The sequence below is a fragment of the Chitinophagales bacterium genome (assembly GCA_020636535.1).
GTDB lineage: Bacteria > Bacteroidota > Bacteroidia > Chitinophagales > JADIYW01 > JADJSS01.
Genome location: JACJXT010000011.1, coordinates 230686 through 288356 on the forward strand (window position 1 = coordinate 230686; position 57671 = coordinate 288356).

Genomic DNA, 57671 nt, shown 5'->3' on the forward strand with positions numbered 1-57671 from the left:
AAAAACTTCGGCGACAAATTAGTTGAAGACCAAAAAATTAGAAAATACCTAGACAAAAGAATTCAAAAAGGTGGCGTTTCTAAAGTAATTATAGAAAGAACTCTAAACCGTATTACTATTACAATCCATACTTCAAGACCAGGTATTATCATTGGTAAAAATGGTAGCGAAGTAGACAGCATCAAAGAAGAAATCAAAAGATTTACTAAAAAAGATGTACAAATCAATATCGTTGAAGTAAGAAGACCAGAAATCGATGCAGCAATTGTAGGCGAAACAATTTGCAAACAATTAGAAGCGCGTGTTAACTTCCGTAGAGCAGTTAAAATGGCTATCGCTTCTGCAATGAGATTAGGTGTAGAAGGTATTAAAGTTAAATGTTCAGGTCGTTTAGGCGGTGCAGAGATGGCTCGTTCTGAAGAATATAAAGAAGGTAGAACACCATTACATACTTTTAGAGCAGATATAGACTATGCTATAAAAGAAGCCAACACTATCTACGGTAAAATAGGCGTTAAAGTGTGGATTTGTAAAGGAGAAGTACTAACAAAAAGAGATTTATCTCCAAATGTAGGAGTAGAAGAAAATAGCAAAAAAGCTCCTAGAAGAGGAAATAATAGAGGCGGAGGAAGAAGAAAATAATTGTAAACTAGAAAACAGTAGTTGTCATGTTACAACCTAAGAAAGTAAAATTTAGAAAAGTACAAAAAGGAAGAAATAAAGGCATCGCTCATAGAGGTCATGAGCTAGCATTTGGTTCTTTCGGGTTAAAATCTCTTGATGAAGGTAGAATTACCAGCAGACAAATAGAAGCTGCTCGTATTGCACTTACCAGACACATGAAAAGAGAAGGTAGAGTGTGGATTAAAATCTTCCCAGATAAACCAATGACTAAAAAACCAGCAGAGGTGCGTATGGGTAAAGGAAAAGGTGCTTTAGACCATTGGGTGGCTTTAGTACAACCAGGTAGAATAATGTTTGAGATTGAAGGTGTACCAATGAAAACAGCTCAAGAAGCTTTAAATCTTGCAGCTCAAAAACTACCAGTAAAAGTAAAATTTGTAGTGCGTAGAGATTACGACGGAAATTAAAAATTGATAAAGATGCCAAGTAAAAAGTATCAAGAATTTGTAGAAATGTCAGTAGAAGATTTAAGCAACGAATTAGCTGCTAACAAATTAAAATTGACAAAAATGAGATTTAATCATGCAGTTAGTCCACTTGAAAATACTAATGTACTTAAAGAAACAAGACAAACAATTGCAAGAATTAAAACAGAACTTAAAAAAAGAGAATTAAATAACTAATAAGCTAAATTGCAAAAGCTATGAGCGAAGCAAATACAATAGAAAACAATATAGTTAGAAAGGAAAGAAAATCCAGAATAGGAATCGTTTCTTCTAACAAAATGGATAAAACTATCACAGTTACTGTAGAAAGAAAGCTACAACATCCTATGTATGGTAAGTTTATGAAAAAAACTAAAAAATTCCATGCACACGATGAAAAAAACGAATGCAATATCGGTGATACAGTTAGAATAATGGAAACAAGACCATTGTCTAAATCCAAAAGATGGAGATTAGTTGAAATAATTGAAAGAGCAAAATAGTCATGATACAAACAGAGTCTAGATTAAGAGTTGCAGATAATAGCGGTGCCAAAGAAGTACTTTGCATCAGAGTACTTAAAGGTACCAAAGCTAGATATGCTACTATTGGAGACAAAATAGTAGTTTCTGTAAAAGAAGCAGTGCCTGGAGGTAATGTTAAGAAAAAACAAGTTTCTAAAGCAGTTATCGTCCGCACAAAAAAAGAAATTAAAAGAAAAGACGGTACCTATATTCGTTTCGATGACAATGCCGTTGTACTTTTAAACAATAACGACGAGCCAAGAGGTACGCGTATCTTCGGTCCTGTTGCTCGTGAGTTAAGAGATAGAGATTATATGAAAATTGTTTCATTAGCACCAGAAGTACTATAACATGAAAAAGACATCAAATAATAAAAGGTTTACACCAAAATCAAAAATAAAAAAAGGCGATACTGTTGTAGTTATCTCAGGAAGCTATAAAGGTAAAGAAGCCAAAGTATTAGAGGTGTATCCAAAAACAAATAAAGCATTGGTAGAAGGTATAAATATTGTAAAAAAACACACTAAACCAAATGCACAAAATCAACAAGGCGGAATCGTAGAAGCAGAAGCACCAATCAATATCTCTAACCTAATGGTAGTAGTAGGTGGTCAAGCTACAAGAATAGGACGCCAAGTAGACGAGAATGGAAAAATTGTAAGAATTGCTAAAAAAACTGGGGAGGTAGTTAAATAATGAGTTACACACCAAGACTAAAGCAAAAGTATAACGAAGAAGTAGTTAAAGCACTTCAAGAAAAGTACAACTACAAATCAGTTATGCAAGTACCTAAGTTAACAAAAATAGTAGTTAACCAAGGCGTAGGTATTGCTGTAGGCGACAAAAAAATTATTGACACACAAGTTGATGAAATATCAAGAATAACAGGTCAAAAAGCAGTTGCCACTAAATCTAAAAAAGCAATATCAAACTTTAAACTAAGAGAAGATATGCCAATCGGTGTTAAAGTTACACTTAGAGGCAATAGAATGTATGAGTTCTTAGACCGATTAATCGCTGTGGCTTTACCTCAAGTAAGAGACTTTAAAGGCGTTAACGAAAAAGCTTTCGACGGAAGAGGAAACTATACCTTAGGAATTAAAGAACATATCATTTTCCCAGAAATAGACATTGATAAAATCAATAGAATTAGTGGAATGGATATTACTATGGTTACAACAGCTCAAACAGATGACGAAGCTTTCGCCTTATTATCTGCATTGGGATTACCTTTTAAGAAAAAATAAAAAATAAAATAGATGGCAAAAGAATCAATGAAAGCGCGTGATGCAAAAAGAGCAAAAATGATTGCTAAATATAAAGCTAAACGCGAGCAATTGAAAAAAGAAGGAAACTGGGAAGCATTAGATAAATTACCTAAAAATGCTTGTCCAGTAAGATATAGAAACAGATGTAAATTAACTGGAAGACCAAGAGGATACATGCGTTTCTTTGGCATCTCTAGAATTCAATTCAGAGACCTAGCAAGAAACGGTCAAATTCCAGGAATTTCAAAAGCAAGTTGGTAAAAATTATTATTAAAAATTAAAATTTCAAGGAGATGGTTACAGATCCTATATCAGATTATCTTACAAGAATTAGAAATGCACAAATGGCAGGTCACAGAATCGTAGACATTCCAGCATCTAACTTAAAGAAAAAAATTACCGAAATCCTTTTCGAAAACGGATATATTTTACAATATAAATTCGAAGAAGAAGGACCTCAAGGAATCATCAAAATTGCATTAAAATACAATGCAAGAACACATGAACCTGCAATCAGAGAACTAATTAGAATCTCTAAACCAGGTTTAAGAAGATATACACATGTAGATGGTATTCCTAGAGTAAAAAACGGATTAGGTATCGCTATTATGTCAACTTCTAAAGGAGTAATGACAGATAAACAAGCTAAACAACAAAATGTTGGTGGCGAAATATTATGTTTAATATCATAAATAATTAGAAATGTCAAGAGTAGGAAAAGCACCCATAAGTATTCCAGACAAAACAGAAATTTCAGTCTCTGATAAAAATGTCATTACAGTTAAAGGACCAAAAGGAACATTAACACAACCAGTAGACAGAGATATTACAGTTAAAGTTGAAGATGGACAAATTGCTGTAGAAAGACCAACAGACCAAAAAAGACACAAAGCACTACATGGTTTATATAGAGCTTTAATCAACAACATGGTAATTGGTGTTTCCGAAGGATATAAAAAAGAACTAGAAATTGTAGGTGTTGGTTTTAGAGCTACCAATCAAGGTCAACTACTTGAACTAGCTGTAGGTTACTCACATCCAGTATATGTATTAATGCCAGATGAAATCAAATTATCTACAGAAACAGTTAAAGGTCAACCACCAAGAGTTATCTTAGAAAGTATTGACAAACAATTAGTAGGTCAAGTAGCAGCTAAGTTAAGATCAATCAGAAAAATCGAGCCATACAAAGGAAAAGGTATCCGTTTTGTAGGCGAACAAATTAGAAGAAAAGCAGGTAAATCTGCCGCTAAAAAATAAAATGTTTAAGCAATGATAAGTAAAAATAAAATAACTCGTAGAGTTAAATTAAAATACAGAATCAGAAAAAAAGTAAGTGGTACAGCAGAAATGCCAAGACTATGTGTATTCAGAAGCAACACACATATCTACGCTAGCTTAATTGATGATGTTGCAGGAAAAACACTCTCAACAGTTTCTACAGCGAAAGTGGAGCAAAAAGGCAAAACAAAAACAGAACAAGCTAAAGAAGTAGGTACTGCAATTGCCGAAAAAGCTAAAGCACTAAACATTAACGCTGTAAAATTTGATAGAAATGGGTTTTTGTATCACGGTAGAGTTAAGGCATTAGCCGATGCTGCTAGAGAAGCTGGTTTATCATTCTAAATTAAGATTTATAAGTTATGCAAAATAAAGTAAAAGAAAATAAAGTAAGAGCTGCAGAACTAGAGTTGAAAGACAAAGTGGTGAGCATTCAAAGAGTTACCAAAGTAACAAAAGGTGGTAGAACTTTTAGCTTTTCAGCACTAGTAGTTGTTGGCGATGAAAATGGAACAGTAGGGTTTGGTTTGGGTAAAGCAAGAGAGGTACAAGGTGCTATCGCTAAAGGTATAGACGATGCTAAGAAAAACCTATTCAAAGTTCCTATTCTTAAAGGTACAATTCCTCACGAACAATTAGCTTTGTTCGATGGTGCTAAAGTATTAATTAAACCAGCTTCAGATGGTACAGGAGTTATCGCAGGAGGTTCTATGCGTGCCGTTTTAGAAAGTGCTGGCGTACACAATGTATTAGCAAAATCTCAAGGATCATCAAATCCACACAATGTGGTTAAAGCTACTATTAAAGCTTTAACAATGTTGAGAGATCCATACACAGTAGCTAAAGACAGAGGTATTAAATTAAGTAAAGTTTTTAACGGATAATTATGGCTAAGGTTAAATTAACTCAAGTAAGAAGTGTAATTGGTCAAACTAAAAGACAAAAAGATACTGTAAAAGCGCTTGGTCTTAGAAAAATCAATCACTCAATAGAAAAAGAACTATCACCACAAGTTAGTGGAATGATAGAGAAAGTAAAACATTTATTAATTGTAGAAAATATTTAATAATGAGCATCTCATTAAATAACTTAAAACCAGCTAAAGGAGCAGTTAAAAAAAGAAAGAGAATAGCCAGAGGTCAAGGTTCTGGTAAAGGTGGTACAGCTGGAAAAGGACATAAAGGAGCACAATCTCGTTCTGGTTATAAATCTAAAAGAGGTTTTGAAGGTGGTCAAACACCTTTACAAAGAAGACTACCTAAAGGTGGCTTCAAAAATCCAACCAGAGTAGAGTTCGAAGTAATTAACTTAGCTAACTTACAAGCACTAGCAGATAAGTTTGGCGTAACAGACTTTACTTACGAAAAGCTTAGAGAAATGAAAATTATTCAAAAGTCGCATAAACTAAAAGTATTAGCAAATGGCGACTTAACAACTAAAATTAATATTCATGCTCATGCTTTTAGTGCTAAAGCTAAAGAATCAATTGAAAAACTTGGTGGCGTAGCTACTATTATATAATTGTATTATGAACAGATTTTTTGAATCGATAAGAAATATATTTACTATTAAGGAGCTAAGAAATCGAATCTTACTTACGCTAGCACTATTATTTATTTATCGTTTCGGATGTTATGTAGTTTTACCAGGAATAGATCCTGCCGCATTAAACAACTTACAAAGTCAAAGTGGCAAAGGTATTATGGGCATGTTCGATTTATTTGCAGGTGGTGCTTTCTCTAGAGCAGCCATTTTTGCATTAGGTATCATGCCATATATTTCTACTTCAATTGTAATGCAGTTACTTACACTAGCAGTTCCGTATTTCCAAAAATTACAAAAAGAAGGAGAAAGCGGAAGAAAGAAAATTACAAATTATACAAGAATTGGTACCGTATTCGTAACCATGTTCCAAGCATCAGCATATGTAAAATTCCTAACAGGCACAGTGCCAATGAGCCAAGATTTAAATATGTTTACTTTTTGGTTAACAACAGTAGCATGTTTAACAGGTGGTACCGTATTCGTAATGTGGTTAGGAGAGCAAATTCAAGAAAGAGGAATTGGTAATGGTACATCAATCATTATCATGGCAAACATTATTGCAAAATTACCAGGTTCATTTATTGCAGAAGTACAAGCAAGATTTGCAGCAGGTGGTAGTGGTATTTTAATGTTAATGATAGAATTAGCACTATTAACAGCAGTAGTAGTAGCAACAGTAATGTTAATTAAAGCTATTAGAAAAGTGCCTTTAAGTTATGCAAAACAAATGCAAGGCAATGCAGCATATAACAGTAGTAGAGGTTTCTTACCATTAAGAGTAAATGTAGCAGGTGTAATGCCAATTATCTTTGCACAAGCATTCTTATTTATTCCAGCTACAGTAGCACAATTATTTCCAGATAGCTCTGCTAGCGGTCTTTTACACAAAATGACAGATTTTACTTCTGTACCATATAATATTATTATGTTTTTAATGGTAGTGTTGTTTACTTATTTCTATACAGCACTTATCATGAATCCAACACAAATGGCAGACGAATTAAAAAGAAGCAATGGCTACATTCCTGGTGTAAAACCTGGAGCTAGCACTGCCGAATATATAGATACTATTTTATCAAGAATAACTTTACCTGGTTCTATCTTCTTAGGTTTAATTGCTATCATGCCAGCATTTGCCAAAATGTTAGGCGTAAATAGTCAATTTGCTTATTTCTTTGGTGGAACTTCATTATTAATACTTGTAGCAGTAGTGTTAGATACAATGACACAAATTGAAACTTATCTACTCAATCGTCATTATGATGGATTAACCCAAACTGGTTCAAGATTAAAAGGTAGAATATATAGCGATTCAGGTTTCTAATTGTCGGATATGATTACGATCAAAAGTCCAGCAGAAATTGAATTAATAAAAGAGAGTTCTTTACTTGTTAGCAAAACTTTGGCATCACTGGTAGAATTTATTCAACCTGGTGTCCAAACAAAAAAATTAGATCAAATTGCAGAAGATTTTATAAAATCCAATCAAGCAACACCATCTTTTAAAGGATACAATGGCTTTCCTGCTAGCTTGTGCATTTCTGTAAATGAGCAAGTAGTACACGGTTTTCCAAGCGATTATATCATACAAGAAGGAGATGTATTGTCTATAGATTGTGGCGTTTATAAAAATGGATATCATGGCGATTCAGCTTTTACTTTTCCAGTAGGAAAAATTAGCGAATCAACCAAGGCACTGCTACAATCTACTTACAATGCTTTGTTTTTAGGCATCGACCAAGCTGTTGCTGGCAATAGAGTTGGCGATATTGGTTTTGCTATTCAAAACTATGCAGAAAAGCAAAAAGGATACGGCGTTGTTAGAGATTTAGTAGGTCATGGTATTGGTAGAAATCTGCACGAAGCACCTAATATTCCAAATTATGGCAAAAGAGGCAAAGGTACACAACTTAAAGAAGGAATGACAATTGCCATCGAACCTATGATTAATTTAGGCACTTGGAATGTTAAACAGCTTAGCGATAACTGGACAATAGTTACTGCCGATGGGAAACCAGCAGCACATTACGAACATACTGTTGCAGTTATGAAAAGCAAAGCAGAAGTGTTAAGTGATCATAATTTAATATTAAAAGAAATAAAAAAGTCGCAATATATTGAAGATTTTCTTTAATTATTACGATATTTGCAGTCCGAAATTCGGAAGGATATAAAATATGGCGAAACAAGACTTAATAAAATTAGACGGAGTGATAACAGAAGCATTATCAAATGCAATGTTTAGAGTGAAGTTAGAAAATGACCACGAAATATTGGCAACCATTTCAGGAAAAATGAGAATGAATTACATTAGAATTTTACCTGGAGACAAAGTAGCGGTTGAAATTTCTCCGTATGATTTAGATAGAGGTAGAATAACTTTTAGATATAAATAAAATATAAGATGAAAGTAAGAGCATCAGTAAAAAAGAGAAGTGAAGACTGCGTTATTGTACGCAGAAAAGGAAAAATTTATGTGATTAATAAAAAAAATCCACGATTTAAACAAAGACAAGGTTAATTATGGCTAGAATTTCAGGAATAGACTTACCAAAAAATAAAAGAGGTTGCATTGGCTTAACCTATATTTATGGTATTGGACCAGTTAGAGCAAAATATATCTTAAACAAAGCTGGTATAGACGAAAATAAAAAAGTAAACGATTGGAACGATGATGAGCAAACTGCTATCAGAAACATCATCAACGAAGAGTTTAAAGTAGAAGGTGCTTTGCGTTCAGAAGTTCAATTAAACATCAAACGATTAATGGACATCGGTTCGTACAGAGGTATCAGACACAGAAAAGGATTACCAGTTAGAGGTCAAAACACCAAAAGAAACGCTAGAACTAGAAAAGGTAAGAAGAAAACTGTTGCTGGAAAGAAAAAAGCTACTAAATAATAGATAAATTTTAATAGAATGGCACAAGCTAAAAAAACAACCAAAAAAAGAGTAGTTAAAGTAGAAGCCGAAGGATATGTTTATATCAAATCTACTTTTAACAACATCATTATATCTTTTACCAACAAAGCAGGTCAAGTAATCTCTTGGAGTAGTGCAGGAAAAAATGGTTTCCGTGGCTCTAAGAAAAGTACACCTTATGCTGCTCAAATCGCTGCTCAAGACGCAGGTCAAGTAGCTTACGATGCTGGTTTGAGAAAAGTAGAAGTTTTTGTAAAAGGACCAGGTAGTGGTAGAGAGTCAGCTATTAGAACGGTTGCTGCTATAGGTATTGATGTTACTATTATTAGAGATGTAACACCACTTCCTCACAACGGATGTCGTCCTCCAAAAAGAAGAAGAGTATAATTTAAAAAAGAAAAACAATGGCAAGATATACAGGACCAACTACCAAAAAAGCAAGATCATTCGGTGATCCTATTTATGGTTACGATAAATCATACGAAAAAAGAAAGTATCCTCCAGGTCAACACGGCCCTTCTAAAAGAAGAGGTACTAAATCAGAATATGCTATTCAACTTAAAGAAAAGCAAAAAGCAAAATATACTTACGGTTTACTAGAAAGACAATTCTTAAACATCTTTAAAGAAGCATCTCGTAAACACGGTGTAACTGGTGAAAACTTATTAAAATTATTAGAATTAAGATTAGACAACACCGTATTTAGATTAGGTTTAGCACCAACTCGTAATGCTGCTCGTCAATTAGTTGCTCACAGACACATTACAGTAAACGGTCAAATCGTAAACATTCCATCTTACACTTTAAAAATTGGAGATGTTGTTGGCGTAAGAGTAAAATCTAAAAACTTAGAATTAATTACAGAAACAGTAAGTACTGGAAGAGTTAAAAAATATCCTTGGTTAGAATTTAACGATGAAAAACTAGAAGGAAAATATGTAGAAATTCCAGAAAGAGATCAAATTCCAGAAAATATTAAAGAACAATTAATCGTAGAGTTGTACTCTAAATAATAGTTCAGTTTAATATATTATTTTAAAAATAAGAATTTATAAATATGGCAATATTATCATTTCAAAAACCAGATAAAATTTTACTACAAAAAGCTACAGATTTTGAAGGAACATTTGAGTTTGCTCCATTAGAACCTGGCTTTGGTAATACTATTGGTAATGCACTAAGAAGAATTTTATTATCTTCTCTAGAAGGTTATGCCATTACTTCTGTTAAAATAGCAGGCGTTCAACACGAATTCTCTACTATTAAAGGTGTAATAGAAGATGTAACAGAAATTATCTTAAACCTTAAACAAGTTAGATTAAAAAGAGTACTACAAGATGTAGATGCTGGTTTCGAAAAAATTTATCTTTCATTAAAAGGTCAAGAGCAATTTACAGCAGCAGACATAGAAGCACATACTAATGTATTTCAAGTTACAAATCCAGAGTTGGTAATTTGTAATATGGACAAAGGTATAAACATAGAAATGGAAATTTCTGTTGGTAGAGGTAGAGGTTATGTTCCTGCAGAAGATCACTACTTAGATGGTGCAGCAGTAAACACTATAGCAGTAGATTCAATTTATACACCAATCAAAAATGTAAAGTACAGAATTGAAAATACGCGTGTAGAGCAAAGAACAGATTTTGAAAAACTAATCATCGACATTAAAACAGATGGTACTATTCATCCAGAAGATGCCATTAAAGAAGCTGCAAAAATTATGATTCAGCATTTAATGTTAATCTCTGATGAAAATATTACTTTCGATACAGAAGATAAAGCTAAAGAAGAAGTAGTAGACGAGCATATCTTACATATGAGAAAAATGCTTAAAACACCACTTGAAGATTTAGAATTATCAGTTCGTGCATTCAACTGTTTGAAAGCTGCAAAAATTAATTCATTAGCAGAATTAGTTCAGTACGATACGAATGAACTATTGAAATTTAGAAACTTTGGTAGAAAATCTTTAGTAGAAATCGAAGAATTAATTATAGAAAAAGGACTTCACTTTGGTATGGACTTATCTAAATTTAAAATCGAAGATTAATCATATTAGCATAGCTAATTAAATTTTAGAAAATGAGACACGGAAATAAAATTAATCACTTAGGAAGAAAGTACGGACATAGAAGTGCTTTACTCAAAAATTTATCGTCTGCTTTAATAGTACATAAAAGAATTGAAACTACTTTGGCAAAAGCGAAAGAGTTGAGAAAATATGTAGAACCAATTATTACTAAAGCTAAAGAAAATACTACACACAATCGTCGTTTAGCATTTAGTGGTTTGCAAAACAAAGAAGCAGCTAAAGAATTATTTGATGTGGTTGCACCAAAAGTAGGAGATAGACCAGGTGGATATACAAGAATCATTCGTCTTGGTGCTAGACTAGGTGATAATGCAGAAATGGCAATTATTGAATTAGTAGACTTCAATGAAACTTATAACTCATCTGCAGATGTAGAACAAAAGAAAACTAGAAGAAGCAGAAGAGGTGGTAAAACAGCAACGAAAAAAGAAGAACCAAAAGTTGAGGAAAAAGTAGAAGAGGTTGAGGTAGTTGAAGAACCAACTCAAGAAGAAAATAATGACAATCCACAAGCTTAAAATTAAATTTGGATAAATTGTAAAAGGATAGCTTTTTATATGGCTATCCTTTTTTTATTTTTGGAAAACGCTAAAACATGAATAAAGCAGTACTACTACTAGAAGACGGAACAAAATTGTATGGAACAAGTTGTGGAAAAATAGGCAAAGCCATTGGCGAAATCTGTTTTAATACTTCAATGACAGGTTACCAAGAGTTATTTACAGATCCATCGTACTTTGGTCAGTTACTCATTAGCACTAATGTGCATGTAGGTAATTATGGAACCATCGACACAGAAAACGAATCGAACAATATACAAATAGCAGGTTTAATTTGTAGAGAGTTTGCACATAACTATTCTAGAAGTCAAGCCAACGAAGACTTACAAGCTTACTTTGAAAAAAACAATTTGGTAGGCATTGCAGACATCGACACTAGAAAACTAGTCAAACACATTCGTAGCAAAGGAGCAATGAATGGTATTATTTGTTCTGACGGAACAGACGAAGCAACACTACAACAATTGTTGCAAGAAGCACCATCTATGGAAGGATTAGAATTATCATCAAAAGTAACTACCAATACTACTTATACATTGGGCAACGAACAAGCCAACTACAAAGTTGCTGTGCTTGATTTAGGTGTAAAGAAAAGTATCTTACAAAACTTCATCAATAGAGATTGTTTCGTAAAAGTCTTTCCTGCAAAAACATCATTTAATGAAATATTACAATTTCAACCCAACGGTTTTTTTATTTCTAATGGACCAGGCGATCCAGCAGTAATGGATTATGCAGTAGAAACAGTTCAGCAAGCATTAGAAAAAGAATTGCCAATTTTCGGAATTTGTTTAGGCAATCAAATTTTAGCAAGAGCAATGGGTTTGCCAACCTATAAAATGCATCACGGACACAGAGGAGGCAACCATCCAGTAATCAACCTTCAAACAGGAAAAGGTGAAATTACAACACAAAACCATGGCTTTGCAGTAGATATGGAAGCAGTAAAAAAAGCCAATACTGTAGAATTGACACATACCAATTTAAATGATGACACCGTAGAAGGATTAGCAGTAAAAAATAAAAAAGCATTTTCAGTACAATATCATCCAGAAGCATCACCAGGACCACACGACAGCCGCTATCTCTTCGACAATTTTATCAATATGTTGAAGTAACTTATAGCTAAAACTTCTTTCTGAATTTATTTCAGAATCTTTTTTAATATAGATGTAATGGACAAAAAAAATGATTCCATCTTTTTTGGGACACTACCATTTATCCTCTAAAATTTCTAATGCGTAATTTGGGAAAATTATTTATACCAATATCAATCAAAAACACTTTCGTTGATATTGGTAGTTAGTTCTACTTCACTTTTTAGTCGAATTAATAATGCTTCTGTTTTAGGAAATTCATATTCAAAGAAATAGGTAGCACTTGCTAGTAAATTTTGCCAGTTTTCTAAATTCTTTTTGTTTGATACATTGAGTAATTTCAACCATTGCCATGCAATTACAACAAAACTAAACAACTCTAAATATAGCGTAGCATCTGATAGAAAAACTTCAGCACCTTTTTTTTGTGCTTTTGTAACTAAAATCATAGTTAACTCTTGTAGTTGTTGTAATTTTTTCTCTAATAAAATAGCATAGTTAGCAATTGCCTCATTTGTCTTAGCAACTGCAATTTCTTTAAACGCTTCTTGCATTAACAACATGGTTGCTTTGCCATTTTGCATCATAATTTTTCTGCCTAATAAATCCATGCCATGCATAGCAGTTGTGCCTTCATGTATTGGATGAATTCTTGCTTCTCTGTAATATTGTTCAGCTGGAAAATCTTTAGTATAGCCATAGCCACCAAAACATTGTATGGCTAAGCTTGTGCTAATACAAGCAGTTTCTGCTGGATATGATTTGGCAATTGGTGTTAACAATTCTAGCAATAAATGGTATTTTTCTTTTTCTTCACCTTCGGAAATGGTTTTCATATCTTCATAAAAACAACATTGCATTTCTAATGCTAAAGCAATTTCTACAAACGATTTTTGAAACAACAATATTCTTTTAACATCGGCATGTTGAATAATTGGTATTTGTTCTGCTTCTGGATTTTTAGAAGAAATAGGTCGGCCTTGCTTTCTTTCTTTTGTATATTGTAGTGCATTGTAATAAGCAGCACTTGCAATAGAAGTAGCATGTAATCCTACAGAAATTCTAGCTTCATTCATCATCTGAAACATATACGACAATCCTTTGTTTTCTTCGCCAACCAAAAAACCAATGCAGTTGTCATTTTCGCCAACCATTAAGTGAGCAATTGGAGCACCTTTGTAACCCATTTTATGATAAACACCAGCTGTTGTTACATCATTGCTAGCAAGCTTGCCATTTTCATCTTCAATAAATTTAGGTACTACAAACAGAGATATTCCTTTAGTACCTTTTGGAGCACCTTTAATTCTTGCCAACATTAAATGAATCACATTGTCAACTGCATCGCTATCACCACAAGAAATAAATATTTTTTGTCCTTTGATTTTGTATGTACCATCATTCATTTTTTCTGCACTAGTAACCAGATCGCTTAAAGAGCTTCCTGCATTTGGTTCAGTAAGAGCCATAGTGCCTTGCCAATTGCCACTAAACATTTTAGAAAGGTATTTTTCTTGAAGCTGTTTACTAGCAAAACTTTCTATTAAATGTGCAGCACCCATTGTTAAATACGGAAATGCTGTAGCAGAATAATTAGCAGCACCTAAGATAAAACTAGCAGCATAACCAACCGTCATTGGCATTTGTAAACCACCTACTTCTTTTTTAGCAAGTGCATTTATCCAGCCACCTTCACCACAAATTTGCATAATGTTTTTAACATTAGGGTGTACTTTTATTGTACCATTTTCTAATACAGGTTGATTCCTATCCATCGCTAACCAAATTGGCAGAAAATGTTCTTTCGCTAGTTGGTCGGTTGCGTCTAAATACAATTGAATAGCATCTTGGTCGTAACCTTCGTAGTGATTGTGTGTGCCTAGGTTTTGAATTCCTAAAACATCAAAAAGAATAAAGTTAAGGTGTGCTTTGTTATAAAACTGCTCTGCTTGGAAAATGCTATTGATTTTGCTCATGAATCAAAAGTAAAAAAATAAGTAGAGATTTATTGTTTCCACTACAAAATTATTCCACTGTAACGCTTTTGGCTAAGTTTCTTGGTTGGTCAACATCACAGCCACGCATTACTGCTATATAATATGCTAATAATTGTAATGGAATAACTGATAAAATTGGACTCAACGGTTCTAAGGTTTCTGGTATTCTTATAATATGTTCTGAAAGTTTATCCATTTCGGTATCATTTTCAGAAACAATAGCAATAATTCTACCTTTTCTTGTTTTTACTTCTTCTATGTTAGACAATACCTTTTCGTAGTGTTGCGAACTTGGTGCAATTACTACTACAGGCATATTCTCGTCTATTAAAGCAATTGGGCCATGTTTCATTTCTGCTGCTGGATAACCTTCTGCATGTATATATGAGATTTCTTTTAGTTTTAAAGCTCCTTCTAGTGCTACAGGAAAATTATATCCTCTTCCTAAATACAAGAAATTGCCAACATCTTGATATTCTGCCGCAATGCTTTGAATTAGTTTATCTGCTTTAAGTGTTTCGTTGATTTTTTTAGGCAACACTTCTAACTCATTAATAAATTCGTGGAACTTAGTTTGTGTAATTGTTCCTTTTAAATAAGCAATTTGTAAAGCAATAAGTGTTAGTATACTAATTTGAGTGGTAAATGCTTTTGTAGACGCTACACCAATTTCTGGTCCTGCATGCGTATATGAACCAGCATCTGTCATTCGAGAAATATTAGAACCAACTACATTACAAATACCATAAGTTAATGCTCCTTTAGATTTTGCCAACTCTATCGCTGCTTTGGTATCGGCAGTTTCTCCTGATTGAGAAATAGCAATTACTATATCATTTTCATTAATTACTGGATTTCTATACCTAAACTCACTTGCATATTCTACTTCTACATTTACTCGTGCTAAGTCTTCTATAAGATATTCTCCAATTAAAGCACTATGCCATGAAGTACCACAAGCTACAATAATTATTCTATCTGCATTTTTAAAAGCATTTTCATGTTCTATAATTCCACCAAGATTTACCCAAAACTTATTATTATCTACTCTACCTCTAATGCTATTGTATACCGCTTCTGCTTGCTCGTTTATCTCTTTTAACATGAAATGCTCATAGCCACCTTTTTCAATAGCTTCTAGTTGCATTTCTAATTCATCAATATAAGGACTGTGTTGTTTATTGTCTTTTATTGTTTTAAATTCTTGATCTCCATTAAGATGCAATACTGCCATTTGTCCATCTTCTAAATAAGTAACCTTATTGGTATGTTCTACAAGTGGTGAACCATCAGATGCAATATAAAATTCATCGGTACCAAAACCAATTACCATTGGGCTACTTAGTTTGGCTGCTACGATTTTATCTGGTTCTTCAGAAGAAATAACTAAAATGGCATATGCACCAACTACTTCATTTAATGCTAGTCGAACGGCTTCTGCTAAATCTACTTTTGTGTTTTTTTGAATTTCATCAATAAGATGAGCCAAAACTTCAGTATCTGTTTCTGAACGAAATTCATATCCTCTATTGATTAACTCTTTTTTTAGTGACGAATAATTTTCTATGATACCATTGTGAATGATAGCTAAATTGCCATGCATATTTATATGTGGATGTGCATTGATGTCGTTAGCTTGACCATGCGTAGCCCATCTTGTATGTCCAATACCAATTTGTCCAGAAATATCTTGATTGGCAATAAAATCTTCTAGCGTTTTTACTTTGCCTTTTTTCTTATATACATTTAACTTATTATTTGGATTAATTAAGGCAATGCCTGCACTGTCATAACCTCTGTATTCTAATCGTTTTAATCCTTTAATAACAATTGGATACGCTTCTTTTTTTCCAATGTAACCAACAATTCCGCACATATGTAAATCCTTTTTTACAAGGTAATAAATATTAATTAATCGGTGTATAAATAATTTTTAACACTGGTTTAAGTGTCAAATTACTCGTAGTGCTTCCTGCTAAGATGACTCTATTTGGAGCATATCCAACATTAGATGCCAAATTGTAGTTTGGATCTGTTCCTGCTAAAAACTTAGTAGAAATATATGCTTTATTTATAGTAGAATTACCTACAGAAACTCTCTGTATTAACGATGTTATATTAAAATTATATTGATATATTTGAGTTCCATTTATAGTAGTAGAATCTAAAGTGGCACTTGCCAATAAGTTTGCATTGTAAGCATTATTATCATACAAATACAAAAGTGCAGGCAATTTAAAGTTGCCATTGCTATTATCTTGATACTGATTAAATGTAAGCACTGCTTTATTAATAGCTTTAATACCAAAGTTGCTAACTGTAGGAAACTTAACTTCTGTAAGTACACTAGATTCTCCAGAAATATATACTATAGAATCTGATTCGTTACTTGAACTTACTGCATTATTAATCGTACTACTAAGTCCATGATTATATAAATTAATACTATTAGAAAGTGTTGTAACAGAATTACCTACTATATACGCAAATTTTGTAGGAAAAGACAATGCATGTGTAGTATTATTACGATCTTTTACAAAAATTATCATTCTAGAATAACTACTAGACAAATCTACTTTTGCCATAATATTTGCTGAGTTCGCTGCTTCAACCATTAAACCAACAAATCTATCTTGAAAAACACTTAATTTACTTAGTACACTATCTGAGCTTCCTATTTGACTTACAAATTCATTAGCATAACTAGTATATAATGGAATCTTAAGTAAACTACTTACTCCTGCTGTATCATTTAAACCAGAAGATACTGCTTTAGCTGGTTCAAAATAATAATTGCTATTGCTTCCTACTGTTTGAACGCCAACAATACTGCTTTCGTTAGAGTAGTATGGTAAATATTCATTCAGCTTTACATTTAACTTCTTTACCGTAAAGTTTACAGGCGTAGTTGTATCGCCATAAACACTACTATATTTTAAATACAAGAAAACTGAGTCGATGGTAAAAGGACCTAATGAATCGTTTGGAATTCCAGATGGCATATTTATTTGTAGTGCTAATTTAGCATTGCTTGTACCAAAAATAGCATCGTTAATATATCCCAAGAAATTGAAATTCATTTTGTCTGTTCTAAATGGCGTTTCGCTAACTGTTTTTGTAAATAGCGAGAATGTATCTACGCTAACTACATTTAGCAAATCATCTCCAGGTAGTAAGTTGGCTCCAATATCTTCACTTTTTTTGCAACTGAATGCCAATAAACTAATCAACAAAATAGCTATAAGTTGTTTCATTTGTAGGTTAACGATTTAAGATAAAATATTATTATAGAATTCTAGATAATTGCTTTCTAAGTTTAGCTCTTCTTGGTAGTCTAACCAAGGTTTTTTGCTTTTTAGTTTTTTGTATTCTGCCATATTTTCTAGTGTCTCATTTCCCTGTATTATAGCATCAGCATATTTTATGCCAATTTTATTCAAAGCATTATTGTCTAAATCTTCTAGTAAAGCAATGTCTTTGTCTTTAACTTTGTCGCCAATTTTTACTTTCTCTAAAAACTTTTTCTTGAATTTTTTCTTAAAAGAATTTTCATAAACAGAATAAACTACCTTGCTATTTTCTAAGATAGGTTCTTTTGCATATTGTGTTTTTAAGAAAAGCGGAATTAAACTGGTCATCCAACCATGACAGTGAATTACTGTTGGAGCCCAACCAAATTTCTTTACTGTTTCCATTAAACCTTTGGCAAAGAAAAGCATTCTGTCTTCATTGTCATCAAAGAATTTATCGTCTTTATCATTAAATACAAACTTTCTTTTAAAATAATCTTCATTATCTAAAAAGTAAACTTGTATTCTAGAACCAGGAAGCGATGCTACTTTAATAATTAAAGGATGATCATAATCATCTATAATTACATTAATTCCAGATAATCTTACTACTTCGTGTAATCTATTTCTTCTTTCATTAATAACACCAAATCTTGGCATTAATACTCTAACTTCCCAACCATTGTCATTTGCGTATGGAGCCAATTTGCTAACTACGCTAGACATTTCTGTCAACGCCAAATATGGATCCATTTCTTGAGTTACATATAATAATCTTTTATTTTCCATGCTGTCTCCTAATCTTTTATAAGTTTTTTGTTTTGAAATGGCAAAGATACGAATTATATGTGTTAATATTGCTTAATAATTTTCAGCTAGTAAAATTGAAAGTATTTAGTAACATAAAAGATTTACAGCAACATCTGCAAGATTTACAAGTACATTTTATTAAAAAAATAGGATTTGTGCCAACAATGGGTGCTTTGCATGATGGTCATTTGTCATTGATTAGTGCTGCAAAGGAAAAATCGGATATTACTGTTTGTAGCATTTTTGTAAATCCAACACAGTTTAATGACAAACAAGATTTTGAAAAATATCCAATCAACATAGATGCTGATTTAGAAATGCTACTTGATGCAAAATGTGATGTAGTATTTATTCCTACTGTAGAAGAAATTTATCCTAATGGACTAAATGTTTTTCCTGAAGTAGACTTAGGTTTCTTAGCAACTACTTTAGAAGCAGCAAAAAGACCTGGACACTACGAAGGTGTTGTTCAAGTAGTAAAACGACTATTGGAAATTGTTCAACCACAACTTTTGTTTTTAGGTCAGAAAGATTATCAGCAATGTATGGTTATTCAAAAACTAATAGATACTTTTGAAATGCCAATAAGCATTCAGGTTGTAGCAACAGTAAGAGAAGATGATGGTTTGGCTATGAGTTCAAGAAATGTTCGACTAGATGATACAGAACGACAATTGGCAACCAAACTATCTCAAACTATTTTTGACATCAGAGATAATATTACTACGATAGATTTTAAATCGTACCTAAATAATCAAATAGAAGCACTACAACAAAATGAATTGATACAAGTAGACTATTTGATGATAGTGAACGGCAAAACTTTAGAACCAATTTCAACATATCAACCAGATATTCCTATTACTGTACTTATCGCTGCGTTTGTAGGTAAAATAAGACTCATTGATAATGTAATAGTTCAATAACTGTTGTAAAATTATAAGTTCAGAAGATAGGTCTAATTTTATTACAATACTCAACGAATTTCAATAGTTTTATTATCTTTAGTTAATGAAGCGTCTAGTACAATTTGGTTACTTGTTTGTAGTGGTGCTGTTTTTGTCTCAATGTAAAAAAGACGACAGCAATCTTAGAAAAGCCAATTCTTTTATAGAAGACCAAAGTATTATACAAGATCAATACGGAAGACAGCTTATTTTACATGGACTGAATACTTCGAGTTCTGCTAAATCTGACATAGAAAGACAACCTTGGATTATTGAATCTGATGTTGAGCGAGAAGCCAATGAATTTGGTTTTAACTTTGTTCGCTATTTAATTTTTTGGGATGCTATTGAACCACAACAAGATTTTTTTGATGATGCTTATTTAGATAAAGTAGAAGAAAAAGTAAATTGGTACACATCAAGAGGAATGTTCGTAATGCTAGATATGCATCAAGATATTTATTCTATACTATTTGGTGGAGATGGTGCACCAGAATGGGCATTACAAACTAACGGACATCCAATTAATAATAATGGCAGTGGTCCTTGGTGGTTGAAAAATATTGATCCAGCTGTAATTGCAAGTTGGACTAACTTTTGGTCGTATACTAATCATAAATATTTACAAGATCATTATATTATGGCTTGGCAAAAAGTAATGGAACGATTTAAAAACAATCCATTTGTAATTGGCTACGATTTAATGAACGAACCTTGGGGCGGCGATTTAATTAAAATTTTCATTACTGGCGAATTTGAAAAACAGTAACTCACTGCTTTTTATAATAGAATAATTCCTGCATTAAGAACTGTAGAAAATAACAAATATTTTTTCTTTGAACCAACACCAGCACCAGTTACTCTTGGTGCAGCTTCGAATCTTCAAACAATAAATGATGCAAGAGCTGGAAACAAAAAATTGGTATATGCACCACATTGTTATCCTGTGAGTTTGCATGAAGGCAATGACTACAATACTGGTGACCAACAAAATTTAAAAGACTGGAACACGCAAAGGCAAAAAGATGTTCAAACACATGGCAATATTCCTTTATTGTGTGGTGAGTTTGGTGTGTCGCCAAATGCATTAGGTTTTGATGAATATTTAACTGATGTTTTAGCTATGTTTGATAGTCATCAATGGAATTGGGCTTATTGGAGTAATGACAAAGGTGGTTGGAGTCCTTTAGATGAAAATAGAAATGAAACACCAATTGTAGAACATTTAATTAGAGTATATCCAAAAGCTGTAGCAGGAAAAATTGAGTCGTTTAACTACAATCCAACTCAAAAAATATTTACTTTATCGTATACGAATTATACAAATATAAATAAACCTACAGAAATTTTTATACCAAAAAGATTCTTTCCAAATGGATATGACTTAGAAATAGTAAAAGGAAATATTAAAAACACATCGTATAATGAAAGCAATCAAACTTTATTGATTGATGCTGACGAATATGAAACAATTGAATTAATAATAAAATAAATAGTTTAAATGAAAAAATATATTTATTTACTTGGAACTTTACTAGCATTAAATGCCTGTAAAAAAGAGAGCCGACCAGAAAATGAAGGTGAGTTTACTATACTAACTTACAATATTGCTGGTTTGCCTCAAGGATTTAATGATGACCAATTTCCAGTGAAACATACACCATTAATTAGTCCGTTAATTAACGATTATGATATTGTACAAGTACAAGAAGATTTTTGTTATCACGATAAATTACTACAAGGCGACAAGCATCCGTATAGAACTGTAACTTCTGGTTGTGTACCATTTGGTAGTGGTTTAAATACACTGTCTAACTTTCCAATACTAGGAATTAATAGAGCAAGTTGGAGTGCTTGTACTGGTGCTGATTGTTTAACACCAAAAGGTTTTACTTATAGCAAAATAAAATTATCTAATGATGTAGTGATAGACTGCTACAACTTACATGCTAATGCTGGAAAATCTGATGAGTCGTTTGAAGCAAGAAAAGTTGGCTTTGTTCAGCTAATGAATTTCATCAACAATAATTCTACAGGAAATGCCATAATAATTTGTGGTGATTTTAATAGCAGATATACTAGACCACAAGATACTTTGGAAATCTTCCTAAACAATGGTTTTGAAGACACTTGGTTAGAATTGGTAAGAAACGATAGTGTTCCTGCATTTGGTGATGATTTACGAAACTGTGATATTGGTGTAAATAATTTTGATTGTGAGAAGCTAGATAAAATCTTTTATAAAAATAACGACAAAATACAACTAACACCAATTTCTATTTCTTTAGATGATGCTCGATATTACGACAATGAAGGTATGCCATTGTCAGACCACGAACCAGTTGTAGTAAAGTTTAAGTTTAAATTGATAGAGTAGAAATTAAAATATATTGATAATAATAATTTTATAATTATCTACCAACCATTCTTGCTTCGCTGTCTAGTTTTAGACATGTAGCAATCATAAAAGAAAATGAGAGTAAAGATGAACCTCCATAACTTACAAATGGTAATGGAATTCCAATTACAGGCAATAATCCAATCGTCATACCTAAATTAATAGTAACATGTGTAAATATTATAGCTACGACCGAATAAATATAGACTCGCCCATATGGTGTTCGCTGTCGTTCTGCAATTCTAAGCAATTGTAATAACATCGTAACATATAAACCTATAAGTACTATTGAACCAATAAAACCCCATTCTTCGCCAATGGCAGAAAAGATAAAATCGGTGTTGGTTTCTGGTACATAATTGTATCTAGTTTGAGTTCCATTTAAATAACCTTTACCAAAAAATCCACCAGAACCAATTGCTATTTTTGACTGATTGAGATTATAAGCAATGCCTCTCTTTGCTTCTTTAGATAATTCTTGACCTAGTATTACATTTATTCTATCTCTTTGATGTTTTTGTAGTACATTATTAAACATATAATTTACCGAAAAAGAATAGATGATAGAACCAATCATAATTGCAGCAAATAATCTAGAACCAGCTTTATTTTTTCTAAAATAATAAATAAAGAAAGCTCCAAATGCAATGATTAATGACATTAATATAAATTTATTAAGTATTAATGATAATACTGAAACTAAAATCATATATAATCCAAAATAAATAATTCCGTCTGGCAATCCTTCTCTATTTAATACAAAAACAAAGGCAAGAAACACTATAGCAGAACCAGCATCACCTTGTGCTAAAACCATTAGCAAAGGAAAACCAATAATAGCAAAAGGAATGAGTTGCTCTTTTAGCGTTCTGAATTTTATACTTGGGTTATCAAAATATTTTGCTAGTGCCATTGCTGTTGCAAACTTAGCAAACTCAGAAGGTTGTAATTTAAAGAAACCTAAATCTATCCAACTTTGAGCTCCATTTGTAACGCTACCAATTACAAATACTAGCAACAATAAAAACATCATTACACCATAAATTGGATAAGATAAGAATTGTAATAATTTTCTATCTAAACCTAAAACAGTAATAAACATTAAAGCAGAAACACCAGCCCAAAGTACTTGCTTCATATAAGTATGTTTCATACTAAAGAAACTTTCGGTAATGTTGTAGCCAGTATACTCTGTAGCAAATACAGACAAAATTCCTATAATAACAAGAAGTATATAACAAAACAATACTGTCTTATCTATTGGATCATATGGTTTTTTATATTGACTCAATTGTTATTTTTTGAATTATTGATAGAATCTTGAACTTTCTTTTTTTGTAGTAAAATAGAATCTTGAATTCTTTTTTTATTACTGATAGAATCTCTAACTTGTTTTGCTCGCAATGGATCTCCTATAGTATCATAATATACTTTTCTATCAATTAAATCGGCATTAAACATTTTCTTTTCTAGTGGAATTCTTTTCTTAGCAATGGTATCATTTAAATATTTTTCTACCATTAAAGATGCAATTGGAGCAGCATAGGTAGCACCAAATCCTGCATTTTCTACAAAAACAGCAATGGCAATTTTAGGATTATCTTTAGGTGCAAAACCAGCAAAAACAGAGTGATCTTTTCCATGTGGATTTTCGGCAGTACCAGTTTTTCCACAAAAAATAATATCTGGAATTTGAGCTATTCTTGCAGTTCCTTGTTTTACTACTTTTTCTAATCCATCAATAATATATTTGAAATATGCTTTATTAATACCTACGCTTACTTTTTCTTTCTTAGGTTTTACTGCTTTTTTATCTTTCACTAAATACCTTGCAACAGTTGGTGTGTAGTAATATCCTTCATTAGCTATAGTTGCCATAGCATTGGCAATTTGCAAAGGTGTTGCTAAAATTTCTCCTTGACCAATAGCATTTGAAATAATACTAGCAGCTCTCCATTTGCTTTTTCCAAAAATTTTATCGTAGTACTGTACTGTTGGTAAATTACCTGATTTTTCACCATATAAATCAATTCCTAATTTATGACCATAGCCAAACTGGTACATATAATCCCACCATTTTTGATAACCTACTTGTGGTGAAGCATAAATGGAATCCATAATTAAATCGTTGTATACTTTACAAAAGTAAGAATTACAGGAATGTTGAAGTGCTGTTTGTACATCAGGAATTGCGTGAGAGCCATGGCATTTTACCACATGATTTCCTACTCTGTAACCTCCTGGACAAAACCAATTCCAGTCCCAAGGATGTGTACCATCTTGCAACATTACCAATGCTGCTGCTGCCTTAAATGTAGAACCTGGTGGATATTGTGCGTAAATTGGTCGATTGAGTAATGGCTTATACTCATCTCTAAATAATATATTAAAATTATGCTGACGATATCTGCCTGTTAATAAATTTGGATCGAAACCTGGACTACTAATATATGCTAGAATTTCTCCTGTACTAGGTTCTATTGCTACTACAGAACCTACTTTTCCTTCCATTAATTTTTCGCCATAAGCTTGAAGTTCTGCATCAATACCTGTAACTAAATCCCAACCTGCTTCAGCTTTTTTATCATCTTTACCATCTTTGTATTTCCCTTTGTAGCTGTTTTTCACATCAACCATAACAAAGTTAAATCCTTTTTCACCACGCAATCTATCATCATAAAAACTTTCTAGACCAGTTTTTCCTTTATAGTCGCCCATTTCGTAGTAGCCATTAGAGCTTTCAATGTCATTATCATTCACCTCACTTAAATAACCTAGCATTGCTGCACCACCATGATATGGATAAGCACGAACTGTTCTTGTTTGAACAGACAATGAAGGAAACATAAACAAGTACTCTTGGAATTTTGCATATGTTGCTTGGTCTATCAACTTAAATAAAGGTGTAGGTTTATTGGGTGTAGTAACTGAAATTTCTTCTAGTCGTTTTTTAACATAGTCGATATCTGCATTTAGTAATTGGCATAATTTTGCAGTGTCTAAATTTTCAGTAATATTTAGTTGAATTAATATATCATAAACTGCATTATTATATACTAGTACTTTTCCATCTCTATCTAAAATTAAACCTCTTGATGGATGTATTACTATTTTTTTTATAACATTATCTTTAGATTTTAGCTTGTAAATAGGACTTAATACTTGTAGTATAAATAGTTTTATGACCAATATTGCTGCAACAATAATTATTGCTTTTGCTAATAAACCGCTGTCGTTGCCTTGTCTCATTTACTACACCTCGTTTGATTTGAAGAATGAAAGTGTAAGTAGCCACATTAGTATTAATGAACTTGCTAAACTTAATACAAATTTTAGTAATGTGTGTAAGAAATGATGAAAAGAAAAGACTTCTAGAAAGAAGAATGCAAAATGATGTATAAAGAAACAAATTAGTGTATAGTAAAAGAACCAAGCATATCCTTGTTGTTTTACATTAGGTACATCTAGTTTGTCCCAACCTGATTTTGGTTGAAAGTTATCTAAAATAAAACTTCTAGAATAAGCCATGAGTGTTAAACTAGCTGTGTGTAAGCCACTAGTATTACTTAACCAATCTACTATAAAGCCAACAACAAAACCAATTACAACAACTAATGCTTTTGGTGTAGCCATTGGTAGTAATAATATTGCCAATGGATAAATCATGATATAAAATCGGTTGATTGGTAATACATTTAACAAGGTTACTTGTAATAAAACCAAGAACAATACTCTAATTATATTTGTAAATATAAATTTATAATTCATTGTTCTGTATATTGTGTAATTGTTGTAACTCTTCTTTTTGTTTATTAACTACAACATATACATAGCCAATTATGTTTATGGAGTTGGTTAGTTTTACATTACAGATAAAAAAACTTGATGTTGGATCTGGTTCTACTTTTTGAACAATAGCTACTGGAAAATCTGGTGGAAATATAGCTGAATAACCTGTCGTAACTATAGTATCGTTTGGTTTTACTGGAAGTGTTTTACTTAATTCTAGTACTTGTAATTTAAAAGGATCAACACCATTCCAAGTTAAGCTACCTAATGCATTTGATTTTTGATGTTTAATACCAATTGGCGTATTGGTACTAATTACAGAACGCACCAAGGCAAAATTATTAGTAACATTAGTAACAATACCTACTACACCATTAGAGCTCACTACACCTTCTCCTTTTTGAATGCCGTCTTTTTTTCCTTTGTTAATTGTAATATAATTAACTTGTTTATTAATAGAATTATCAATTATTTTAGCAGGAATATAGTCAAACACATATTCTTCTGAAGCCAAAGGCATAGTAGAATCTATAATTGGATATATATTTTGGTGTTTTATTTGTTTCCGAAGTTCAATATTTTCTTGTTGTAATATTTTATTATTTTTTCCTGCGTTTAAAAATTGTACAACAGCATTGTTTAACGAAACAAATTTTGCAGCAACACCATTGGCTGTATTCAACATTTTTACTTCTTGATATTGATTGCTTTTGTATATTAAACTTAAACTAATTATTTCTAGTATAATAAATATTATAAGTGTATGAAATCGGTTTATTAGATAATATATAGTTCGCATTGATTAGCTCATCAAGAAAGTAAATCTGTGTCTGTTTTTTAAAGCAATAGCAGTTCCTCTAGCTACAGCTCTCAACGGATCATCAGCAACTTTAACAGGTAATTTAGTTTTAACAGCAATTCTTTTATCTAAACCTCTAAGTAATGCACCTCCACCAGTTAAATATAGTCCTTTTCTATATATATCTGAAGCTAATTCTGGCGGTGTACTTTCTAGAGCTTTCATAATGGCTTCTTCTAATTTAGAAATAGATTTATCTAAAGCACCAGCAATTTCGCTATAAGAAACCATGATTTGTTTTGGAATACCTGTTAATAAATCTCGACCATGAACTGGAAAGTCTTCTGGTCCACCATCATCTAAATCTTGTAGTGCAGAACCTACATTCATTTTAACTTGCTCTGCTGTTCTTTCACCAATTAATATATTGTGTTGTCTTTTAATGTACTCAATAATATCCATGTTAAAATCATCACCTGCAACTCTAATTGATTGGTCGGTAACAATACCAGACAAAGCAATTACTGCAATATCTGTTGTACCACCACCTATATCAATAATCATGTGTCCTTCTGGAATTTCAACATCTAAGCCAATACCTAAAGCAGCAGCCATTGGTTCGTGAATTAAATATCTTTCTCTTGCGTTAGCATGTTCGGCAGATTCAATTACTGCTCTTTTTTCTACCTCTGTTGTTCCAGATGGAATACAAATTACCATAGTAAGTGAAGGTTTAAACCATCTGCTTCCATCGTTAATCATAGAAATAAAACCACGAATCATAGCTTCGGCAGCTGTAAAGTCGGCAATTACACCATCTCTAAGCGGACGAATGGTAACTATATTGGCATGTGTTTTTTCGTGCATGAGTTGAGCTTTCGTTCCTACCGCAATCACTTCACCAGATTTTTTATCTACCGCAACGATAGATGGCTCATCAACAACAACTTGATCATTATGTAAAATTACTGTGTTGGCAGTACCTAAGTCTATTGCTATTTCTTTGTTTAAAAAACTAAATAATCCCATTATTTTTCTTTATAAATTTTGCTATTAAAATTAATCTTTATTCTTCAATTGGTGAAAATAATTTGAAAAATTAATATTCTTTATTATTTCTATTTTTATATATTGTTTAATGTTTAAAATGTCTTATTCCTGTAAGCACCATTGCCATTTGATGTTGATTACAAAAATCGATAGAATCTTGGTCTTTAATACTTCCGCCTGGATGCAATACTGCTTTAATTCCTGCATTGTAAGCAATTTCTACGCAATCTGGAAATGGGAAAAATGCATCAGAAGCCATTACAGCACCATTTAAATCGAAATTAAATTGTTTTGCTTTTGCAATTGCTTGCTGCAAAGCATCAACACGAGAAGTTTGTCCGCAACCCATTGCCAGCAACTGATTATTTTTTGCTAATACAATGGTATTGGATTTTAGATGTTTTACAATCTTAGCAGCAAATAGTAAATCGTTGATTTGTTTTGTTGTAGGTTGCTCGTTGCTTACTACTTTTAAATTTTGTTCTGTGTCTGTAAAATCATCATAATTTTGAATAATAAATCCATTTAATATAGATTTTATTTGTAATTTATTTTGTAGTAGATTTTTTTGTTTTAAGATTCTTCTGTTTTTCTTTTTCGTTAGAATATCTAATGCTTCTGAAGTAAAATCTTTAGCAATTAACACTTCAAAAAACAAACCGTTCATTGCATTAGCAATAGCAACATCTACTGTACCATTACAAGCTAAAATTCCACCAAAGGCAGAAACTGGATCGCCTGCCAAAGCTTTATTCCATGCTTCTAACAAATTATCATCAGAAGCAACACCACAAGCATTGGTATGTTTTACTACAACAAAGGTTGGTTGTGTAAACTCTTGAATTAATCGTACTGCTGCATCAATATCTACAATGTTGTTATACGATAATTCTTTACCACTCAGCACTTCAAAATCTTCATTCAAATTGCCAAAATAGCTTGCTTTTTGATGAGGATTTTCGCCATATCGTAATGATTGAGCTTCTGTTTCGCTAATTTTTAAAGAATTAGCAGTCTCATCACATAATAAATAATCATATATTTTTATATCGTAATGGCTGCTTAAAGCAAATGCTTCTTTAGCGAATAATTTTCTTTGTTCTAACGAAGTACTTGCTTCTTGAGTTTCTAATAAACTCGCTATAGTTTGATATTGATTTTTCTGACTAACAATTACGGTATCTTTATAATTTTTAGCAGCAGCTCTTATTAAACTAATGCCACCAATATCTATTTTTTCTATGATAGTCGCTTCATCATTTGTAGTAGCAACGGTTTCTTCAAAAGGATATAAATCGACAATTACTAAGTCTATTTCTGGAATTTGATATTGTTGTAACTCTTCAATATCAGATTGATTTTCTCTTCTTGCCAAAATGCCACCAAATACTTTTGGATGTAGCGTTTTTACTCTTCCACCTAAAATACTTGGATAATCTGTAAGTGTTTCAACAGCGACAACATGGTATCCTAAATCTTCAATAAATTGTTGTGTTCCACCAGTAGTATATATTGTAATGTTGTGTTGTTTTAAAATTGGCAATAAATTCTCCAATCCATCTTTATAAAATACTGATATTAAAGCTGTTTTAACTTTTTTCAAAACGATTTTTTTGCAAAAGTAGATACTCTATAATTAATAGTAGTTGGTTTAGCGTAAAACTATTGTTATTTTTCCTTTGTTTGAGAGTCAAAACAATAATCATCAATTACCTTAGGAAAATATTGATGCTCTAACTGTAAAACTTTTTCTGCAATTTTTTTTGGTGTATCGTTTGGTGCAATATCCACTTTTGCTTGAAATAAAACTTGTCCATCGTCATATACTTCATTGCATAAATGAATGGTAATACCACTTTCTTTCTCTTTATTATCATGCACTGCTTGATGTACATACATTCCATGCATGCCTTTTCCACCATATTTTGGTAGTAAAGCAGGATGAATATTTATGACTTTATACTTATCTAAAATAGTATTTGGAATCAACCATAAAAATCCAGCTAAAATAATAGTATCTATTTGATGTTCTTGTAGTACTTGTAAAACAGTTCCGTCTTTAAATTCAGTTTTAGAAAAAATATAATATGGAATATTATACGATGCTGCAATATTTTTAACTCCGGAATTTTCATTATTTGACAACAACAATGCAACGCTTACTTGCTGATGTTCATCAAAGTAACTGCAAATGTTTTTAGCATTAGAACCAGTTCCACTTAAAAATATGGCCAATTTAATGGTACTCACTTTTGCAAAAAAACAAAATAAATTCGTATTTTTAACGGCTTAAATTATTTGTGAATGAAAAAAGCTTTAATAACTGGGATTACAGGACAAGATGGTGCTTATTTAGCTGAATTACTTTTATCAAAAGGATATGAAGTACACGGAATTAAAAGAAGAAGTTCTTTATTTAACACAGATAGAATAGACCACTTGTACCAAGATCCACATGAAAGCAATGTGAATTTACATTTACACTATGGCGATTTAACCGACTCTACCAACTTAATTAGAATTATACAAGACATTCAACCTGATGAAATTTATAACTTAGGTGCAATGAGTCATGTTAAAGTGAGTTTTGATACTCCAGAATACACTGCTAATGTAGATGCTGTTGGTTCGCTAAGATTATTAGAAGCCATTCGTTTATTAGGTTTAGTCAACAAAACAAAATTGTATCAAGCGTCAACATCTGAATTGTACGGAAAGGTACAAGAAATACCACAAAGTGAAAAAACGCCTTTTTATCCTCGTTCACCATATGCTGTAGCTAAAATGTATGGTTATTGGATTACGGTAAACTATAGAGAAGCATATGGTATTTATGCTTGTAATGGCATATTGTTTAATCATGAGTCGCCATTAAGAGGTGAGACTTTTGTTACTAGAAAAATTACAAGAGCAGTTTCTAGAATTGGTTTAGGTTTACAAGACAAATTATTCTTAGGAAACTTGAATGCGAAAAGAGATTGGGGACATGCAAAAGATTATGTGGAAGCGATGTATTTAATTCTTCAACAACCAGAACCAGAAGATTATGTAATTGCAACTGGTGTTACTACAGAAGTTAGAGAATTTGTAAAAATGTCATTTGCAGAATTAGGTATAGAAGTCGAATTTAAAGGTAGTGGTATTGACGAAAAAGGATACATTGCAAAATGTAATAATCCAGATTACCAAGTAGAGATTGGTAAAGAAGTAGTTGCTATTGATCCAAGATATTTTAGACCAACAGAAGTTGATTTATTAATTGGTGATCCTACAAAATCTAAGACTAAATTAGGTTGGGAACCAAAATACGATTTAGCTGCTTTGGTTAAAGATATGATGCAAGCAGATATTCAACTATTTGAACGCGATAAATATTTAATGGAAGGTGGACACAAAACCTTTAATTACCACGAGTAAAAAAGGTAACTGAATTAGATTATAAGCATAATAAAAAACATACTACGACTGATTAAGTAATTCTAGAAATTCTTTTTTCTTGCGTTTGCTAATTTCTATTTCCATTCCATTTTTCATAATAGCAGTATTATAAGTACCTAACTCTTTTATGCTATTTATATTTATAATGTGTGATTTATGACATCTAAAAAAATGAAACTCTATTAGTTTACTTTCATATTCTTTTAAAGTTTTAGCAATTATAATTTTAGAGTTATCAAGCATATAAAAAATAGTATAATTACTCTCTGAGCTTAGTGCAACAATATCTTTAATTGGCACAAATTGAATACCATCTTTACTTTGCAACATTAATTTTGCCGATTCTTTTTCTTGAATCTGTTGTGCCTTAGCTTCTATCTCTCTAATTTTAGTCAGTCGTTCTTTCGCTTCTAATTTTAAGACCAACTTTTCAATAGCACTACAAAAATCTTTATACTGAATAGGTTTTAATAAATAATCTAAGCAATTATTTTTAATAGCATTTATAGCATACTTATCATGCGATGTTGTAAAAATTACTTCAAACTCTATTTTCTCAAAGGCATCTAAAATGTCCATTCCTCTACCATCTAGTAATTCTACATCTAAAAAAATAAACTGTGGCTGATGATTCTTTATAGCAGTTATAGCAGTTTGTACCGTTTGACATTTTTCTATTACATTAATAGAATATGCTTTATACTGTTGTATATGTCGTTCTATAACTTGCTGAAAAAGCAAGTCATCTTCTATTAAAACACAATTCATCAACCTTTTTAAATTCTAAATATATGTTAATAATTCTAAGCCATTTAAACCTAGATATTATTGACTAGTCTAATATACAAATAAAACAAAAAAAAGATATGAAAAAATTAAGCGTATTTATCGTAATGAGCTTTTTCGCTGCCTTTTTAATAATGGCACAACCACCTCAAGGTTTTAAAAACAAAATGGATAAAAAAGAATTTACTCCAGAACAAAAAGCTACTAAGATGTCTGAGAAAATGAAAACAGATTTGGGCTTATCAGACGAGCAAACAAAACAAGTCTATAACCAAATCTTAGCTAAAGACAAAGAAAGAGATGCTATTAAAGCAAAGTATCAGCCAACTTTAGACAAGAAAGATGCAGAGCTAAAAGCAGTGCATGAAAAATACAAAACTCAACTAGAGCCAATGCAAAAAGAAATGAAAGCAAGTATGGAAAAAGGGAAAGACGATTTAAAAAACATCTTAACTAAAGAGCAATTGGAAAAATGGGAAAGCATGAAACCAAAATTTGATGGAACGAATGGACCAAAAGGCAAAAAAGGGTGTATGCCTCCACATGCACCACAACAAGAAGAGAAAAACTAAAACAGCTTCATTTGTTAATAGTAATTTGGAAGGAGTGCTTTTTAATTTAGCACTCCTTTTTTTATTTATTCAAAGAAAGAGCATTTTAATTGCTAATAATTTATTTTTCTGCTTATTTTATTGTAAAATTAGCAATAATGAGTTTATTTTATTGTAAACTCTTATTGATTAAGGACTAAAATAGTATCTTTGCTGTCCGTTCTTAAAATTGTGGGGTGATGAAATTGGCAGCCATGCCCTCTTGTCTCGGGGGTGAGGAGTCCGAAATAAAGACAGCGTATAGCCGGTTTGTTCCGACAGGGGTTGACCACCAAGCATTGCACTGTTCCTAATCGCCTCGTGGAGGTTCGAGTCCTTCCCCTACAGCTTACAAGCTACCTTTTAATAGGTAGCTTTTTTATTTCATGTTAATTAATACTAACCTAAGTTATAGATCACATTTATTATTTTTTTTTGGAAAAAATAGAGGATAATTTATCAAGAAAGGTATAGGTAATAACAGCAGATATTAGGTTAACTAAAAAGTTATAAGGACTCTGTGTCTAGTATGATTTATGTCACAAATTGTCATTTGCCGATTCAATGATTCTTCTTTTTTAGGTGGTATTTTTTCTGTCATGTCTACTAATTTATTTTTCATATTAGTTCGAATATCTGTAATAATTTTTAGTCCACTTAAGTAATGCCTCTTCAAAAAAACTTAGCAGAAATAAATTCTTTATCTGTAAAGCAAAGCCCTTTTTTATTCTTTTTAAGAGTTAGGTCTAACAATAAAAGACTTTCAACTATTTATAAATTTGTATCTTTGTAAAAAATATATTGTGAATAAAAACGACAAAATATTTGTAGCTGGACATAATGGTATGGTTGGTTCTGCCATTGTAAGAAAATTACAACAAGAAGGTTATACCAATATACTGACTGCCTCTTCTAAAGAATTAGATTTAACTAATCAACAAGCAACAAGTACTTGGTTTGAAGCCAATCAACCTGATTTTGTTTTTGTAGCTGCTGCAAAAGTTGGTGGCATTCAAGCCAATAATATTTATCGTGCCGATTTTTTATATCAAAACTTAATGATTGAGTGCAATACCATTCATGCTGCATACGAAAACAAAGTAAAAAAGTTGCTTTTTTTGGGTAGTACTTGTATTTATCCTAAGATGGCACCACAACCTTTGAAAGAAGAATATCTATTAAGTGGTTTTTTAGAAGAAACTAATGAACCATATGCTATTGCAAAAATTGCTGGAATTAAATTGTGCGAATCGTACAAAAGGCAATATGGTTGCGATTTTATTTCTGCTATGCCTACTAATTTATACGGACCAAATGACAATTACGATTTAAATAATTCGCATGTATTGCCTGCTTTGATTAGAAAATTTCATGAAGCTAAAATCAACAATGAACCAGAGGTAATTATGTGGGGAAGTGGCACACCTTATAGAGAATTTTTACATGCAGACGACTTAGCTGATGCACTATATTTCTTAATGCAAAACTACGATGGAGAAACATTTGTAAACTGTGGTAGTGGTGTAGAAATTACGATTAAAGATTTAGCTATTTTAATAAAAGAAGTTGTTGGCTACGAAGGTGAAATTATTCACGATACTACAAAACCAGATGGCACACCAAGAAAGTTGACTGATGTAAGTAAATTACACGAAATGGGTTGGCAACACAAAATCAATTTAAAAGAAGGCATTACCAAAGTGTATGATGACTTTGCTAAAAATTATGAGCAAATAGTAAGCAAGTATAAGTAATAAAAAAATAAAGCGAATTATAATATATAATTCGCTTTCCTTAAATATAAGACTACTACCAAAAACTTGTGATAAGAATTTATCTTGTCGTTATACAATGTTATCACCATTTATTTAGTTTTTAGGTTTCAATTTCTTAGTTCTTATTACTTGCACATATGATGATTTTTATTAATATTATTACTATATTTCTATTCTTCTACATTTAACCTTAATTTTTTCTTTTACTTATCTTTATTGAATGAAAAAGGTATTCATTGGTGTTTTAGTCTTTTTGATATTGCTAATAGGTTTAGCAATTGCCACTCCATTTTTATTTAAAGATAAGATAGTTCAAGTAGCATACAAACAAGTAGAGAAATATGTTGATGCAAAAACAGATATTAAAAAAATAGATTTATCATTGCTGAAAAACATTAGCAACTTTCCTAACATTGCGTTGAATGCTAAAGATATTGTTATTTTAAATAATGCTCCTTTCGAAGGTGATACTTTATTGTCTATAGGAAATATTAGTCTTTCGTTAGATATTAAAAGTGTATTAAAAGGAGAGCAGTATAAAATAGATGCTATTGAATTGAGTGATGTTTATATTAATGCTCAAGTAAATAAAGACAGTATTGCCAATTGGAATATCTTAAAACCTCAAGAAAAAGAAGATAAAGAATCACAACCATTTTCACTAGCATTAAATAAGTTTGAATTAAATAATATTAATATTAATTATGATAATCAAACAAACGGACAAGTATTATCTATTACTCACTTACAACATAGTGGCAAAGGTGATTTTACTGATGATATTTTAGACTATAACTCTAAAACAACAATTGATGCAGTTAACTATAAACAAAACTTAATTAGTTTGGTCAATGATTTAAAAATTAAATTGGAGAGCAAGGTCAACATCAATCAAAAAGAAAATAAATATTTGTTAGATAAAAATTCGTTATATGTAAATGATTTAAAATTAGACTTAGATGGTATGCTTCAACTAGTAGATTCTACACAAACAAAAATGGATTTAAGTTTTGATGCAGCAGAAGCAGACTTTAAATCGTTTCTATCTTTAATTCCTGCTTTGTATAGCAAAGACTTCAATAAAATAAAAACTTCAGGTAAATTAAAATTAGATGGAAATATAAAAGGTATTCTACAAGGCGAAAGCTATCCTAGTTTTAATGTTAATCTTAATATAGACAATGCTCAATTTCAATATCCAGATTTACCAAGTGCTGTTACAGATATTTTCATCAATGCAAAAATTAATAATAAAGGCGGAAGTTTAGATAATACTATAATAGATATTTCTAAGTTAAATTTAAAAATAGACAATGAACCTACCACTGCAAAATTGTATGTTAGTCAGCCAATTTCTAATCCAAATATTGATTTACAAGCTAAAGGAAAATTGAATTTGGCTAAAGTAAAAGATTTCTATCCAATGGAAGAAGTAAAAACATTGAAAGGCAATGCAGACATCAACTTAAACTTAAAAGCTAAACTTTCTGACATAGACAATAAACAATATCAAAACATTCAAGCAAGCGGAAATATTGCTGTGCTTCAAATGCAATACGAAACCAAAGAAGTTGCTAAGCCAATTAATATTCCATCATTATTGCTAAGTTTTTCGCCACAATTTGTTTCGGTAGATAAATGTGATATGAAAATTGGCGAAAGCGATTTTAGCTTAAAAGGCAAGTTAGAAAACTATATTAGTTATATTTTATCTAACAAAGGAACTATAGATGGACAATTAGATATTGTTTCTAATTATATTAATGCAAATGAGTTTTTACCAGAGCAAGATGCTAATACTACAAAAACAAAATCGCAGCAAGCTAAAGAAGTAGTACGACTACCAAAAAATGTAAGATTTAAAGGTAATACAAATATTAATAAATTATTATATGATAAATTAACTATTAATAATTTAAATGGAAATATAAATTTAGCAGACGAACAAATTAATTTGAATAATTTAAATGCAAATTTATTAGGTGGAAATGCAATAGTAAGTGGTTACTATTCTACCAAACCAGATATTCCAGTTGCTAATTTAACTTATAAAATTACGAGTTTCGATTTTAAGCAGTCGTTCGATTATCTAGGACTGTTTCAATCTTTAGCACCAATTTTCAGTCAAGTACAAGGAAGCTTTAGTTCTAACATGAATATTAATACAACTATACAACCAGATTTATCGCCAAACATGAATAGCTTAAGTGGAATTGCTGGATTTAATATTAACCATGCTTTTGTGAAGAATGTAGAAGTATTTAAAAAAATTACAGCATTAACTAATTTAGAAGGACTAGATAATATAGAATTAAATAATATATCTATAAATACTGTTGTAAAAGATGGAAAAGTTTTAATTGAACCATTTGAATTACCAGTTAAAGACATGAAGCTAACTATTGGTGGAGCACAAGGTTTAGATAAATCGTTAGATTACGATATTGCTATTGATATACCTTGGGACAAACTAGGAAAAGCAAGTACGATGACCAATAGCTTGTTGGCAAAAAATCCAATTCCAGGTTTAAATGGTTTGCATCCTGATGTAATTCGATTTAATTTTGATGTAGGTGGAAATGCTAATAGTCCAACAGTAAAAATGTTAAAGCCAAGTGCAGCAATTGGTGGACAAAGTGTTAAAGAAGCGATGAAAGAAAGTTTTACCAATCAAATAAAAAACTCTTTTCTAGGAAATAATACTAGTGATAGTACTACAAGCAACAAAAGTGTAAAAGAGCAACTAAAAGACAATTTTTTGTCTGGTGGCAATAATAACGACAGTGTAAAAACTACACCAACAGAACAAATAAAACAAGGCATAAAAGGTTTGTTTAAGAATAAGTAAACTAATAATACATATTGTATATTGTACTATCATTTTCTCGCACTCATTAGGTGTTATCACCTGATGAAATTTTCGCATCATCAAGTGTTCTCACTTAATGAAATTTATAAATTATATTGATCTATGTGCACTATGAAAAACAGTCAAGTATAAGACTAAATAAAGTAGATAATACGAGTATAGTTAAGAGTATTTTTTCATATTTATATTTGATTAGGTATAGTTTTTTTACTTCATCATTATATTTAATGAGTCTTTTTGGAATAAATAATGACATGATATAAGAAATTGGCATAATCTCGATATTATTTACTTTACGGTCTTTGAAATTATACCTGAAATAAATGTATTCATATATAAATCCTCTATAATCTCTATTAAGTAACAATACATTAATTTTTAGAAATACTTTTATATTAATAAATAATAATATGAAAATTGCTAAAATGATTATGGGTGTAAAAATAAAACTAATTATATCTAATAAATTCATTCTTTAGTTTATAATATTATTTAATTTGCACTCTTTATGATTGTTTTGATAATTCTCGCACTCATCAGGTGATAACACCTGATGAAACTTACAATGCATCTTCATTATTTATAAATTTCCATTTACTTTTATTTAAATAATAGTAATCTGCACTTGAATAAAAATAGTCTTCTGCTTTTAAACAAAGTTTTGCTTTTACTGGATTATCATGAATGTAGTCTATTTTTTGACTATATACTCTATCCGTGTATAAGTCAATACTCATAGAGTTAGGTTGCCAAATCATGTATTGCCTATCTTTTAAATTTACTTTACACAACTCAAGTAAAGCACGATTGTTTTTTTGTAGATAAAATTTAATTTGCTGAGCAGTATATTTTAAAAAATCTCTTTGAATACTTTTTTGCAAATGACCCGCTCTAATTCTCCAAATTAAATGTATATGATTATCCATAATTACAAAGGCATGAACATAAACTCTCTTATTCTCTGTTAAAAAAGTAAGACTATTAACTATAATATCTTTCACTTCACTTGCTTTTAAAATCGGATACCATTTATAAATTGTTGCTGTAAAAAATTGAGGAAAATATTCTTCCATAATACAAGATAATAAATATTTTACATTTTTTTATAATTTTACAGGTGATAACACCTGTAAAGTACATTAGAAATAATTATAATTAGAGCAATAAAGATAAGTATGCTATCAATAAAACCTTGCAGTGAGTACACTAATATCATCATTGAATAATTTATTGCCTTTGTATTTGCAAATATCATCGTAGAGTACTTTGTTAAATACTTCTGTAGAATATTTATGATACTTGGCTACAAACTCATAAATTCTATTACAACTGTATTGTTGGTCTTCATTATTTTCTAACTCATTCAGTCCATCTGTAAAGCTAACTAATATAGATTCATTAGGAATATCTATAGTTTGTATATTTATTTTTGGCAATTCTTCAAATACGCCAAGCATTGTCGTACCTTTGTCTAGCAAAATACACGCTGTGTCATTACACAAAATTGGTGGAACATGACCACAATTAATATATACCAATTTTCTGGTTACAATATTGTACTTCGCAATAAAAAGTGTAATGTACTTATCGCCATTCGTAATCGAAAAAACTTTTCTATTAAGTCGTTCTATAAATTGTAGGTCGCTTACTTTGCTTTCTACAATAGCATTTAAATACGCTTGTATATTTGCCATTACCAAAGCAGCAGCAATACCTTTTCCAGAAATATCGCCAATACAAAAAACAAATTCATCTTTGCTAATATGAATAACATCGTAGTAGTCGCCACCAATACCTTTGTACGGAATATACAATCCTGCAAACTCGTACATTTTATTTTTTGGCAACTGTTTTGGTATTAACATGGTTTGCACTTTCGATGCTAACTCTAACTCTTTGTCGTAATTCTTCTTTTCGACTTCTTTATAAAACAGTCGTTTATTTTCTATGGCAACTGCAATAATATTAGTAATTACTTGTGCAAATTCTAATAGCGAATCTTCTGTTTGCTGATGAGTGTTATTAATATCTCCAAATAAGGCGAATGCTAAAGGTTGTTTTTTATGATATACTGGAATTACATATTTAAATCCATTGAATAATAATTGTTCTTCTTTGTTTAGTTTTGTAGCTAAGGCATATTGTCTGATATTATTTTCAACAGGAATAAACTCTTCTTTTTCTTGATGAATATAGAGTGGTCTTTTCCAAGCTTCATTGTAAATAAATAGTGCAATTTCGTCTACACCTAAATGTTTTTGTAGTGTTTGTTTATAAAGTTCAATTAATTCTGGTGTATGTGTGTTGGCATTAATAGCTTGTGTAATGGTAAGCACACTATGCAACTGTTTTTGCAGTTGTGTTACATTATCTTTTAGATGAATGGTATCTTCATATGTATCTAAAAAATTCACTAAAACTAATATAAGGAAATTATTCTTAATTTTAGTTGGATAATGTGTTATTAATTTTTTGAGATAGGATACTTAGTTTAATAATATTTATATCTTAGTAAATGAAAAATTAAAAGTGTAATGATAGAAATTAAACAGTTAACACATGACTATAAACAACATAGAGCATTGTATGATGTTAATGTTCAAATAAAAGAAAATGAGATAACTGCAATTGTTGGTCCAAATGGTGCAGGAAAAACAACTTTGCTCAACAATATTTGTGGTTTATTAAAGCCAAGTTATGGTAATATTTTAATTGATGGAATAGATGTGTATCAGTCGCCAAGAGAAGCACATCAACTCATTGGTTTTTTACCAGATTTTTTTGGTTTGTATAATACACTTACGGTAAAAGACCATTTACAATATGCAGCAGCAAGTCATGGAATGGACATTAATATAATTCCTGCTGCTATAAAAGAAACGCTAGAATACATACAGCTAGAAGACAAGATCAACGAAAAGGCAATCAATTTGTCGAGAGGAATGCGACAAAGATTGGCTATTGGACAAGTAATTATTTATAAACCTAAATATATAATTTTAGATGAACCTGCTTCTGGTTTAGATCCTGAAGCTCGTTTACATCTTAGTAAATTGTTTATTAATTTAAAAAATAGTGGAATTACCATTATAGTATCTTCACACATTTTAGCTGAACTAGAAGAATATGCCACTGATTTAATTGTTATTAGAAATGGAACAATTTATCAATCTAAAAATGAAATTGCAGAGAGTACTCATATAGTAACAAGTTTATGCAATATTGTAGTAAGAGCCAATTGCGAACAACAAACTTTAGAACAAACAATTAAACAATACAGTAACGAAATTACTTGTAGTATAATTAATAACCAATTGACTATTTTATTCTCTACTAATGAAAATGAACAAGCCAAGCTATTGCAGTTTTTAGCAAATGCCAATATTGGTTTATATCATTTTGAAATAAAAGAGAAAAAGATGCAAGACAAATATTTTGAAAGTTTAAATCCAATACAATGAATTTAGCAGAATTAAATAAAAATATAAAATTATATAATTTTAGAACGGTTTATATTGCTATTGCAGTAGTCTATTTGTTTAGTTTGATGTTTCCTCAAATATTTAGTAGCAATTCATCAGACAAAGTATATAGTATATCCATATTCTTTTTTACTGTATTTAATACTTTTTGGGGAACTTTTATAGTAGCCAATTCACAAATTAGTGAAATACGAAATAAAACATGGATTTATCAAAAAATGTCGGCACTCGAAGCAAAAGATATGTTAGTTGGTAAGTTAATTGGACCTGTTGTATATAATTGGGCTTTTGGTTTAATTATTCTAACGATTGCTTTATTGGCTGCACTTTTAAGTGGTTACGATGTTGGAACTAAACTAAGTGGTATTTTAAAAATAATATTAACTACAGTTATGTTTCATTCACTTGGTTTGATATTGAGTATTCTGTTTATTAAAAGAAAAGATGATGTTTCTGATTTAGGCAATTTTAATTTTACTCCAATATTGTTAATATATATGATATTAATGTATTTTTTAATACACTCTTTTATTTCTACAAATGAGACTTTTATTTTATGGTACGATATTCCTTTTAATTATTCCATATTTACTTTACTTTCTTCAATCTGTTTTACCTTTTGGGCTTTGCTTGGTGCATATAGATTAATTAAAGAAGAATTAAATTACGAATTATTACCTTATGCATGGATATGCTTTAATATTTTTCTATTGGTTTATTTTTCAGGTTTTCTATTTGAAACTGAATTAGGCGAATTTATTCAATACAATGTTTACTTTGTTAAATCGTATGCTGTTTTAATAACAACAGTTTTAATTACTATTTTATTAGAACCAATTAGTATTATAAATTATAGATTTGTTTTATCTGCTTTTAAAGAAAAGAATTATAGAAAAGTGGCTCTAAATTTACCATTGTGGTTAATTACACTTTGTTTTTGTATGATTACAGCAATTATATTATCACTTAATCTTTCTCTCTTTAAAGAGAATATTGGTTCTAACTTTCTAATACCAATAGTTGTAATTTTATTTTTAGCAAAAGATATTTTAGTCAATATTTATTTACATATAAATGAAGTAAAAAAAGCCAATCTAATTTGGTTTTTCTATATGTTGATTTGGTACTTTTTTATTCCGTATGTGCTTTTAAAAGGTGTACCTAAATCATTGTATGCTTTTTATCCAATAGATCCATTAATTAGTACTATAATGGTATTGATTTATTTAGCTATTATTATTTTAATGATATATAGGAAAATAAAATCAATAGATTTTAGCAATATAAAATATTTAAAAATAAATACATAAATAGATATTTTATTGTTGTAATTTGTAACCATCTGTAAGTGTTTTTAGAAAGGCAATCAGTGCATCAATCTCATCTTGACTTAATTTTAAGTTGCCTAATTCTGTTGTATTCATGGTTAATGGATACTCTGGTTTAAATTTCGGATTGATGTCTCTTTCATTATAGAATTCTAAAACTTCTTCCAACGAATTAAACACGCCATTGTGCATATATGGTGCAGAAATAGCTACATTACGCAAACTTGGCGATTTAAATTTTCCTATTTCTAAAGGTTTTCGCAACTCAATACCACCTAAACCACTATCTAATGGCAAACTATTTTGATGTGTGTTTTTGGGAACGCCGATGTTATCATAAGAAAAATCTGTAAATAATATTTTTCCTGATAATTCGTTTTTATCTAATGTATGACAAGTAATACACTGTGTTTTAGCTGTATCTTGAAACAATAAAAAACCTTGCATTTCTTCATCAGTCAATTTTACTTTTCCTGCTAAATAAAAATCAAATTTACTAGTAAACGAATTTACTTGTTTAGATTGCTCAAACGCCACCAAAGCATTCGATACAAACGCCAATAGTGTTTGGTCATCATTTAGATTGTATTTTTCATATAGTTTTTTAATATCTTTATAATAATAAGATTTTCTTATTGTATTTGCCAATGATTTAAAATCAGTGTTGTTCATTTCATCTTTATTAAATAAAGGCGAAAATGCTTGATCAATCATTAGCAAAGCTCTACCATCCCAAAAAAAGCCACCAAAACTTTCCATTACACCATTTTTCATGTCGCCATGTCTAATTGGAGCAAATGCATTGTAAGCAATAGTAATTGCATTTCGGTTACCTATGCTTTTGTTGTCTGCTCCTACAGAAAACGGACTGTGTCTTGGGTCGCTAAATCCACTGCTTGGCGAATGACATGAAGCACAACTCATACCACTTGGCACAGAGAGCGAAGTATCAAAAAAAACTTGTTTGCCAATAAATGCAGTATCACTTAAACCAGTATTGTTGGCAAAAAAATCAGCATCATCTTTAAAATAAAAATAGGAATCTTGCTTGTTTTTACAGGAAGTAATAAATAATATTAATAGTAAATATAAGATGTATTTTTTCAACTAAGCCAATTCTTCTTTTTCAGCTAATCCGTTTTGAATAGCATATACTATCATTTCAGAAGTAGTATTAATGTCTAGCTTCTTCATGATATTCTTTTTGTGTGTATAGATAGTATGCGTACTTAAAAACAAATGTTCTGCAATGGTTTTTGCGTCCCAACCTTTTGCAGTTAATTTTATAATTTCTGTTTCTCTAGATGATAAATTAAATGCTTTGCAAATATCTTCGCCTTGATGCGTGTGTTTGTCAATAATAATATCAATTACTTTATGGCACAGATACTTTTCTTTTTTAAGTACTGCTCTTATCGAACCAATAATTTCTTCTTCGTCACATTCTTTAGTTAAGTAACTCAACACACCTTTTTCAATAACTTTAAGTACATTTTGTTTTGAATTATCAGCAGAGATAACTACAAACTGCGATTTTGGCGACACATTTTTTACTAGAGTAATATCGTCAATATCAAAAGCAGTCGGATGCCAATAATCAAACATAATAACATCTGGTTGTAGCTTTTTACTACTTAAAATTAAGTCTTTAGAATTACTTACTTCTGCAATAACTGCTATGTTTTTGTACTTGCTTAATAAACATTTTAAACCTTCTCGTACTAAGATTTGAGTGTCTGCAATTAGTATGTTTATTTTAGGTGCCATTACCTTCTAACAAAAATATAAAAATAATTAGTGATTATTGCTTTTTTATAATAAGGAAAAATTAATTTAATTTGTGGTCAGTAATACTTATTTAATTAAAAAACTATGCTTAACAACTTTTCTTTCCATAAATCAGTTATTCCACCGTATAAAAATAATGTGCCTGATAATTATTGGGATACTGTATTAAAATTGTACGAAGACAAGCAATATAAAGATTGTATTAGAGGAATTTTACACTTTGTAGATCCTGATATTGATCAGAAGTATGCAAATGCAGATAAAACTGTTTACGAAATTCCACATGGTTCAGTTATTGTTCATATATATATAGATGATGTTTTAAAAATTGAAGCACCATTCTTAAATATAGAACAAGCAAAAAAAGTACCTATTTTAAGACAAGTAGCACAAATTAACTTTTATCCTTTATCTACTTCTCGAATAGATTTGGAAGACAATAAACTGTTGTTTAGATATGAAGTGCCTTTAGAATTATGTGAACCGTATAAAATTTATGATGTACTAAGAGAAATTTGTATTAATGCAGATATCTATGATGATGATTTTATTGATAAGTTCAATGCATCGCATATTGTTGCACCAAAAATTAGACCTTTTACCGATGCAGAGAAACAGTCGGTTTGGGAAAAGATAGAACTATATATAGAAGAAGCAAATTACGCTTACGACTATTTAGAAAATAAAAGAATTACGCAATATTTATGGGATGTTTTAGCGATTACTATTTTGAAAATTGACTATTTGTGTTCTCCACAAGGTAGTTTCAGAAATCAGATAGAACGCACCATGTCTTTTTTAAATAGCAAAGCCGATTATTATCAACGATTAAATGAATCAAAGAATTTCCTAGAAAAAAATATCCATCAATCAAAAGATGAGTTTTTACATGATTTATATTATATAGATACATTTATTCCTTACAAATATAATATTAATTTAGATGGAATAAGAAAGAATTTAAAATATGCGTACGACAATGCTCAAAAAGAGATTCAAAACAACGATTATATTGGTGCAATGTTTTCATTAGAATATGGTATCTACAATTTGTTTTATAGCAATAATATAGAATCAAATATTGCTGCTATTTTAGAAAAAGCTATGCAAGATGCAGCCAACAAACCAGATAATGTTGCAGCCAATACACTTTATCAAGCTGTTCATCAAATTATGACTAACGATAAATTACCAATAATAAAAACAGAAGATTCGCAAACTAAGAAAAAAGGATTCTTTAGTAAAATATTCAATAAAAACTAATACTATGAACCACGAATTACTAAAAAATGCAGTATTTAAAATCAATACTTCTGGTGGAAGCGGAAGTGGATTTTATATTAAAGAAAAAGATTTATTTGTTACTAATTATCATGTAATAGAAGGCAATAAACAAGTAGCTATTGAAGACCAAAATCAAGATAGATATTTGGCTCAAGTAGTTTTTGTAAATCCAGATGCAGACCTTGCATTTTTAAAATCTGAATTTAAACCAACTCAAGACATTCCTTTTGATAGTGTGAAACCAGTAAGTAATCAAGATAAATTGTGGGTACTTGGTTTTCCTTTTGGCATGCCATATACTATTACAGAAGGTATTGTGTCTAATCCAAAGCAATTGTTGAATGGAAAAAATTATATACAAACAGATGCAGCAGTAAATCCAGGAAATAGTGGTGGTCCTGTGGTAAATGGCGAAGGCGTTTTGGTTGGCGTTACTACTGCAAAATTTACTGAAGCAGACAATGTTGGCTTTGCTATTCCAGCAGCTGTTGTAATGGAAGAGTTGAATAGTTATGAAGACAAAGGCATACAGTCGTTTGCATTAAAATGCGAAAGTTGTAGTCATTTAATGTATGAAAAAACAGATTATTGTGAAGTCTGTGGTGCGAATATCAACGATAAAATATTTGACGAAGTACCTTTGAATAAATTCTGCACTTTTGTAGAAGATGCCTTAAAGAATATTAATATCAATCCAATTTTAGCAAGAGCTGGACAAGAGTTTTGGGAATTTCACGAAGGTTCTGCTTTAATTAGAATCTTTGTTTATAATTCTAAGTACTTATATGCCACATCGCCATTGAATAAATTACCAAAAGAAAATTTAGAAACACTATTTACTTATTTGTTGAGCAATCCAATCACACCATATCAGCTTGGAATAAGTGATAATAAAATATATATTTCTTATAGAACAAGAATTAGCGATATTAATACAGACGCTAGTAAACAAATACAACAAAATTTATCTGGAATGATAAGCAAAGCAGATGAACTAGATGATTACTTGCTAAACACATACAACTGCGAGAAAACTACTTTTTCTAAGGTGTAATTTTTAGTAACTTGATTCGATGACTCTTTTATAAGCCATTATACTTTGAAATCAATACAAAGGAAAATTGCTCATAAAGCCATGCACTTTAGATTTGATAGCTTCTATTAATGCTAAATCATCTTTAGACATTAAGATAGTATCTATCCAATCTACAATTTGTAAGCAATCTTCTGCATTCAAATTTCTAGTAGAAATAGCTGCTGTACCTATTCTCATTCCTGATGTTACAAACGGCGATTTATCATCAAATGGTACCATATTTTTATTTACTGTAATATCTGCTAAGCCCAAAGCTTTTTCTGCTTCTTTACCAGTAATATTTTTATTGCGTAAATCAATCAACATTAAATGATTACTCGTTCCACCAGAAATAATATTATAACCTCTTCTAATAAATTCGTTTGCCATAGTTTGAGCATTGGCAATAACTAAATCGGTATATGTATCATATTCATCAGTTAATGCTTCGCCAAAAGCAACTGCTTTAGCTGCAATTACATGTTCTAATGGTCCACCTTGCATACCTGGAAAAACAGCAGCGTTCAACACTTGGCTCATCATTTTAGTTTCTCCTTTAGGTGTTTTTTCTCCAAACGGATTTTCAAAATCTTTTCCCATCATTATCACACCACCTCTTGGTCCTCGTAGTGTTTTATGTGTAGTAGAAGTAACAATATGACAATGAGGCATTGGATCATTTAATTTCTTTTTAGCAATTAATCCAGCTGGATGTGCAATATCAGCCACTAAAATAGCACCAACACTATCTGCAATAGCTCTAAAACGAGCATAATCCCAATCTCTTGCATAAGCAGAAGCACCACAAATAATTAATTTAGGTTGTACTTCTTTTGCTTTAGCTTCTACTTTATCCATATCAATTAAACCTGTTTCTTTTTCTACACCATAAAAGTGTGGTCGATACACTTTTCCTGAAAAATTAACTGGCGAACCATGAGAAAGATGACCACCATGCGATAAATCGAAACCTAAAATATTATCGCCAGGCTGTAAACAAGCTAAGAAAACAGCTGCATTTGCTTGTGCACCAGAATGTGGTTGTACATTGGCATATTCAGCACCAAATAATTCACACAATCTATCAATAGCAATTTGTTCAACAATATCTACCACTTCACAACCACCATAATACCTTTTTGTAGGATAACCTTCGGCATATTTATTCGTTAAACAAGAACCCATTGCTTCCATTACTTGTTTGCTAGTAAAGTTTTCAGAAGCAATTAATTCAATACCTACCGTTTGTCGGTGTAACTCATCGTTAATCAACGAAAATATCTTTTTATCTCTTTCCATGGTTGTAATTGTGTTACAAATATAAAAAATACATCAAGTTTTATTTGGATTAATTAATTCGTGATGATAAATTAATAGCACAATAATTATCTTTGTTATGCTAATACATATCTCGAATTTGTATATTTATCATCATGAGTAAAAAATTAACCGCCATAATTCCTGTTGCAGGTGCAGGTACACAGTTACGACCACATACTTATTCGCAGCCAAAGTGTTTAATTCCTGTTGCAGGAAAACCTATTATTGGTTATATTATTGAGCAACTAGAAGCAGTTGGTGTAAATGATTTTGTTTTTGTAATTGGTTATTTAGGCGATAAAATAAAAGACTATGTAGATAAAGCTTATCCAAACTTAAAAAAGCAATTTGTTTTTCAAGAAAAAAGAGAAGGTTTAGGTCATGCTATTTGGTTAACGAAGGCAGTTATTAAAAAAGAACAAGAAGTAATTATAGTACTAGGCGACACTATTTTTGAGACAGATTTAAATGAATTTGTCAATGCTAAACATTCGGTTTTTGGTATTAAAAAAGTAGATGACCCAAGAATTTTTGGCGTAGCAGAAATTGATGAACAAGACAACATTGTTAAAGTAGTAGAAAAACCAAAAATTCCAAAATCAAATATGGCATTAGTTGGATTATATAAGATTAAAGAATATAATGAATTAATTAATTCACTAGACTTTAACATTAGTAAAAAAATAAAAACGAATAATGAGTATTTAATTACAGATGCTATTATGTTGATGTTGAAAAAAGAAATTCCTATTAAAGCAATTAAAGTTACCAATTGGTACGATTGTGGACAGAAAGATATTTTATTAAAGACCAATGCATTGCTTCTAAAAGAAAGTAACAAAAACAAAAGCACTAAGAAATGTATTAATAGTGTAATTATACCACCTGTGTTTATTGGAAAAAATGTACACATAGAAAATGCTATTATTGGACCAAATGCTACTATTGGTGATGATGTTCATATAGATAGTGCTATAATAAAAGATTCTATAATAGGTAGTTTCAGCAGGTTACAAAACATTATGTTGTATCATTCGTTAATTGGCAATGATACTACGATTAAAAGTGCAGGTCAGTCGTTGAATATTGGTGATAATACAGAATTAGATTTGAGGTAATTGTTTGCAATTGTTGACATAGAAACTACTGGTGGCAATAATATAACAGAACGAATTATTGAGATTGCCATTATCATTCACAATGGCGAAAAAGTAATTGAAGAATACACTACGCTTATTAATCCGAATAAAAAAATAAATGCCTTTATTTCTACTTTTACAGGAATTACCAATAGCATGGTTGCCAATGCACCTTCGTTTGAAGAAGTTGCAGATACCATTAATCAATTAACTCATAATAAAATTTTTGTAGCACATAATGCCAAGTTCGACTATCACTTTATTAAAAATGAGTTTAAACGATTAAATACACCTTTTCAGCGACAAACTTTAGATACGGTACAGTTGAGTAGAAAAGCATTTCCAAAACAGAAATCGTATAGTTTAGGAAAACTGTGTAGTGCTTTAGAAATTCCTATAGATAACAGACATAGAGCTTTTGGTGATGCAAGAGCAACAGCCATTTTGTTTGAAAAAATTATACTGCATCATAACGAAGATTTTTTTAAACACACCATAAAGAAACCTACGCTATTTTTACCAGATACTATTGATGTTCACTTTATAGAATCTTTGCCAGAAGAAACTGGATTGTATTTGTTTCGAGATAAAGAAAATAATATTTTACATATAGATAAAACAAAAAATATTAAAGATAGTATATATTATTTTTATAAAGAAAAACCAAAGGAACGCTACAAAAAAGAATTGTTTGAACTAACACACAGTATTGAAATTGAACTTACAGGAAATGAACTGTTAGCTATATTATTAAAAAAACACTATGTGCAACAGCATCAGCCAAAGTACAATAAACAACAATTTACTAGTGATTTTTCTTTTGGAATTTTTGCAGAAAACGATGCAGCTGGATTTAAAAAATTAATGGTAAAAGTAATTGACGAAGCAGAAACACCAATAATTAAATTTACTTCTAAGTTGAAAGCAGAAAAAATGATGCAGCATATTTTAAGCAACTTTAAGACAATGCCTTCGTTTAAAAAAATAGATTCTAGTTTTATTTATAATAAAAAATTAGATGATATTTTGTCTAAGTTTACTTATCCAAATGAAAATTTTATTTTGATAGACGAAGGCAGAAATTTTGATGAAAAATGTGCTTTCTTAATTAAAGACAATACACTAATAGGTTACTGCTTTTATCAACCAGAATTTATTAATGATTTTAGCTTGTTAGAAGAACAAATCATTCCAATTGAAGAAAACGCAGAAACAGCAAAGAACATCATTCAATACATCAGAAAAAATAAGAACAAATTAGATATTATAGCGTTTTAAATATAATATATTAAAATATTATTGATAGACCAATTAGGCAAATCTCTTTGATTTACTTTTAACTCTAATGCTTTATTTTCTTTTACAGTTGCAATTAATCTAAATCTATCTTGAGAGTTATCAAAAACATAAGATTTATCAGCTACTTTAATTGCATCAATTAAGTTGTTTAAAGATTTATAATATCTTGATTCGATTTTATCTTCCAAAACTTGATGACCACCTTTTTGAACTCTATTTTCTACTCTAGAAATATTTACATCAGGATGTTCTGTTGCAATAAAATATAAGTAAACTTTATATCCAATAGCTTTTGCTTCTTTAATTTCTTCAATCTTAGAAGAATGACTCATTACTGTTTCAAAGCAAAAATCTAATTTCTTAAATTGAAGATGATGTCTTAAAAACATACTAATTAAAGCACCTTCATAGCTATGACTACTTTTTGTTTTGTCTGTAATTACATTTTCTTGAATACTAACATCAATTTGATGACCATCTTTTATAGATTTTTGAATTAAAGATTTGGCTCTTTCCGATTGATAAAAATTTTCTAAATCAATTTGTGTAAGTTTCAATTGATAATCATTCAAATCAATAAATCCTTTGTTTGTCAATTCGTTTTCAATAAAATCAGCATTCAAAAAATAACCTGTTGGATATTTCTTAGAAAAACTATCAAACAAGGTACTTTTCCCAGAACCATTTGGTCCTGCAAATACTCTAATTCTTGGAATCGCCATCTTTTATAGTCAACTTCATTCCTTTTTTAAGTCCAGAAACAGCGACGGTTGGTTTTGGAAGTGATTGAATTACTTTTGTTGAATTATCTGGAAGTACCTCAATTATTTTATTGTCTTTTACAATTTTTATGGTTAAACCCAATGCTTTAGATGTTCTAATAGCTTTAGATGATGCAGACTTTGCAGACTTAATTAAGATTGCTTCTTCCAAATCTTTATTTTCTTTATTATAAACCATATCATCAATTCACGGTAGTTCTTCAATACTATAATAAAACAAAATATTGCTTTAAATAGTTCATTTAATTACTCTAATTTAAAAATTTATCTTCAATTAAGCAGTATTTAAGCATTTTATTTATAGTAAATCTCTTGCTTAATCGTTCAGTTTTAAATCTCGGAAGAATTTTAAAACACTTTTTATCAATACAATAATTACAGCAACTATAGCTATTTTATATATGATGATAATTAGACTTTTTAATTTATAAATATCTGAATAAGCAATGTTTTCTACTAAATGGACTGCTGGTTTCTTCAACGATTTTATAGTATAATCTTCCAAAACATCTAAATAAAAAAAGTGTTGAATCATTAAATAAAATACTAACAGCAACGAAGCAAAAAACAATAATCTCGTTGTCCAAACCGTATTCATCAACCAACTACTTTTACTATGTATTGCTAATTTTCCAAAAAAAACAGCAATGCCAGTCAGCATCATCAAAAAAGAAAAAAAAGAAAAACTCATTATTGGTTGATACTTGCCAACAAGCAAATAAGCAACAATAAAACTAAGCACGAGCATAATAAAATCAATGCTTAATTGTAAAATTCGTTTCTTTTGCATGGCACAAAGTAACGCAATAAATTCATAGTAATTGATAAATTAATATCAAGGAATGTATAAACTTATCGACTAAATTTGGCTTAAAATCGTATTTTTGAATAGTCATGTCAAATACGCTACTATATAACACGCTACAACAAAAATCAAAGCAAATTGCTGTTTTGATTGATCCTGACAAAATGAATGAAGAAAAACTGCTTCAGTTAATAACGATTGCTCAAAATAAAATCGACTATTTTTTTATTGGTGGAAGTTTGCTACTACACAATAATTTAGAACAAATCATTCAAATCATTAAGCAAAACACGACTATTCCTGTGGTGCTTTTTCCTGGAAATTATAATCAGATTAGTAGTAGTGCCGACGCTATTTTATTGCTGTCTTTAATTTCTGGAAGAAACGCAGAGTTCTTAATAGGTCAGCAAGTTCATGCCGCTCCATTACTAAAACAAAGTAATTTAGAAATTATATCTACTGGATATATATTAATAGATGGAAATAATAAAACATCGGTACAATATATTAGTAATACACAAGCCATTCCAAATAACAAAAATGATATTGCTGCTTGTACTGCTTTGGCTGGCGAACAATTGGGTTTAAAAGCTATTTATTTAGAAGCTGGAAGTGGTGCTTTGCAAAGCGTGCCTACCACATTAATTGAAGCTGTAAAACAACAAATTAATATTCCTTTAATTGTTGGTGGAGGAATTAAAACTATAGCACAAGCAACGGCTATTTTTAATGCAGGTGCAAATGTTATTGTAGTTGGAACAGCTATAGAAGAAGATGCTACATTTCTGTCAGATTTAATTCAACAAATTGAAAGGTAAAGTCATACAAACAACTGGTAGTTGGTATCAAGTGAGTTTAGAAAATAAACAAACGGTAAATGCTCGACTAAAAGGTAAGTTTAAATTAGAAAACTTTGACACGACAAATCCAATTGCTGTCGGAGATGAAGTCGAATTAATTTTATTGGATAATAATGAATATGTAATAGAAAAAATATTTCCAAGAAAAAACTATATCATTCGTCAGTCACCACGACACAAAACACAAAGGCATATAGTGGCTTCAAATATAGATGAAGTACTAATTATAGCAAGTATCAGTCAGCCAAGAACTTCATTAGGATTTATTGATAGAGTAATTGCTGCTGCAGAATGTTATCATATTGCAGTAACTATCATCATTAATAAAAAAGATTTATGGAAAGCAAAGGAAAATGAAATTGCAGCAACTTGGATCAATACTTACAGTAATATTGGCTATTCTATTTTTGCAATTAATGCTTTTAATCAAGAAGATATTGCACGAGTACGCCAAATTTTAACAGATAAAACTTGTTTGCTTACAGGACATTCTGGTGTAGGAAAAAGCACTTTGGTCAATCAAATCAATCCAAATTTAAATTTAAAAACAGGACAGATTTCTAATAAATGGAACAAAGGAAAACACACCACTACATTTGCTACATCGTTTGAGATATTTGACAATGCTTTTATTATAGATACACCAGGCATTAAAGAATTTGCTTTGCTACACTTAGAACCAGAAGAAGTAAGTGATTATTTTGTAGAGATGAGACAGCTAAAAAATCAATGTGAGTATAGTAATTGCATGCACATTAATGAACCGAATTGTGCTGTGCTAACAGCTTTAGCAAAAGATAAAATTGCTATTAGTCGCTACGAAAGTTATTTAAACATCATCGACAATATAGAAGCCATTAACTATTGGGAAAGAAAGTAAGTGGTATTACACTTCATAATCTACACAAACTCTATTTGTAGTTAGTGGTTTGATGATTGCTCCTGCTGCTTTGTGTAATGCATGTACTTGATAATTGTTTAGTGCGTCTAACGATTCAAATTCGCTGTATAAAACTATATCCCAATTATTTGCTGGTGTATTTGGTGCATTAGTACCGACTTCTATTGTTATCAGTCCATCAATTTTTCCATTCAATTCTTCTAATGCAGTTTTTATTGCTAGTGCATTTTCTAACTTATTTTCTTCTATCAATTGCCAACAAACAATGTGTTTTATCATAATAATATATTCTATTTAAACTTAAGTATTACTGCGAATATAGTTTTATTTTTTCATATAATTTTACTGCCGATTGTAATAAGTCTATTGGATTGGTAACTATTTGAAAGTGATTCTGTCCAAACATTTGTGGTAAATAATATTTGGCATTGGCTTCTATTGCTAATGCAAATGAATTGATATTTTGTTGATGCATTTCTTTCAATGCTTGCTTTACATCATAAATGCCATAACTGCCTTCGTACTTGTCATAGTCGTTTGGTTTTCCATCAGATAATAAAATTACCCATTTGTTTTTTGATGATCTTTGTGCTATTAGTTGTGTTGCATGTCTTAATGCAGCACCAATTCTAGTATAGCCACAAGGTTGAACTGCTCCAACAATATATTTTGCATTTTGCCAACTATCGTCAAATGCTTTTATTGTTTGATACACAGTATAATTTCTTGTTTTAGAATAAAAACTGCCTATAGCAAAATCAACTTTATTTTCATTTAAGATTTCACCAAATAAAATAGAGACTTTCTTTTCTACATCAATAATTTTGTTGCTATTAGCATATCCATCACTCGACAAACTAGTATCTAATAAAATTAGAATAGACAAATCTGTTTCTCTTTTTCTCTGTGCAATATAAATTTTTTCATTAGGAGATTGCTTCGCATAAATATCAGTATAGAAATCGGTTAAAGCATCTAAATCAAATTCTGTACCATCTGTTTGTCTTTTTATTTGCTGTTGTTTATTGTTGATGTTGGCTAACATTTTTCGCAAGGACAATAACACTGTTCTATATTCCTGTAAAGTATTTTTATATAATTCAATATTGGTTTCTGTTATTCTTTTTGGAAATACTTTACAGTATTCTTTTCTATATGATTTTTTTTGATAATTCCATTCATTATAAAGAATATAGTTATTATCAGTTTCGGTTTCTTTACTTTCTGCAATAGCCATATTTTCTACAAAGTCTGAATGATAAACAGAATGTACGATGTCATCAGCTCGAACTGTAAATTTCATATCTAATTCATCTAAAGCATCGCTATGATCTTCTAGCTCATCGCTGCCATCAAAATCTCTCCAATTGCCATGAAATTCGTCTGCTGTTTCTACTTTTTCAAAACTATGATTAAGTACATAATCTTCTTGTTGTTTTTTGTCGATAGTTACATTAATAAGTTCTTCTACTGCTTTAACTTTAATGGTTGTTTGTATTGCTTGTTCTTGTTGCAGTTTTTTATTATCACTAGAAATAGTATGTGTTAAAATGTTATTATTAACTTCTGGTTGATTTACCATCCATTTTCCATACAACCAATTAATAGCTACAATATTATTTTTGGCTTGTTTAATTAATTCTTCTTTTAAAGTATTATATATTTTTTCAATTGAAGGAAATTCTTCAAACAATTGCTTTAAAATTATTGGAGCATATTCGGTTGCTTTTTGTTGAGACAATGCTTCATCAACTACTCCATCTGATTGCCAATTAAAATTTAATTTTTGTTGTATATATAAATACAGTATTCTATATATATAGTATTGTTCATTTAATTGTTTCGTTGAAAAAAGCATCATATTTACTGGCAAGAAAAAATTGTCGTTTTTATAACCACCTTCTCTTTTTGCTGGAAAAATATTAATTGACAAACCAGTTATTGCATTGGCTAAAATATTGAGCTTATGCTTAATGTTAAATAAATGGACTACCTTTTCATCATTGAGTGTTTTATTTATGCTTTTTTTTCTAAAATATTTAGCGACTTTGGTAAATAATATTTCATCTAAATCTAAGCCCATGTTAGATTAATAAGTTACACAAATCTTCTAATGCTTCAATAACTTCTTGTTCATCTGTAAGTGGTTCAATAATAGCTGTTTTAACCGACAATCTTTTTGGCAAACCAGAAACGATTAAATGTGCAGCATCTACTAACAAACGAGTAGATACTGTTTCTGTTAATCCAAGTTCTGTTAAATTTCTAATTTTATTGGCAATGTTAACCAAGCTCTTGGCATCAGCACTAGCTAAGTTGGTTTCGTTCTCAACAATTTCTTGTTCAACAGATTGTTTTGGATAGTTAAATGTTATTGCTACAAATCTTTGTCTTGTAGAAGGTTTAAGTTCTTTAAAACCTCTTTGATATCCTGGATTGTAAGAAGCTACTAACATGAAATCGTTGTGTGCTTTTATAGTAATTCCTAGTTTATCTATATATAATTCTCGTCTATGGTCGGTTAGAGAATGTATAATAACTATTACATCTGGTCGTGCTTCTGCAATTTCATCAAGATATAAAATGGCACCTTGTTTTACTGCTCTGGTTAAAGGTCCGTCCATCCAAACAGTTTCAGCACCTTTAATAATATATCTTCCAACTAAATCGGTTGCAGAAGTTTCTTCATGGCAACTTACAGTAATCATTTCTTTATTGTGTTGAGCTGCCATATACTCAACAAACCTTGATTTGCCAGTACCCGTTGGTCCTTTTATCAATAAAGGCAATTTGTTTTGATATGTTTTATCAAAAACATCTACCTCCTTATCTACAATTTTGTAATAGGGCATTGTTGTCATCTATTAATATATTAAATATTATTCTGAAACGACTAAAGCTTCATCGTTTGGTTTTCCGTATTTAATAAATTCGTATATAAACAGAATTACTCCTGTAGTAAATAGAGTAGCACAAATTGTAAGTACTAAGAAATGTACTTCAATTTCTTTTTGTACCATACCAAAATCTAAGCCCATTCTTCTTTCTAAATAAACTTGAGCAACACCTGCTACAGCAAAAGCACTTGTCATGCCTAACATACCAATAGTAGTTAACCAAAAAGCTAACTGACCAGCTACTGTTTCGTACAGTTTTCTTCCTGTTAAATTTGGCATAGCAAAACTAATAAAGGCAAAAACAATCATACCATATGCTCCCCAAAAAGCTAAGTGACCGTGCATTGCTGTTACTAAAGTACCATGTGTATATAAATTTACTTGTGGTAGTGTATGTGCCATTCCTAGTAATCCAGCACCAATAAATGAAACAATAGCAGCACCTAATGTCCAATATAAAGCTTGTTTATTTGGATGATTTCTTTCGCCTTTTCTATACATTGCTAAAGCAAATAGTGCCATACCTAAAAATGCTAATGGCTCTAATGCAGAAAAAATTCCTCCAACAATTAACCAAATTTTTCCTACACCTATATAGTAGTAATGGTGTCCTGTTCCTAGTATTCCTGATAAGAAAGTTAAACCAACGATAATGTATAACCATTTTTCAATAACTTCTCTATCTACACCTGTTAGTTTTATCAATAAAAAGGCTAAGATACCACCCATGATTAATTCCCAAACACCTTCAACCCATAAGTGTACTACCCACCATCTAAAGAAAGAATCGACAGTTTGATTGTCGAACCAAATCATTCCTGGAAGATATAGTAATGCTGCAAAAACCAAACCCATTGTTAGTACTAATGAAGTTGTGGTGCGTTGTTTTCCTTTAAATAAAGTCATTAAAATAATTCCTAAAAAGGTTAATACATTTACTACGACTAAGTAGTCTAATGGTCGTGGTATTTCTAAGAATTTTCTTCCTTCCCAATAGTTAAAGTGATAACCAATAATGGCAACAACACCAACTACTGCTAGTGAGATTAATTGTACATATGCTAATTTTACACTTACTAATTCGTGTTGTGCTTCTTCTGGAATAATGTAGTAAGCTGCTCCCATAAATCCAGATAATAACCAAACAACTAATAAATTGGTATGCACTGCTCTTGCTGTGTTAAATGGAATAAAGTTGTGTAATCCATCAAAACCCATATGAGCAAAACTCATAATAAAACCATATACTAATTGTAATACCAACAATAGCATAGAAAATGCAAAGAACCAATAGGCAACTTTTTGTGATTTATATTTCATGATAATATTTTTTAATTTATTTTAAATCTGGTTTTGCAGGAAAACCATTCAAATCTGTTTCGTTAATCCATTTTAAAAAAGCTATAACATCATTAGCATCTTCTTCAGACATATGATAAGCTACCATTTTTCTTCCATTAGGTGCCCAAGGAACTGGATTGGTAAGTACTACTTTTACAAAACCTTCGCCTCTTCTGTCAATAACTCGAGTAAGTTCTGGTGCATAGTAAGCACCCTCACCTAAAATAGTATGGCAACCCATACAGTTATTTTTTTCCCAAATTTCTTTACCTCTTACAACAGCATCAGAAAGTTGTTCTGAATGTGTTTGTTTTGGTACATCATTGGCTAACGAATCCCACGATAGTACAATGAATACTAAAAATGTTACAACAGTTCCTCCTAAGAAGAAAAACCGTGCTTGTGATTTTGATAACATCTTATTTGATTTT

At 30.7% G+C, this 57671-nt stretch carries 65 protein-coding genes (1 of these 65 running past the window's edge); 40 read left to right on the plus strand and 25 right to left on the minus strand.

What is annotated here, in order from left to right; genetic code table 11:
* The 24 genes from rpsC to carA all read left to right on the plus strand — a co-directional run.
* Positions 1-642, plus strand: the 3' portion of a protein-coding gene (gene rpsC / locus H6553_01400; GenBank protein MCB9032474.1) for a 30S ribosomal protein S3. It extends 75 nt beyond the left edge of the window; the window shows 642 of its 717 coding nt (coding positions 76-717); its start codon lies off the left edge, out of view; its stop codon occupies positions 640-642.
* Positions 643-668: 26 nt separating this feature from the next.
* Positions 669-1091: a 50S ribosomal protein L16 gene (rplP, locus tag H6553_01405; GenBank protein ID MCB9032475.1), complete on the plus strand. Its 423-nt coding sequence runs from the start codon at positions 669-671 to the stop codon at positions 1089-1091.
* Between the two features lie 12 nt (positions 1092-1103).
* Positions 1104-1307, plus strand: a complete 204-nt coding sequence (rpmC, locus tag H6553_01410) for a 50S ribosomal protein L29 (GenBank protein ID MCB9032476.1) — start codon at positions 1104-1106, stop codon at positions 1305-1307.
* A 20-nt stretch (positions 1308-1327) separates the two neighbouring features.
* Positions 1328-1612: a 30S ribosomal protein S17 gene (gene rpsQ, locus H6553_01415; protein ID MCB9032477.1), complete on the plus strand. Its 285-nt coding sequence runs from the start codon at positions 1328-1330 to the stop codon at positions 1610-1612.
* 2 nt (positions 1613-1614) lie between these two features.
* Complete coding sequence (gene rplN, locus H6553_01420) at positions 1615-1983, plus strand: 50S ribosomal protein L14 (GenBank protein ID MCB9032478.1); 369 nt, start codon at positions 1615-1617, stop codon at positions 1981-1983.
* Between the two features lies 1 nt (position 1984).
* A complete protein-coding gene (gene rplX, locus H6553_01425) occupies positions 1985-2329 on the plus strand; it encodes a 50S ribosomal protein L24 (protein MCB9032479.1) in 345 nt (114 codons plus the stop codon).
* Positions 2329-2880, plus strand: a complete 552-nt coding sequence (gene rplE, locus H6553_01430; protein MCB9032480.1) for a 50S ribosomal protein L5 — start codon at positions 2329-2331, stop codon at positions 2878-2880. Before rplX ends, rplE begins: the two co-directional genes overlap by 1 nt.
* Positions 2881-2892: 12 nt before the next feature.
* Entirely contained in the window at positions 2893-3162 is a 270-nt protein-coding gene (gene rpsN, locus H6553_01435; GenBank protein ID MCB9032481.1) for a 30S ribosomal protein S14, read from the plus strand.
* A 32-nt stretch (positions 3163-3194) separates the two neighbouring features.
* A complete protein-coding gene (gene rpsH / locus H6553_01440) occupies positions 3195-3593 on the plus strand; it encodes a 30S ribosomal protein S8 (protein ID MCB9032482.1) in 399 nt (132 codons plus the stop codon).
* A gap of 10 nt (positions 3594-3603) precedes the next feature.
* Positions 3604-4161, plus strand: coding sequence for a 50S ribosomal protein L6 (rplF, locus tag H6553_01445; protein MCB9032483.1), 558 nt, complete (start codon positions 3604-3606; stop codon positions 4159-4161).
* Between the two features lie 12 nt (positions 4162-4173).
* Positions 4174-4527 carry a 50S ribosomal protein L18 gene (locus tag H6553_01450; GenBank protein MCB9032484.1) on the plus strand — a complete coding sequence of 118 codons (354 nt, stop codon included), beginning with the start codon at positions 4174-4176 and terminating at the stop codon, positions 4525-4527.
* A gap of 17 nt (positions 4528-4544) precedes the next feature.
* On the plus strand, positions 4545-5066 hold the full coding sequence (rpsE, locus tag H6553_01455; GenBank protein ID MCB9032485.1) for a 30S ribosomal protein S5: 522 nt from the start codon (positions 4545-4547) through the stop codon (positions 5064-5066).
* A 2-nt stretch (positions 5067-5068) separates the two neighbouring features.
* Positions 5069-5248 carry a 50S ribosomal protein L30 gene (rpmD, locus tag H6553_01460; protein ID MCB9032486.1) on the plus strand — a complete coding sequence of 60 codons (180 nt, stop codon included), beginning with the start codon at positions 5069-5071 and terminating at the stop codon, positions 5246-5248.
* Between the two features lie 8 nt (positions 5249-5256).
* The gene (gene rplO, locus H6553_01465; protein MCB9032487.1) at positions 5257-5703 is read left to right on the plus strand and encodes a 50S ribosomal protein L15; all 447 of its coding nucleotides are present in this window, start codon (positions 5257-5259) and stop codon (positions 5701-5703) included.
* Between the two features lie 7 nt (positions 5704-5710).
* Entirely contained in the window at positions 5711-7051 is a 1341-nt protein-coding gene (gene secY / locus H6553_01470; protein ID MCB9032488.1) for a preprotein translocase subunit SecY, read from the plus strand.
* A 9-nt stretch (positions 7052-7060) separates the two neighbouring features.
* A complete protein-coding gene (map, locus tag H6553_01475) occupies positions 7061-7861 on the plus strand; it encodes a type I methionyl aminopeptidase (GenBank protein ID MCB9032489.1) in 801 nt (266 codons plus the stop codon).
* A 43-nt stretch (positions 7862-7904) separates the two neighbouring features.
* A complete protein-coding gene (gene infA, locus H6553_01480) occupies positions 7905-8123 on the plus strand; it encodes a translation initiation factor IF-1 (protein MCB9032490.1) in 219 nt (72 codons plus the stop codon).
* Between the two features lie 8 nt (positions 8124-8131).
* Complete coding sequence (gene rpmJ, locus H6553_01485; GenBank protein ID MCB9032491.1) at positions 8132-8248, plus strand: 50S ribosomal protein L36; 117 nt, start codon at positions 8132-8134, stop codon at positions 8246-8248.
* Between the two features lie 2 nt (positions 8249-8250).
* A complete protein-coding gene (gene rpsM, locus H6553_01490) occupies positions 8251-8628 on the plus strand; it encodes a 30S ribosomal protein S13 (protein MCB9032492.1) in 378 nt (125 codons plus the stop codon).
* A gap of 18 nt (positions 8629-8646) precedes the next feature.
* Positions 8647-9036 carry a 30S ribosomal protein S11 gene (gene rpsK / locus H6553_01495; protein ID MCB9032493.1) on the plus strand — a complete coding sequence of 130 codons (390 nt, stop codon included), beginning with the start codon at positions 8647-8649 and terminating at the stop codon, positions 9034-9036.
* Positions 9037-9053: 17 nt separating this feature from the next.
* On the plus strand, positions 9054-9662 hold the full coding sequence (rpsD, locus tag H6553_01500; GenBank protein MCB9032494.1) for a 30S ribosomal protein S4: 609 nt from the start codon (positions 9054-9056) through the stop codon (positions 9660-9662).
* A gap of 44 nt (positions 9663-9706) precedes the next feature.
* Positions 9707-10702, plus strand: a complete 996-nt coding sequence (locus tag H6553_01505) for a DNA-directed RNA polymerase subunit alpha (GenBank protein ID MCB9032495.1) — start codon at positions 9707-9709, stop codon at positions 10700-10702.
* A 32-nt stretch (positions 10703-10734) separates the two neighbouring features.
* Positions 10735-11262, plus strand: a complete 528-nt coding sequence (gene rplQ / locus H6553_01510; GenBank protein MCB9032496.1) for a 50S ribosomal protein L17 — start codon at positions 10735-10737, stop codon at positions 11260-11262.
* A gap of 77 nt (positions 11263-11339) precedes the next feature.
* Positions 11340-12422 carry a glutamine-hydrolyzing carbamoyl-phosphate synthase small subunit gene (gene carA, locus H6553_01515; GenBank protein MCB9032497.1) on the plus strand — a complete coding sequence of 361 codons (1083 nt, stop codon included), beginning with the start codon at positions 11340-11342 and terminating at the stop codon, positions 12420-12422.
* 152 nt (positions 12423-12574) lie between these two features.
* Here the strand turns inward: carA and H6553_01520 are convergent, their stop codons facing one another.
* From H6553_01520 to H6553_01535, 4 genes are read right to left on the minus strand one after another with little or no spacing between them, the layout of a single operon-like run.
* On the minus strand, positions 12575-14377 hold the full coding sequence (locus tag H6553_01520; protein ID MCB9032498.1) for an acyl-CoA dehydrogenase: 1803 nt from the start codon (positions 14375-14377) through the stop codon (positions 12575-12577).
* Positions 14378-14426: 49 nt separating this feature from the next.
* Entirely contained in the window at positions 14427-16274 is a 1848-nt protein-coding gene (gene glmS / locus H6553_01525) for a glutamine--fructose-6-phosphate transaminase (isomerizing) (GenBank protein ID MCB9032499.1), read from the minus strand.
* 31 nt (positions 16275-16305) lie between these two features.
* Positions 16306-17652 carry a DUF4270 family protein gene (locus H6553_01530; protein ID MCB9032500.1) on the minus strand — a complete coding sequence of 449 codons (1347 nt, stop codon included), beginning with the start codon at positions 17650-17652 and terminating at the stop codon, positions 16306-16308.
* 15 nt (positions 17653-17667) lie between these two features.
* On the minus strand, positions 17668-18477 hold the full coding sequence (locus H6553_01535; GenBank protein MCB9032501.1) for a glycogen/starch synthase: 810 nt from the start codon (positions 18475-18477) through the stop codon (positions 17668-17670).
* Positions 18478-18509: 32 nt separating this feature from the next.
* On the opposite strand from H6553_01535, the gene H6553_01540 reads away from it, so the two are divergent.
* The 4 genes from H6553_01540 to H6553_01555 all read left to right on the plus strand — a co-directional run bounded on the left by H6553_01540 (position 18510) and on the right by H6553_01555 (position 21822).
* A complete protein-coding gene (locus H6553_01540) occupies positions 18510-19424 on the plus strand; it encodes a pantoate--beta-alanine ligase (protein MCB9032502.1) in 915 nt (304 codons plus the stop codon).
* A gap of 85 nt (positions 19425-19509) precedes the next feature.
* Positions 19510-20214 carry a cellulase family glycosylhydrolase gene (locus H6553_01545; protein MCB9032503.1) on the plus strand — a complete coding sequence of 235 codons (705 nt, stop codon included), beginning with the start codon at positions 19510-19512 and terminating at the stop codon, positions 20212-20214.
* 177 nt (positions 20215-20391) lie between these two features.
* Entirely contained in the window at positions 20392-20937 is a 546-nt protein-coding gene (locus tag H6553_01550; GenBank protein ID MCB9032504.1) for a hypothetical protein, read from the plus strand.
* A 9-nt stretch (positions 20938-20946) separates the two neighbouring features.
* The gene (locus tag H6553_01555; protein ID MCB9032505.1) at positions 20947-21822 is read left to right on the plus strand and encodes an endonuclease/exonuclease/phosphatase family protein; all 876 of its coding nucleotides are present in this window, start codon (positions 20947-20949) and stop codon (positions 21820-21822) included.
* Positions 21823-21856: 34 nt separating this feature from the next.
* On the opposite strand, the gene H6553_01560 is transcribed toward H6553_01555, so the two are convergent.
* The 7 genes from H6553_01560 to H6553_01590 all read right to left on the minus strand — a co-directional run bounded on the left by H6553_01560 (position 21857) and on the right by H6553_01590 (position 29722).
* Positions 21857-23134 carry a rod shape-determining protein RodA gene (locus tag H6553_01560; GenBank protein ID MCB9032506.1) on the minus strand — a complete coding sequence of 426 codons (1278 nt, stop codon included), beginning with the start codon at positions 23132-23134 and terminating at the stop codon, positions 21857-21859.
* Complete coding sequence (gene mrdA, locus H6553_01565) at positions 23131-25092, minus strand: penicillin-binding protein 2 (GenBank protein ID MCB9032507.1); 1962 nt, start codon at positions 25090-25092, stop codon at positions 23131-23133. Before mrdA ends, H6553_01560 begins: the two co-directional genes overlap by 4 nt.
* Before the next feature lie 3 nt (positions 25093-25095).
* Positions 25096-25611, minus strand: coding sequence for a hypothetical protein (locus H6553_01570; GenBank protein MCB9032508.1), 516 nt, complete (start codon positions 25609-25611; stop codon positions 25096-25098).
* Complete coding sequence (locus H6553_01575) at positions 25601-26431, minus strand: rod shape-determining protein MreC (GenBank protein MCB9032509.1); 831 nt, start codon at positions 26429-26431, stop codon at positions 25601-25603. The genes H6553_01570 and H6553_01575 overlap by 11 nt, the downstream gene beginning before the upstream one ends.
* 3 nt (positions 26432-26434) lie before the next feature.
* Positions 26435-27460 carry a rod shape-determining protein gene (locus tag H6553_01580; protein MCB9032510.1) on the minus strand — a complete coding sequence of 342 codons (1026 nt, stop codon included), beginning with the start codon at positions 27458-27460 and terminating at the stop codon, positions 26435-26437.
* Between the two features lie 106 nt (positions 27461-27566).
* The gene (gene purH, locus H6553_01585) at positions 27567-29090 is read right to left on the minus strand and encodes a bifunctional phosphoribosylaminoimidazolecarboxamide formyltransferase/IMP cyclohydrolase (protein MCB9032511.1); all 1524 of its coding nucleotides are present in this window, start codon (positions 29088-29090) and stop codon (positions 27567-27569) included.
* 59 nt (positions 29091-29149) lie between these two features.
* Positions 29150-29722 carry a phosphoribosylglycinamide formyltransferase gene (locus tag H6553_01590; protein MCB9032512.1) on the minus strand — a complete coding sequence of 191 codons (573 nt, stop codon included), beginning with the start codon at positions 29720-29722 and terminating at the stop codon, positions 29150-29152.
* Between the two features lie 63 nt (positions 29723-29785).
* On the opposite strand from H6553_01590, the gene gmd reads away from it, so the two are divergent.
* A complete protein-coding gene (gene gmd, locus H6553_01595; protein ID MCB9032513.1) occupies positions 29786-30898 on the plus strand; it encodes a GDP-mannose 4,6-dehydratase in 1113 nt (370 codons plus the stop codon).
* Between the two features lie 42 nt (positions 30899-30940).
* On the opposite strand, the gene H6553_01600 is transcribed toward gmd, so the two are convergent.
* Entirely contained in the window at positions 30941-31687 is a 747-nt protein-coding gene (locus H6553_01600; GenBank protein MCB9032514.1) for a response regulator transcription factor, read from the minus strand.
* A 98-nt stretch (positions 31688-31785) separates the two neighbouring features.
* Between H6553_01600 and H6553_01605 the strand changes: the two genes are divergently transcribed.
* The 3 genes from H6553_01605 to H6553_01615 all read left to right on the plus strand — a co-directional run bounded on the left by H6553_01605 (position 31786) and on the right by H6553_01615 (position 36918).
* Positions 31786-32277 (plus strand): DUF4890 domain-containing protein, encoded by a 492-nt coding sequence (locus H6553_01605; protein MCB9032515.1) that lies wholly within the window; start codon positions 31786-31788, stop codon positions 32275-32277.
* 821 nt (positions 32278-33098) lie between these two features.
* Positions 33099-34049, plus strand: coding sequence for a GDP-L-fucose synthase (locus H6553_01610; protein ID MCB9032516.1), 951 nt, complete (start codon positions 33099-33101; stop codon positions 34047-34049).
* Between the two features lie 241 nt (positions 34050-34290).
* Positions 34291-36918, plus strand: a complete 2628-nt coding sequence (locus H6553_01615; GenBank protein MCB9032517.1) for a hypothetical protein — start codon at positions 34291-34293, stop codon at positions 36916-36918.
* Positions 36919-37499: 581 nt separating this feature from the next.
* Here the strand turns inward: H6553_01615 and H6553_01620 are convergent.
* Together H6553_01620 and H6553_01625 are read right to left on the minus strand one after the other, a co-directional pair.
* Complete coding sequence (locus H6553_01620; protein MCB9032518.1) at positions 37500-38012, minus strand: transposase; 513 nt, start codon at positions 38010-38012, stop codon at positions 37500-37502.
* A 108-nt stretch (positions 38013-38120) separates the two neighbouring features.
* The gene (locus H6553_01625) at positions 38121-39353 is read right to left on the minus strand and encodes a SpoIIE family protein phosphatase (GenBank protein ID MCB9032519.1); all 1233 of its coding nucleotides are present in this window, start codon (positions 39351-39353) and stop codon (positions 38121-38123) included.
* A gap of 120 nt (positions 39354-39473) precedes the next feature.
* Between H6553_01625 and H6553_01630 the strand changes: the two genes are divergently transcribed.
* Complete coding sequence (locus H6553_01630) at positions 39474-40400, plus strand: ABC transporter ATP-binding protein (protein ID MCB9032520.1); 927 nt, start codon at positions 39474-39476, stop codon at positions 40398-40400.
* Entirely contained in the window at positions 40397-41731 is a 1335-nt protein-coding gene (locus H6553_01635) for a hypothetical protein (GenBank protein MCB9032521.1), read from the plus strand. The genes H6553_01630 and H6553_01635 overlap by 4 nt, the downstream gene beginning before the upstream one ends.
* Positions 41732-41740: 9 nt before the next feature.
* Here the strand turns inward: H6553_01635 and H6553_01640 are convergent, their stop codons facing one another.
* Both H6553_01640 and H6553_01645 read right to left on the minus strand, forming a co-directional pair.
* Positions 41741-42856, minus strand: a complete 1116-nt coding sequence (locus H6553_01640; GenBank protein ID MCB9032522.1) for a c-type cytochrome — start codon at positions 42854-42856, stop codon at positions 41741-41743.
* On the minus strand, positions 42857-43516 hold the full coding sequence (locus H6553_01645) for a response regulator transcription factor (protein ID MCB9032523.1): 660 nt from the start codon (positions 43514-43516) through the stop codon (positions 42857-42859).
* A gap of 105 nt (positions 43517-43621) precedes the next feature.
* On the opposite strand from H6553_01645, the gene H6553_01650 reads away from it, so the two are divergent.
* Positions 43622-44800, plus strand: a complete 1179-nt coding sequence (locus tag H6553_01650) for a hypothetical protein (protein MCB9032524.1) — start codon at positions 43622-43624, stop codon at positions 44798-44800.
* A 4-nt stretch (positions 44801-44804) separates the two neighbouring features.
* Complete coding sequence (locus H6553_01655) at positions 44805-45875, plus strand: trypsin-like peptidase domain-containing protein (protein MCB9032525.1); 1071 nt, start codon at positions 44805-44807, stop codon at positions 45873-45875.
* A 51-nt stretch (positions 45876-45926) separates the two neighbouring features.
* On the opposite strand, the gene H6553_01660 is transcribed toward H6553_01655, so the two are convergent.
* Positions 45927-47204, minus strand: coding sequence for a serine hydroxymethyltransferase (locus tag H6553_01660; protein MCB9032526.1), 1278 nt, complete (start codon positions 47202-47204; stop codon positions 45927-45929).
* A gap of 125 nt (positions 47205-47329) precedes the next feature.
* Between H6553_01660 and H6553_01665 the strand changes: the two genes are divergently transcribed.
* Complete coding sequence (locus H6553_01665; protein ID MCB9032527.1) at positions 47330-48334, plus strand: NTP transferase domain-containing protein; 1005 nt, start codon at positions 47330-47332, stop codon at positions 48332-48334.
* The gene (locus H6553_01670; protein ID MCB9032528.1) at positions 48335-49633 is read left to right on the plus strand and encodes a ribonuclease H-like domain-containing protein; all 1299 of its coding nucleotides are present in this window, start codon (positions 48335-48337) and stop codon (positions 49631-49633) included.
* Here H6553_01670 and H6553_01675 read toward each other — a convergent pair.
* From H6553_01675 to H6553_01685, 3 genes are all read right to left on the minus strand, one after another.
* The gene (locus H6553_01675) at positions 49630-50376 is read right to left on the minus strand and encodes a zeta toxin family protein (GenBank protein ID MCB9032529.1); all 747 of its coding nucleotides are present in this window, start codon (positions 50374-50376) and stop codon (positions 49630-49632) included. The two genes, H6553_01670 and H6553_01675, sit on opposite strands and share 4 nt — an antisense overlap.
* Positions 50357-50614: a hypothetical protein gene (locus H6553_01680; protein MCB9032530.1), complete on the minus strand. Its 258-nt coding sequence runs from the start codon at positions 50612-50614 to the stop codon at positions 50357-50359. The genes H6553_01675 and H6553_01680 overlap by 20 nt, the downstream gene beginning before the upstream one ends.
* Before the next feature lie 138 nt (positions 50615-50752).
* Complete coding sequence (locus H6553_01685; protein MCB9032531.1) at positions 50753-51226, minus strand: hypothetical protein; 474 nt, start codon at positions 51224-51226, stop codon at positions 50753-50755.
* Positions 51227-51330: 104 nt separating this feature from the next.
* Here H6553_01685 and H6553_01690 point away from each other — a divergent pair, with 104 nt between their 5' ends.
* Complete coding sequence (locus H6553_01690; protein ID MCB9032532.1) at positions 51331-52059, plus strand: geranylgeranylglyceryl/heptaprenylglyceryl phosphate synthase; 729 nt, start codon at positions 51331-51333, stop codon at positions 52057-52059.
* A complete protein-coding gene (gene rsgA / locus H6553_01695; protein MCB9032533.1) occupies positions 52049-52981 on the plus strand; it encodes a ribosome small subunit-dependent GTPase A in 933 nt (310 codons plus the stop codon). Before H6553_01690 ends, rsgA begins: the two co-directional genes overlap by 11 nt.
* A gap of 6 nt (positions 52982-52987) precedes the next feature.
* Here the strand turns inward: rsgA and H6553_01700 are convergent, their stop codons facing one another.
* From H6553_01700 to H6553_01720, 5 genes are read right to left on the minus strand one after another with little or no spacing between them, the layout of a single operon-like run.
* The gene (locus tag H6553_01700) at positions 52988-53281 is read right to left on the minus strand and encodes a Dabb family protein (protein MCB9032534.1); all 294 of its coding nucleotides are present in this window, start codon (positions 53279-53281) and stop codon (positions 52988-52990) included.
* A gap of 28 nt (positions 53282-53309) precedes the next feature.
* Positions 53310-55085, minus strand: coding sequence for a VWA domain-containing protein (locus H6553_01705; GenBank protein ID MCB9032535.1), 1776 nt, complete (start codon positions 55083-55085; stop codon positions 53310-53312).
* A 1-nt stretch (position 55086) separates the two neighbouring features.
* A complete protein-coding gene (locus tag H6553_01710) occupies positions 55087-55863 on the minus strand; it encodes a CbbQ/NirQ/NorQ/GpvN family protein (GenBank protein ID MCB9032536.1) in 777 nt (258 codons plus the stop codon).
* Positions 55864-55881: 18 nt separating this feature from the next.
* Positions 55882-57219, minus strand: a complete 1338-nt coding sequence (locus tag H6553_01715; protein MCB9032537.1) for a cbb3-type cytochrome c oxidase subunit I — start codon at positions 57217-57219, stop codon at positions 55882-55884.
* 16 nt (positions 57220-57235) lie between these two features.
* Complete coding sequence (locus H6553_01720) at positions 57236-57658, minus strand: cytochrome c (GenBank protein ID MCB9032538.1); 423 nt, start codon at positions 57656-57658, stop codon at positions 57236-57238.
* Between the last annotated feature and the right edge of the window lie 13 nt (positions 57659-57671).

Bases quoted from the DNA above. Each gene is read 5' to 3' on its own strand.
- H6553_01710 (MCB9032536.1), bottom strand. From the start codon at position 55,863: ATGACAACAATGCCCTATTACAAAATTGTAGATAAGGAGGTAGATGTT.
- infA (MCB9032490.1), top strand. From the start codon at position 7,905: ATGGCGAAACAAGACTTAATAAAATTAGACGGAGTGATAACAGAAGCA.
- gmd (MCB9032513.1), top strand. From the start codon at position 29,786: ATGAAAAAAGCTTTAATAACTGGGATTACAGGACAAGATGGTGCTTAT.
- H6553_01570 (MCB9032508.1), bottom strand. From the start codon at position 25,611: ATGAATTATAAATTTATATTTACAAATATAATTAGAGTATTGTTCTTG.
- H6553_01580 (MCB9032510.1), bottom strand. From the start codon at position 27,460: ATGGGATTATTTAGTTTTTTAAACAAAGAAATAGCAATAGACTTAGGT.
- H6553_01655 (MCB9032525.1), top strand. From the start codon at position 44,805: ATGAACCACGAATTACTAAAAAATGCAGTATTTAAAATCAATACTTCT.
- H6553_01520 (MCB9032498.1), bottom strand. From the start codon at position 14,377: ATGAGCAAAATCAATAGCATTTTCCAAGCAGAGCAGTTTTATAACAAA.
- rpsE (MCB9032485.1), top strand. From the start codon at position 4,545: ATGCAAAATAAAGTAAAAGAAAATAAAGTAAGAGCTGCAGAACTAGAG.
- rpmJ (MCB9032491.1), top strand. From the start codon at position 8,132: ATGAAAGTAAGAGCATCAGTAAAAAAGAGAAGTGAAGACTGCGTTATT.
- glmS (MCB9032499.1), bottom strand. From the start codon at position 16,274: ATGTGCGGAATTGTTGGTTACATTGGAAAAAAAGAAGCGTATCCAATT.
- H6553_01505 (MCB9032495.1), top strand. From the start codon at position 9,707: ATGGCAATATTATCATTTCAAAAACCAGATAAAATTTTACTACAAAAA.
- rpsM (MCB9032492.1), top strand. From the start codon at position 8,251: ATGGCTAGAATTTCAGGAATAGACTTACCAAAAAATAAAAGAGGTTGC.
- H6553_01530 (MCB9032500.1), bottom strand. From the start codon at position 17,652: ATGAAACAACTTATAGCTATTTTGTTGATTAGTTTATTGGCATTCAGT.
- secY (MCB9032488.1), top strand. From the start codon at position 5,711: ATGAACAGATTTTTTGAATCGATAAGAAATATATTTACTATTAAGGAG.
- H6553_01600 (MCB9032514.1), bottom strand. From the start codon at position 31,687: ATGAATTGTGTTTTAATAGAAGATGACTTGCTTTTTCAGCAAGTTATA.
- rpsK (MCB9032493.1), top strand. From the start codon at position 8,647: ATGGCACAAGCTAAAAAAACAACCAAAAAAAGAGTAGTTAAAGTAGAA.
- H6553_01545 (MCB9032503.1), top strand. From the start codon at position 19,510: ATGAAGCGTCTAGTACAATTTGGTTACTTGTTTGTAGTGGTGCTGTTT.
- H6553_01685 (MCB9032531.1), bottom strand. From the start codon at position 51,226: ATGCAAAAGAAACGAATTTTACAATTAAGCATTGATTTTATTATGCTC.
- map (MCB9032489.1), top strand. From the start codon at position 7,061: ATGATTACGATCAAAAGTCCAGCAGAAATTGAATTAATAAAAGAGAGT.
- H6553_01665 (MCB9032527.1), top strand. From the start codon at position 47,330: ATGAGTAAAAAATTAACCGCCATAATTCCTGTTGCAGGTGCAGGTACA.
- H6553_01700 (MCB9032534.1), bottom strand. From the start codon at position 53,281: ATGATAAAACACATTGTTTGTTGGCAATTGATAGAAGAAAATAAGTTA.
- H6553_01720 (MCB9032538.1), bottom strand. From the start codon at position 57,658: ATGTTATCAAAATCACAAGCACGGTTTTTCTTCTTAGGAGGAACTGTT.
- H6553_01705 (MCB9032535.1), bottom strand. From the start codon at position 55,085: ATGGGCTTAGATTTAGATGAAATATTATTTACCAAAGTCGCTAAATAT.
- carA (MCB9032497.1), top strand. From the start codon at position 11,340: ATGAATAAAGCAGTACTACTACTAGAAGACGGAACAAAATTGTATGGA.
- rplX (MCB9032479.1), top strand. From the start codon at position 1,985: ATGAAAAAGACATCAAATAATAAAAGGTTTACACCAAAATCAAAAATA.
- rplE (MCB9032480.1), top strand. From the start codon at position 2,329: ATGAGTTACACACCAAGACTAAAGCAAAAGTATAACGAAGAAGTAGTT.
- H6553_01450 (MCB9032484.1), top strand. From the start codon at position 4,174: ATGATAAGTAAAAATAAAATAACTCGTAGAGTTAAATTAAAATACAGA.
- rpmC (MCB9032476.1), top strand. From the start codon at position 1,104: ATGCCAAGTAAAAAGTATCAAGAATTTGTAGAAATGTCAGTAGAAGAT.
- rpmD (MCB9032486.1), top strand. From the start codon at position 5,069: ATGGCTAAGGTTAAATTAACTCAAGTAAGAAGTGTAATTGGTCAAACT.
- mrdA (MCB9032507.1), bottom strand. From the start codon at position 25,092: ATGAGACAAGGCAACGACAGCGGTTTATTAGCAAAAGCAATAATTATT.
- H6553_01555 (MCB9032505.1), top strand. From the start codon at position 20,947: ATGAAAAAATATATTTATTTACTTGGAACTTTACTAGCATTAAATGCC.
- H6553_01690 (MCB9032532.1), top strand. From the start codon at position 51,331: ATGTCAAATACGCTACTATATAACACGCTACAACAAAAATCAAAGCAA.
- H6553_01650 (MCB9032524.1), top strand. From the start codon at position 43,622: ATGCTTAACAACTTTTCTTTCCATAAATCAGTTATTCCACCGTATAAA.
- rpsD (MCB9032494.1), top strand. From the start codon at position 9,054: ATGGCAAGATATACAGGACCAACTACCAAAAAAGCAAGATCATTCGGT.
- rpsQ (MCB9032477.1), top strand. From the start codon at position 1,328: ATGAGCGAAGCAAATACAATAGAAAACAATATAGTTAGAAAGGAAAGA.
- H6553_01615 (MCB9032517.1), top strand. From the start codon at position 34,291: ATGAAAAAGGTATTCATTGGTGTTTTAGTCTTTTTGATATTGCTAATA.
- rplN (MCB9032478.1), top strand. From the start codon at position 1,615: ATGATACAAACAGAGTCTAGATTAAGAGTTGCAGATAATAGCGGTGCC.
- rplQ (MCB9032496.1), top strand. From the start codon at position 10,735: ATGAGACACGGAAATAAAATTAATCACTTAGGAAGAAAGTACGGACAT.
- H6553_01605 (MCB9032515.1), top strand. From the start codon at position 31,786: ATGAAAAAATTAAGCGTATTTATCGTAATGAGCTTTTTCGCTGCCTTT.
- H6553_01675 (MCB9032529.1), bottom strand. From the start codon at position 50,376: ATGGCGATTCCAAGAATTAGAGTATTTGCAGGACCAAATGGTTCTGGG.
- H6553_01630 (MCB9032520.1), top strand. From the start codon at position 39,474: ATGATAGAAATTAAACAGTTAACACATGACTATAAACAACATAGAGCA.
- H6553_01680 (MCB9032530.1), bottom strand. From the start codon at position 50,614: ATGGTTTATAATAAAGAAAATAAAGATTTGGAAGAAGCAATCTTAATT.
- H6553_01535 (MCB9032501.1), bottom strand. From the start codon at position 18,477: ATGGAAAATAAAAGATTATTATATGTAACTCAAGAAATGGATCCATAT.
- H6553_01620 (MCB9032518.1), bottom strand. From the start codon at position 38,012: ATGGAAGAATATTTTCCTCAATTTTTTACAGCAACAATTTATAAATGG.
- H6553_01645 (MCB9032523.1), bottom strand. From the start codon at position 43,516: ATGGCACCTAAAATAAACATACTAATTGCAGACACTCAAATCTTAGTA.
- rplP (MCB9032475.1), top strand. From the start codon at position 669: ATGTTACAACCTAAGAAAGTAAAATTTAGAAAAGTACAAAAAGGAAGA.
- rpsH (MCB9032482.1), top strand. From the start codon at position 3,195: ATGGTTACAGATCCTATATCAGATTATCTTACAAGAATTAGAAATGCA.
- H6553_01635 (MCB9032521.1), top strand. From the start codon at position 40,397: ATGAATTTAGCAGAATTAAATAAAAATATAAAATTATATAATTTTAGA.
- H6553_01575 (MCB9032509.1), bottom strand. From the start codon at position 26,431: ATGCGAACTATATATTATCTAATAAACCGATTTCATACACTTATAATA.
- rplF (MCB9032483.1), top strand. From the start codon at position 3,604: ATGTCAAGAGTAGGAAAAGCACCCATAAGTATTCCAGACAAAACAGAA.
- H6553_01715 (MCB9032537.1), bottom strand. From the start codon at position 57,219: ATGAAATATAAATCACAAAAAGTTGCCTATTGGTTCTTTGCATTTTCT.
- rpsN (MCB9032481.1), top strand. From the start codon at position 2,893: ATGGCAAAAGAATCAATGAAAGCGCGTGATGCAAAAAGAGCAAAAATG.